The organism is Nocardioides sp. L-11A (assembly GCA_029961745.1).
In the GTDB taxonomy this organism is placed as follows: domain Bacteria; phylum Actinomycetota; class Actinomycetes; order Propionibacteriales; family Nocardioidaceae; genus Nocardioides.
The window spans coordinates 5,410,865-5,465,210 of sequence record CP124680.1 but is presented as its reverse complement, the minus strand read 5'-3'; the positions used below and the strand labels follow the sequence as shown (position 1 = coordinate 5,465,210).

The window sequence follows — 54,346 nt, the reverse complement described above, 5'->3', positions numbered from 1 at the left end:
CCGCCGGTCAGCACCGGCATGGGCATCGTGACCGCGGACATCGGCATCACCCTCGACGGCTTCGGTGCGGCGGCCGACCAGTCGCTGGAGCACCCCTTCGGCTCGCTCGACGAGCGCCGGCTGCACAGCTGGATGTTCGAGCACGGCGACGACAACGCGGCCGAGGTCGCGGCGATCGTCGACGCCGGCGCCTTCGTCATGGGCCGCCACATGTTCGACCCCGGCCGCGGGGCCCCGGACCTCGCCTGGCGCGGCTGGTGGGGCGAGGACCCGCCGTACCACGCGCCGGTCTTCGTGCTGACCCATCACGCGCGTCCCCCGCTGCCGATGGAGGGCGGCACGACCTTCCACTTCGTCACCGACGGACTCGCGTCGGCGCTCGCGCAGGCGCGCGCCGCCGCCGGGGAGCGCAATGTCGCGATCGCCGGCGGGGCGTCCACGATCAACGCCTGCCTGGCGGCGGGCGAGCTCGACGAGCTGCGGCTCCACGTCGTGCCGTACGTCGCCGGGCTGGCCGCCGGCTCGCGGATGTTCGACGGGGTCGGTCCGCTTGGGCTGGTGCCGGTCGCGACCCGGCAGACGCCGCAGGTCACCCACCTGACCTACCGCCGGCCGTAGCTGTCAGTCCAGGGCGACCACGGCGAGCGGCAGGTCGCCGACCCGCTGCTCCGCCGGCAGCGTGTCGAAGGCGACGCCCTCGAGCAGGTCGCCGCACAGGTGGCGTCCGCTGTTGCTGGACAGGATCCGGCCGAAGTTGTTGACGACCGCCGTCCGGGCCCCGACGGCGCGCAGCGGCGGGAGCAGAGCCTGCTCGGCGTTCTTGACCGCGATGTCGGCGCCGGCGACGCCGCAGAACCGGTCCCCGACCACGACGGGCAGGGTGAAGGTGAGGGTGTACTCCTCGGTGCACAGGTAGTCGACGTAGGGACCCGTCACGTGGCGGTGCCCCGTGTCGCGCGGGACGACGAACCACGGCAGGTGCTCGTAGTCGTAGAACCCGATCGCCTGGGGCTCGGAGTGGGTGACCAGGCGCTGGGGCCGGCCGTCGGCGTCGCGCGCGAACCACTCCAGCCACCACTCGGCGTCCTGGAGGATGTTCGGGGCGGCGACGAAACCGGCGCCCTGGACGGGCTGCCGGCCGTCGCCGAGGACTGGCAGGACGAGGGGCTCGACCGGGGCGAGATCGGCGCGCCGCGGCGCCGTGCGCCCGGCGAGGGCGCGGGTCACGGTCGCGGCGATCCGGTCGGCGAGCCCGAAGGCGTGGTCGGCGAGCTCGACGACCGCGGCGTGCACGGGCGCGATCTCGGCGGGGGAGAGGCGGAGCTGGTTCTTCGAGGACTTCATCGGTGGACCTCGCTGAGCTGGTAGTCGATGAGACGGGCGGTGGAGTCGGCCACCCGCTGCTCGGCCGCCTCGCGGGCGGCGTGGGGATCGCGGTCGGCGATCGCGGCGACGACGGCCCGGCAGCTGCGGACCATCTGGGCGTGACTGTCATCATCGCCGAAGGCGAGCCACAGCAGGGTCCCGAACTCGGCCTGGAGGCTGACCTCCTCGTGGTAGAGCCGGGGGGACTGGGCGGCAGCGGCCACCTCGATGTGGAACTGCGCGTCGGCCCGGCGCCGGGCGTCGGGCTTCTCGGCGTGCTCGAGCGCGTCGGCGACCCGTTGCAGCCGGTCCACGTCGTCGGGGCTGGACCGGCGGGCGGCGAGGGCCGCGCTGGCGCCGCAGATGGCGGCGTACACGTCGCCGAGGTCGCGCAGCTCGCCGAGGCTGAACCCGTCGAGCCGGCGCCGGGCCAGGTGGCTGACGCCGTTCTCGGGGGTGCGCACGAAGCTGCCGCCGCCGCGGCCGCGCCGGGTCTCGATCAGCCCCTCGGAGCGCAGCACGGACAGCGCCTCGCGCACGGTGACGGTGGAGACGCCGAAGATCCCGGCGAGGTCGAGCTCGCCGGGGAGCTGTTCGGCGTCGGGCAGGAGGCCGAGCGCGATCGCGTCCGTGAGGCGTCGGACGACGAGCTCCGAACGGCTCAGCGACTCGAGCGGCGAGAACACCGCCGCGGATGCGCGTCCGTAGAACGGCACGGCCACCGTCTCTCCTCCTCAGTCCCCGGCGACCCCCGCGAGTCCCCTTCCGGGGCAATCTTGCCGGACGCTCTTGTGCTTTGAACTGTGAAGTCATATGTTAACGCCAATCTGAACGTGACGAAAGGCACATCCGATGTCCCTCTCGACCAGTGCTCCCGCCGAGGCGGCTGCCGTCGACACCCCCGCGATCACCCTGCGCGGTCTCCGCAAGACCTTCGGTGACGTGGTCGCGGTCGACGACGTCGACCTCGACATCGCCGACGGCGAGTTCTTCTCGATGCTCGGCCCGTCGGGCTCCGGCAAGACCACGGTGCTGCGACTGATCGCCGGGTTCGAGCAGGCCACCGCCGGCACGGTCCGGCTCGGCGGCGCCGACGTCACCCGCAGCGCACCCTTCGAGCGCGACGTCCACACCGTCTTCCAGGACTACGCGCTCTTCCCCCACATGAGCGTCCTCGACAACGTCGCCTACGGGCTGCGGGTGCGCGGGCTGAAGAAGGCGGAGCGTCGCGAGCGCGCCCAGCACGCCCTGGAGACGGTCCGGCTCGGGCACCTCGGTACCCGCCGCCCGGCCCAGCTCTCCGGCGGCCAACGGCAGCGGGTCGCGCTGGCGCGCGCGATCGTGCTGCAGCCGCGGGTGCTGCTGCTCGACGAGCCGCTGGGAGCCCTCGACCTCAAGCTGCGCGAGCAGATGCAGGTCGAGCTCAAGCAGCTCCAGCGCGAGCTCGGCATCACCTTCGTCTTCGTCACCCACGACCAGGAGGAGGCGCTCACGCTCAGCGACCGGATCGCGGTCTTCGACGCCGGCCGGATCCAGCAGCTCGGCACGCCGCGCGAGATCTACGAGAACCCCGCCTCGGCGTACGTCGCCGGGTTCGTCGGCACCACCAACCTCTTCGACAGCGCCACGTCCCAGCGGATCCTCGGCGTGGCCGGCGAGCATGCCGTGCGCCCCGAGCGGCTGCGCCTGTCCGCCGCCACCGACCCGGAGGGTCCCGAGGGCGCGCGCGGCGACGAGGTCCGGCTCGACGCGGTCGTCGTGGAGACGATCTACCTGGGGACCGGCAACCGCGTGCACCTGCGCACCTCCGACGGCGTCGAGCTGGTCGCGCTCGAGCAGTCGACCGGTTCGCTCGACTCCGCCGAGCACCGCGGCGACGACGTCACGGTCCGGTTCGCGCGCGCCGACGTCGTCCCTCTCTCGAGCGGCTCCTGACGCCCTCCACCCGTGCTCCCACCCATCAGCAACCCAACGAGTCTCCATCCAGAGAAGAAGGGGAGAACCCGATGAAGAACACCCTCCGCAAGGGCCGCGTGGCCACGGCCTGCCTGGCCCTGGTCTCGGTGTCCGTACTGAGCGCCTGCGGCAGCAGCGACGACGACAAGAAGACCGAGGCCGTCGAGAAGGTCGGCAAGACCGAGGGCAAGGTCTCGATCCTGGCCTGGCCCGGCTACGTCGAGGACGGCAGCAACGACCCCGCCGTCGACTGGGTCTCCGCCTTCGAGAAGGACACCGGCTGCGAGGTGACCAGCAAGGTCTACGGCACCTCCGACGAGGCGCTCAACCTCGCCAAGTCCGGGGAGTACGACGTCATCGCGGCCTCCGGCGACCTGTCGCTGCGGCTGATCGCGTCGAACGAGGCGCAGGAGATCAACACCGACCTGGTGCCCAACTACGCCAACGTCTACGACTTCCTCAAGGACACCGAGTGGAACTCGGTGGACGGCAAGAACTACGGCGTCCCGCACGGCTACGGCGCCAACCTCTTGATGTTCAACAAGAAGAACTTCGCCGAGGCGCCGACCTCGTGGGGCGCGGTCTTCGAGAAGGACCAGCTCGCCGCCAACAAGGGCAAGGTGACGGCGTACGACTCGCCGATCTACATCGCCGACGCCGCGCTGTACCTCATGAAGACCCAGCCCGACCTGGGCATCGAGAACCCGTACGCGCTCGACCAGGACCAGCTCGACGCGGCCGTGGCGCTGCTCAAGGAGCAGCGCCAGTACGTCGGCGAGTACTGGTCGGACTACCTCAAGGAGGTCCAGGCCTTCGAGACCGGCGACTCGGTCGTCGGCACTACCTGGCAGGTGATCAAGAACAGCATCGAGAACCCGGACGTCGACGTCACGCTGCCCACCGAGGGCGCCACGGCGTGGAACGACACCTGGATGCTGTCGTCGCAGGCGAAGAACCCGAACTGCGCCTACAAGTGGATGGACTACATCCTGTCCCCCGAGGCCAACGCGCAGGCGACCGAGTACTTCGGCGAGGCGCCCAACAGCCCCGAGGCCTGTGCGCAGACGACCGACCCGAAGCACTGCGAGACCTTCCACGCCGGTGACGAGGAGTACGCGAAGCAGCTGTGGTTCTGGCGCACGCCGATCGAGAAGTGCCTCGACGGGCGGACCGACGTGCAGTGCACCAACTACGCCCAGTGGACCGAGGCGTGGACGGAGATCAAGGGCTGATCATGTCCGTCACGTCGACGTCGCCCAGCGACACCCGGCCCGGCCGGACCACCGACCCCGCACTGCGGGGCCCGGTGGCCCGGCCGGGGTCCCGGCTGCTGCACCGGATGGTGTGGCTGCGCCTGTCCCTCCTGCTCTCCGCACCGCTCGCCTGGATGGTGCTGGTCTACGTCGTCGCGCTGGCGGCGCTGCTCATCACCTCGCTGTGGTCGGTCGACAGCCTCAGCAGCGAGATCGACCGCTCGTGGACGCTGGACAACTTCCGCACGCTCCTCGAGAGCGAGGTGTACCGCAATGTCACGCTCCGCACCCTCGGTGTCGCCGCCGCCGTGACGGTGGTCGACGTCGCGATCGCGCTCCCCATCGCCTTCTACATGGCGAAGGTGGCCTCGCCCCGGGCGCGCCGGATGCTCGTCGTCGCCGTGCTCACCCCGCTGTGGGCCAGCTACCTGGTCAAGGTCTTCTCCTGGCGGGTGGTGCTCTCCGAGGGCGGCCTCGCCGAGTGGACCGGCCTCGGCTCGCCCGGCTACGGGCTCACCGCCGTCGTCATCACCCAGGCCTACATCTGGCTGCCCTACGTCATCCTGCCGATCTTCGCCGCCCTGGAGCGGGTCCCCGACTCGCTGCTGGAGGCGGCCGGCGACCTCGGGGCGCCGACCGGCATGGTGCTGCGCTCGGTGGTGCTGCCGCTGTTGGTCCCCGGCATCGTCGCCGGTGCCATCTTCAGCTTCTCGCTCACGATGGGCGACTACATCACCGTCAACATCGTCGGCGGCGCCAGCCAGATGCTCGGCAACCTCGTCTTCATCAACGCGGGCGCGGCCAACAACCTGCCCCTCGCGGCGGCCATCGCGATGATCCCGATCGTCGTGATGCTGGTGCTGCTGAGCGCCATCCGCCGGACCGGCGCCCTGGACAACCTGTGATGGAGGCCCACCGATGACCCTCAGCCCGCTCTCCCGCCGGGTCCTGGCCGGCCTCACCTTCGGCGTCCTCGCGCTGATCTACCTGCCGCTGCTCGTCGTCGTCGCGAACTCGGTCAACCCCAGCCAGTCGATGACCTGGCCGCCCGACGGTGTGACCCTCGAGTGGTGGCGGCGCGCCGCGCACAGCGCCGGGGCCCGGGACGCGCTGGTGACCAGCCTGCAGGTGGCGGTGATCGCGACCCTGCTCGCGCTCGTGCTCGGCACCCTGCTCGCCCTGGCCCTCCAGCGCTACTCGTTCTTCGGCAAGAACTCGGTGAACCTGCTGGTCATCCTGCCGATCGCGTTGCCCGGCGTCGTGACCGGCATCGCGCTCAACAACGGCTTCAAGGGGATCCTCGGCGTCGACCTGTCCATCTGGACGATCGTGGTCGCGCACGCGACCTTCTGCATCGTCACCGTGTTCAACAACGTGCAGGCCCGGCTGCGCCGACTGGGCACCAGTCTCGAGGAGGCCTCGGCCGACCTCGGCGCGGGCGTGTTCACCACCTTCCGGCTGGTCACGCTCCCGCAGCTCCGCTCGGCCCTTCTCGCCGGTGGCATGCTGGCCTTCGCACTGAGCTTCGACGAGATCATCGTGACCACGTTCACCGCCGGCAACGGCGCCACCACCCTGCCCATCTGGATCCTCAACAACATGTTCCGCCCCAACCAGGCGCCGGTCGTCAACGTCGTCGCCGTCGTCCTGATCGTGTTCTCGATCCTCCCCGTCTGGCTCGCGCAGCGGCTGTCCTCGGACGTCGAAGCCGCCCGCTGACCCACCCGCCCCGCCTACCCACCCCGCCCGAAGGAGTCCCACCCCATGACCGAGTACGCCGTCCGCAACCCCGCGACCGGGGAGCTGGTCGAGACCTTCCCGACCGCCACCGACGCCGACATCGCCGCCGCGATCGACGCGGCCGCCGCGGCGTACGGCTCCTGGGGTCGTACCTCCGGCGTCGCCGACCGCGCCGCGCTGATCCGCCGGGTCGCCGAGCTGCACCGTGAGCGCAGCGCCGAGCTGTCCGCCGCGATGGTCGAGGAGATGGGCAAGCCGCTGGCCGACGCCGAGGGCGAGGTCGACTTCTCCGCCTCGATCTACGAGTTCTACGCCGACAACGCCGAGCGCTTCCTCGCCGACGAGCCGATCGAGCTCGGCGAGGGCGAGGGCACCGCGGTCATCCGCCGGACGCCGGTCGGCGTCCTGCTCGGGATCATGCCGTGGAACTTCCCCGTCTACCAGATCGCCCGCTTCGCCGGCCCCAACCTGATCACCGGCAACACGATCCTGCTCAAGCACGCGCCGCAGTGCCCGCGCTCGGCGGCGCTGCAGGAGCAGATCTTCCGCGACGCCGGCTTCCCCGAGGGCGCCTACGTCAACATCTATGCCACCAACGACCAGGTCGCCGACATCATCGCCGACCCCCGCGTCCAGGGTGTCTCGCTCACCGGATCCGAGCGCGCCGGCGCGGCGGTCGCCGAGATCGCCGGCCGCAACCTGAAGAAGGTCGTCCTCGAGCTCGGCGGCTCCGACCCGTTCATCGTGCTCTCCACCGACGACCTCGACGCCACGGTCGAGGCCGCGGTCTTCGCCCGCATGGACAACGCCGGCCAGGTCTGCAACGGCGGCAAGCGGTTCATCGTGGTCGACGGCCTGTACGACGAGTTCGTCGGCAGGTTCACCGACGCCGTGCTCGCGGCCTCGGGCGGTTCCCCGCTCTCCTCGGTGACCGCCGCGGACACCCTCGCGACCCAGGTCGACGCGGCCGTCGCCGGCGGTGCGACCCTGGCGACCGCGGGCGAGCGCGACGGCGCCTTCTACCCGAGCGGCGTGCTCTCGGGCATCACGACCGACAACCCGGCGTACCGCCAGGAGCTCTTCGGCCCGGTCGCCATGGTGTTCCGCGCGAGCGACGAGGACGACGCGGTGCGGATCGCCAACGACACGCCGTACGGCCTCGGCTCCTACGTCTTCTCCACCGACGCCGCCCAGGCGCAGCGGGTCGCCGACCGGATCGAGGCCGGCATGGTCTTCGTCAACGGCGTCGGCCTCGACGCCGCCGAGCTGCCCTTCGGCGGCATCAAGCGCTCCGGCTTCGGCCGCGAGCTGAGCCGCTACGGCATGGAGGAGTTCGTCAACAAGAAGCTGATCCGCACGGTCGGCTGAGCGCGGGGCTCAGGCTCCGTCACGCACCCGGCATATGGGCTCCGTATCGGGACGGTAGACAGCCCATTCGCCGGGTGCGTCGGAATAGCGGGACGCGAGCAGGTCGACCAGGCCGGGCACGTCCTCGAGGGCGAGCTGGAAGGTGCCGGTGCAGACGTTGTCGCGCCACAGGGAGAGCACGACGACGTCGGCCTCCGCGTGCCAGCTGACGCGCAGCGCGCGGCCGTCGCCACGGGGGTCCAGGTAGGCCGCGCCCGCGCTCGGAAGAGGTGGGTGCACCCGGCGCATGCCCCATCATGCGCCCGGATGTGCCGACCTGTCACCGATTTCGCCGGACCCGTGGGCGCTCAGCCCTCCTGCGGCGGGCACAGGCAGAACGGGTGCCCGTCGGGGTCGAGCATGACCCGCCACGAGCCGCCCATCTCGGCGGCCGGCTGGGTCTCGGCGACGGTCGCCCCCAGTGAGCGGGCGTGCTCGGTCGCGGCCTCGAGGTCGGGCACCCGGAAGTCGAGGTGGAACTGCTGCGGGTGGGTCTGGCCGGGCCACTGCGGGCGAGCGAAGTCCTTGACGGTCTGGAAGTTGAAGGTGGCTCCGAGCACGGCCGCGGAGGCGTACCCGTACTCCGGATAGTCGCCGGTCACCTCGCCGCCGGTCAGCTCGGCGTAGAAGCGGGCCAGCCGGGCGGCGTCGGCGGAGTCGATGGTGAACGCGATGAGCTCGGTCACGGGAGTGGTCATGCGACCCACCTTGCCGGCATCGCCGACCGGTGTCTTGAAAGAATCCGACACATGCGCTGGACGCCCGACGGACCCCTGGACGTGGTCGAGCCCGCGCAGCTGCGCGACGTCCATGGGTACGCGCCCTCGCTGCGGCGCTACGCCCCGCCGCCGTCGCTGGCCGACGCGGTCCGCCGGTTCTGGGTGCCGGTCTGGTCGCTGCCGCCGGGGGAGCGCTCGGTCCAACGGGTGCTGCAGTACCCCGTGTGCCAGGTCGTCGTCGGTCCGGACGGCGGCCAGCTGGTCGGGCCGCATGCCGGGCTGAGCACCGAGGAGCTGAGCGGCTCCGGCTGGGTCGTCGGGGTGATGATGCAGCCGGCCGTCGGCCTCGCCCTGGCCGGCGGGCCGGTCGCGGAGCTGACCGACCGGCGACGCGACCTGGTCACGGTCCCCGGCCTCGACGCGCCCGGGCTGGTCCGGGCGGTCGCCGATGCCCTCGGGGACGACCCCGCCGAGATCGACCGCCAGCGAGAGGCGTGCGCACGGGTGGCCGAGGCGCTCGGCGTACTGGTGCCGGTGGACGAGGAGGGGCGGCTGGTCAACGCCGTCGTCGAGTACGTCGAGGGCGACCGCGAGGTGCAGCGGGTCGCGCAGGTGTGCGCCAAGTTCGACCTCGGCGAGCGGGCGCTGCAGCGGCTGACCCGGCGCCGCATCGGCCTGTCCCCGAAGTGGCTGGTCCAGCGCCGGCGCCTGCACGACGCGGCCGACCTGCTCCGGACCGGCACCGCCGTCGACCTGGCCCGGGTGGCGGCCGAGCTGGGGTACGCCGACCAGGCGCACTTCACCCGCGACTTCCGCGCCGCCACCGGCCTGACGCCGGGGAGGTTCAGCGCGGAGCCGGGGCCGGCACGTCCGGGCTGAGGCGCAGCTCGAGCCGGGGCAGCACCCGTCCCGGGATCGAGCCGGACGGCGTCCCGCCCACCCGGACCGCGCCCTGCGCCAGGTAGAACGCCTCGGCGTTCGGGTCGGCGTCGATGGTGAGCAGGGTGAACCCGGCGGCCCGCGCCTCCGCGGCGAGGTCGGTCGCCAGGGCCCGGCCGACCCCGTGACCGATCGTGTCCGGGTCGACGAACATCATGCCGAGGACCCCGACCGGCGGCTCGCCCTCGAGGGTGCGGAAGCCGACGATCCGGCCGTCGGGCAGCTCGGCGACGACGGTCCGGCGGGCGGCGAGCTCGGCGTCGCGCATGGTCAGCTCCGCCCGACAGGCTTCGAGGAAGGCGGCGTCGTAGCCCCAGTGGCCCTTGGAGCGCAGGGCCAGCTCCGTCAGCGCGGCCGCCTCACCGGGCGCGGCCGGGCGGAGCCGGGGCGCGGGGGCGCTCACCGCAGCTCCCGCAGGTAGCAGAGCATCCGGAAGTCCTCGCCCGGCTGGATGTTCGTGAACCCGTGCCGCTCGTAGAACCGCCGGGTATCGGCGTCGATCTCGTCGACGTTGATGTGCACCTCGATCGCGCCGCGTCGCTCGACCTCCGCGACCGCCGTGGTCAGCAGGGCGGTGCCGATGCCCCGGTCCCGCAGGTGCGGTACGACGTACAGCTCCTCGAGCTGGGCGAGCGGGCCGTCGCCGTACGGGGTGGGGCGGAGGGTGAGATAGCCGAAGCCGGTCGCCACGCCGGTCCGTGGGTCCTCGGCCAGCGCGACGAACACGTCGGGACGGGCCAGCAGGGAGGTGAACCGGTCGCCGAAGTCGGCCGCGCTCGGCGTCGGCGTCTCGAACTCGGTGTTGAAGTCGAAGAGCAGGCCGCCGACGACATAGGCGTCGGCCGGGGTGGCGAGCCGCACGGCGGGCAGGTCGGTCATGCGAACCACGTCCTCGTCAGGGAGCCGATCACGCCGGTCAGGCGCTCGGCGGTGAATCGGTCGGGTTCGGCGAGCACCAGCCGCCCGAAGTGGTCGAGCAGGGCGAGGATGCCGTGCGCGAGCACCTCGGCGTCGACCTCCTCGCCGAGCACGCCCGCGACCAGCTGCTCGATCACGGCGCGGACCCGCTCGCGATCGCCCTCGATCCGTTCCCGGACGACATCGGGCACGGTCACGGGGGAGGCGAGGATCGCGCGCCAGGTGAGCGGGTCGCCGAGCACCATCGCGTGCAGTGCGGGGGTCGCCCGCTCGACCACCGCGACCGGGTCGTCGCCGGCGGCGTCGAGGGGGAGGGCGGCGAAGAGCTGGGCCAGGGCCCGCTCCTGCTGGCGGTCGAGCAGGGTCGTCAGCAGCGGTCCGAGCCCGTCGAAGGCGCTGTAGACGACCGGCCGGGTCACCCCGATCTCCCGGGCGACGGCGTCGATCGAGATGCCGTCGTACCCGTCGCGGTCGATGATCGTGAGGGCGGCGTCGAGGAGCTGCTCGCGACGCTCGGCCATCGGCACGCGAGGTGCGTACGGGCGTCGCTTGCGGGCCGGCTCGGACATGGCGCCCACTCTAGGGTTCCATTTACTACAGAGGTGTAGCATTCTGGGGACATGGCGATCCGGAAGCACGACCGCGAGCTCACCCCCGCCGAGGACTACGGCTTCTTCGGTCCCGAGTCGGTGGCCTGGAAGGTCTGGGGCTACCCCACGTCGCTGACCGTCGGCTTCAGCCGGGCGGTCGTCGTCGAGGAGCTCGACCCCAACCTGGTGGCCTCGGTCGATCGCACCCAGGACATCTATCGGCGGCCGAAGACGCGCTACGACCGCACCATCCACTACTTTGCCCTCGTCGCCTTCGGCGACAGTCGGACGACCGCCCGCGCGGCGGACGTCCTGGTCAAGGTGCACAGCAAGGCGATCGGCACCGAGCCCTACGGCGGTGGCCGGTACGACGCCAACGACCCCGCCTCGCAGTTGTGGATCCTCGTCACCGGCTGGCACTCGGTGCTCAAGGCGTACGAGATGTACGGCCCCGGCCGGCTGTCCGCGGCCGAGGAGGCGCAGTACTGGGCCGAGTGCGCCCGGGCCGCCGAGCTGCAGACCTGCTCGCCCGACGACGTCCCCCGCTCCCGGGCCGAGCTGCACGCCTACTACGCCCGGATGCGGCCGGTGATGTCCGGCTCGCCCATCGCCCGCCGGGCGATGGCGCACCTGATGGACATCAGCCAGCTCGCCGACGACGTCCCGCTCGTGGCGCGTCCCGCCCGCTGGGTGATCGGCCGGTTCTTCCGCGCCGGCGTGATCGCCACCCTGCCGCACTGGATGCGGGAGCTGGGCGACGTCACCCAGCCGCGGGCGATGGACGTCGTCGCGCGGCCGGTGCTCCGCGCCACCTTCGCCGTCCTCGCGACGAGCAAGCGGCTGCAGCTGCGGATCCTCGGGCTGCTGTCCCCCAGCACGGTCCCGGTGGTCGCGCCGATCCTACTCGGCGTACCACCGGTGACCCCGGAGCTGCTGACGCCCCGGGAGGCGCAGGAGCGGTACGGGTACGACCGGCCCGCCGAGGCCCACCTCGCCTGGCGCGCGAAGCAGCACGACAAGGTGTTCGGCCGTGGCGAGGCGCCGAGCGACGCCGGGCTCGTCGAGTCCGAGCCGGTGCTCGGCCGCCTCGGCTGAGCGCGCCTGCCAGAGTGACCCTCCCGCCGCCGTCGTACCGAAGGAGAATCCGTGGGCCTCAACCCCGTCGCCGACGTCCTCAAGCGCACCGACAAGGTGCTCAAGAACGCCGAGGCCGCGCTGGCCAGCGTCGACACCACGCTGGTCGACGTCGACCGCAAGCTGACCACCGTCGACGCCACGCTCGCGGAGACCCGCGACGTGCTGGGACAGGTGCAGACCCTGCTGGGCGACCTCAACGACAAGCTCGTCCTGCTCGACGAGGTGCCTGAGCTCAAGGCGAAGCTCGACGCGGTCCTGAGCGCGGTCCAGAAGGGCTGACCGCTCCCGGATGGATGATGGTCAGACCTCCATCGGCACCGCCTCCTCGGCCCGGAGCCCGAGCGCCCGGACCAGCGCGACCGCCTGGTCGAGGTCGACCACCGCGTCGCCGAGCGAGGTGGCAACCGGGTCGACAGGGGACAGGTCGCAGCCCCGGAAGGAGCACTCCTCGAAGGTGGCGCCCCGGGCGACGGCGTCGGTCAGGTCGACGTCGAGGAAGGCCACCCGGCGGAAGGTGCGCCCGGAGAGGTCCTGGCCGTCCCAGCGCTCGGAGACCACCGCGGAGTCGGTGGTCGGCGTGGGTGCGCCCTGTCGTCGGTCGGCCATGGGAGGAGTGTGTGCGGAGGGTCCGACGGTTGACAGCGGCGCCCGCCCGGGCTCTAAATTGGAAGCGTGACTATTTTAGAGGAGAAGTGGCGTCCCCGGATCGTCACCGAGGGGCCCGCGGTCGATCGCGCGGCCGCGCACGGCGCAGCCGTCGACCTGCTCACCGCGCTCGGTCTCGATCTCACCGTGGAGCACCTCGCCGACACGCCCCGGCGGATGGTCGACGCGCTGGTCGAGCTCACCTCGCCGCCGGAGTTCGAGCTGACGACGTTCCCCAACGACGACGAGTACGACGAGCTGGTCCTCGTCGAGGACATCCCGGTCCAGTCGCTGTGCGAGCACCACCTGCTGCCGTTCGTCGGCGTGGCCCACGTGGGCTACCTGCCCGGCGCGCGCATCCTCGGCCTGTCGAAGTTCGCGCGGATGGTCGACCACCACGCTCGCCGGCCGCAGACCCAGGAGCGACTGACGAAGCGGATCGCCGACCACCTGCGCCGCGAGCTCGACCCGCGCGGCGTCGGCGTCGTCATCGACGCGCAGCACACCTGCATGAGCCTGCGCGGGGCCCGGGCGACCGGCTCGCGCACGCTGACCTCGGCTCTCTTCGGACAGCTGCGCGACGACGCCCGCAGTCGCGCGGAGTTCCTCGACCTCACCCGGGGCCGGCGATGAACGTCGTCGTGGTCGGGGGAGGCCTGGCCGCCGCCAACGCCGTCACGGAGCTGCGTGCGCAGGGGCACTCCGGCGACATCGTCGTCGTGGGCGGGGAGTCGCATCCGCCGTACGAGCGACCGCCGCTGTCCAAGGGCCTGCTGCTCGGCTCGGCCGAGCCGGAGTCGGCGCTGGTCCACCCGCGGGAGTGGTACGACGAGCAGCAGGTCGACCTGCGCACCGACGCCCTCGCGACCGGGATCGACCTCGACCGGCGCCGGGTCCGGGTGGGCGCGGACGAGCTGCCGTACGACCGGCTGCTGCTCGCCACCGGCGCCACCCCACGGCACCTGCCGATGGCTGACGCCTCCCATGCGCCCGTCGTCCACCTGCGCACCCTCGACGACGCGCTCGCCCTGCGCGAGCGGCTGACCGAGGGCACCCGGATCGCCATCATCGGGGCCGGCTGGATCGGCCTGGAGGTCGCCTCGGCCGCGCGGCAGCGCGGCGCCTTGGTGACCGTCCTCGAATCCGCGCCGCTGCCGCTGCGACGCGTGCTCGGCGACGAGGTCGCCACCGTCTTCGCCGACCTGCACCGCCGGCACGGCGTCGACCTGCGCCTCGGCGTCCAGGTCGCCGGGATCGAGCGGACCGACGACGGCGTCGTGGTCCACGTCGAGGGCGGCGACCCCGTCGTCGCCGACGCACTCCTCGTGGCCGTCGGCGTCGCCCCGGCCGACGAGCTCGCCGCCCGCGCCGGACTGGCCGTCGACAACGGCATCCTCGTCGACGCCTGGCTACGCACCTCCGACCCGCACGTCTTCGCCGCCGGTGACGTCGCCAACCACGACCACCCGGTGCTCGGCACCCGGATCCGCGTCGAGCACTGGGACACCGCCATCCAGCACGGCCGGCAGGTCGCGCGGGTGATGCTGGGCGGGGACGACGCGTACGCGCGGCTGCCGTACTTCTTCACCGACCAGTACGACCTCGGGATGGAGTACGTCGGGCACGTCGACCCCCACGCCGGGTACGACGGCCTCGTGGTCCGCGGCGACCTGAGCGCCCGGCAGGCGAGCGTGCTGTGGCTGAGCGGCGAGCGGGTGGTGGCCGGTCTGCACCTCAACGACTGGGACGCGATCGAGCCCCTGCGCGCGGTCGTCGGCGGCCCCGTCACCGACGCCGTCCGGGACCCCGCGGTGCCCCTCGCGGACCTCGCCTGAGACTGGTCCGACCAGCTCGCGTTTGGGCAGAGACCGCATGCCCCGGCCCCGAAATTGCGCGGATTGGTCCCAAACCGCAACGCTTTTCACGCCGGTTCCGCGCCCCGGACCCCCGGGGATCAGCCCGCGTGATGCCGCACGTGCAGCGCCCGGACCCGCTCGGCGTACTCCTCGACCGGGCCGTCGACCGGCACGCCGGGGGCGACCTCGGTGATCCGCAGCGGGGTGACGGGGGACTCGGCGAGCCCGAGCTCGGCGTACCACCGCACGAGCTGGGGGGTGGAGGTCGCGAAGACGATCCGGCCCAGCCCGGCCCAGGCGTGCGCGGCCGAGCACATCGCGCAGTGCTCCCCGGAGGTGTAGACGGTCAGCGCCGCGCGCTCGGCGACCGGCACGTGAGCAGCCGCCCACAGGGCGATCGCGAGCTCGGGGTGCCGGGTGCCGTCGCCGTCGCTGACGTGGTTGTGGTCCTCCATCAGCACCGTGCCGTCGGCGGCGACCAGCACCGACCCGAACGGCTCGTCGCCGACGGCGACGGCCGCCTCGGCCAGCTCGACGCAGCGCTCCAGGTGGCGCAGGTCCTCGGCGGAGACAGACATGAGGGGGGCCTCCTCAGGCTCGGATGATGCGGCGCTCGATCGCGGCCGCGACGGCGCCGGCCCGGGTGTCGACCCCGAGCTTGGTGTAGATGTGGGAGAGGTGCGACTTCACGGTCGCCTCGGACACGAACAGCTCGCGCGCCATCTCCTTGTTGCCGAGTCCGCGGGAGAGCAGCTCGAGCACCTCGACCTCGCGCTCGGTGATGGTGACCGCGCCGGGCGTCGTCCGCCGGACCAGGGTCGCTGCGACGGACGGGGCGAGGACGGTCTCGCCGCGGGCCGTGGCGCGGATGCCGGCGAACAGCTCGTCGGGCGGCGCGTCCTTGAGCAGGTAGCCACGGGCGCCGGCCTCCAGCGCCCGCAGGATGTCGGACTCGGTGTCGTAGGTCGTGAGCACGAGTACCTCGGGCGGCTCGGGCAGGGCGCGCAGCGCCGCGGTCACCTCGGCGCCGCCGGCCTCGCCGTCGCCCAGGCTCAGGTCCATCAGGACGACGTCGGGCCGGTCCGCGCCGACGACGGCGACCGCACGGTCGAGCCCGTCGGCCTCGCCGACCACGGACAGGTCCTCCTGCCCCTCGACCAGGGCGCGCAGTCCGGCCCGGATCACCGGGTGGTCGTCGACCAGCACGATCCGGATCATCGTGTCTCCTTCCGTTCCGCGGTCTCCCGCACGGGGAAGCGGACCGACACGGTCGTGCCCTCCCCGGGTGCGCTCTCGACGTCGGCGCGTCCGCCGAGCGCCTCCGCCCGGTCGCGGACACCGGCGAGCCCGCGCCCACGGGTGCCGGATGCCCGCACCTGCGTGGGTTCGAAGCCGTGGCCGTCGTCGCGTACGTCGAGCACGACCTCGTCCACGTGATAGGTCAGCGTCAGCGCCACCCGGCCGGCGCCGGCGTGCTCGCGGACGTTGGCCAGCGCGCCGCGGGCGGTGCGGACCAGGGCCGCCCCCACCTCGGCGGGTACGACGACGGGCTCGCCGTCGACGCGGACCTCGATCCGCATGCCGGGCGATGCCTGGGCGAGCTGGTCGGCCGCGCGCCGCAATGCCGCGGGCAGCGCGGTGCCGGTGACGTCGCCGGCGAGGTCGGCGGGGGCCAGGTCGCGCACGACGCGGCGTACCTCGTCGAGCCCGTCGCGGGCGGTGGCTGCCGCGGTTCGGACGTGCTCGCGGGCCGCGGCCGGCTGCGCGGACCACGCCTGCTCGGCGGCCTGGAGCAGCAGGTTGATGCTGGACAGACCCTGCCCGACCGAGTCGTGGATCTCGCGGGAGAGGCGGGTCCGCTCGGCGAGGGCACCGGTGCGGTGCTGCTCCTCGGCGAGCTCGGCCTGGGCCTCGACCAGCTGGTCGAGCAGGTCCTGCCGGGCCCGCGACTCCAGGTCGAGCGCGCGGTAGGCGAGCACGGTGACCAGGCCGACGCCGATCGGCCCGGCCACCTGGACCGGGTCGAAGCCGTCCGTGATCCGTTGCCAGGCCGCGGTCAGCAGCACCGTCATCAGCACCACCGTGCCGACCGCCCAGGGGAAGGGCAGCACCCGCAGCACCGCGAACGCGACCGGCACCGCGCACCACGCGAACGACGGCGCCGCCGTGGTCAGCGCGCCCCACAGCACGACCATCCCGGTCACCCACGCGGTCGGCCACCAGCTGCGGTCGGCCAGTAGGCCGCGGGTCGCGTAGGCGAGGCCGAGCACGAGGGCACCGGCCAGGACGGCGATCCCGGCCGCGTCGAGGGCGTGCCGGTCGACGTACCGCGCGGCGCAGGTCACGAGCAGCACGACCAGGACCACGAGCAGCCACCGGTCGAGGCGGCTCGCGGGCGCGAGGATGCCGTGCTCGCCGGGACGGCGGGCGGGCTGGAGGACGGACATGGCGGGACCAGCGTAGGGAGGAGGGGCCCACCGCGGCATCAACCGATTGGCTATCGGGCGGTAGCCGGCTGCCCGACGTGGGGACCCCGACCGCGGGCGCACAGTGGTGGACATGAAGCGCAACCACCTCATCTCCCGTTCCCTGCTCGTCGCGACCACCGCCACCGCGAGCCTCGCCGGCCTCGCCGGCCTCGCCGGTACGCCGGCCGCCACCGCCGCGGACCGCGACCACGGCCGCGCCGCGACCTATCTGCTCAGCGGTGACCCGGTCGACGCGAACAACCCGGCCGGCTCGAAGTTCGAGGGCATCGGCGCCGACGAGAAGCGCGGCCGCTTCTACGTCAGCGAGGTCACCGGCGGCGAGATCCACCGCGGCAAGGTCGGCGTGTCCCGGGCCCAGGAGTGGCTCGCCGGCAACGGCACCGACGGTCGGTACACCGCCCGCGGCGTGACGGTCGACGACAAGGGCCGGGTCTACATCGCCGGTGGCCCGAACGGCATCGACGACGCCGGGGCCAACGGCATCGGCAACCCCGGCACCGACAACACCTCGCGCCCCGACCTGTGGGTCTACTCCAGGACCGGAAAGCTGCTCGCCGCGCTCCAGGTCCCCGGCAAGCCCGTCTTCCTCAATGATGTCGCGATCGGACCCGACGGCGCGGCGTACTTCACCAACTCCAAGGACGCGGAGATCTACAAGGTCGTCCGGGGCAAGGACGGCTGGAAGGCGACGCTCTGGGCCGACGGCGGCGCCACGATCGCCGTCGCCCCCGGCTTCAACCTCGGCGGCATCGTCGTGACCGCGGACCAGAAGGCACTCGTCGTCGCGCAGGGCAACAACGGCAAGCTGTGGCGCTTCGCGCTGGCGACCGGCAAGGTCCGTCAGGTGCGCACGGGCGGTGCCGACCTGACCGACGCCGACGGCCTCGTCCTGCAGGGCAACCGGCTCACCGTCGTGCGCAACTTCAAGAAGCAGATCGCCACCCTGCGCCTGTCCACCGACGGCCGCAAGGCGAAGCTGATCCGCCAGCGCGCCTCCTCGCCGGACCGCGTGCTGACGACCGCGAAGGAGCTCCGCGGCCAGATCCTGTACGTCGACAGCAAGTTCGACGAGCAGATCGCCGCGGGCCCCTACGAGATCATCGCGGACCCGACCCGATGAGCCGCCGCCTCGGTGTGGGCGCCGTCGTCCTCCCGCTCGCGCTCGTGCTGGGCGCCTGCGGGGGCGGCGGGCCCGCTCCCGCGGACCCCGCGGGCGCGCCGGAGCGCTCCACCGAGGCCGAGCGCTCCTCCGAGGCTGAGCGCTCCTCCGAGGCGGCCGGTACGCCGAGCGCGGCGGAGCCGACGCCCGCCGTCTCGCAGGCCGAGCTCGACCAGCGCCTGCGGGACGCCGCCTGGGCCAACGACGTGAAGGCCGCTCGCCGGCTCGTGAAGCAGGGCGCCGACGTGAACGCCAAGGACGACACCGAGCAGTCGGCGTACCTCGTCGCGACGAGCGAGGGATACCTCGACCTGCTCCGCCTGACGCTCCGCAACGGCGCCCGGGTGGACGCCAAGGACAGCTGGAACGGCACCGGCCTGATCCGCGCCGCCGAGCGCGGGCACGGCCTGGTCGTCGGCGCGCTGCTGCAGGCCGGCGTGGACCGCGACCACGTCAACCGGATCGGCTACCAGGCGATCCACGAGGCCGTCTGGCTCGGCGCGGACACCCGGACCTATGCCACGACGGTCCGCGCGCTCGCCGCCGGCGGCGTCCAGCTCGACCTGGTCTCGCCGTCGGCCGGGCTCACCCCGCTGCAGATGGCCGGCGAACGTGGCTTCGACGGCCTGGAGAGGATCCTGAGGAACGTGACCACCGCCGATCTGCCCGCCGACGCGGACGCCGCCCTGCTCCGCGCGGCCCGCACCGGCGACGCCGACGCCGTCGCCGTGGCGCTGCGCGCGGGTGCGGACCTCGAGGCCCGCGACGGCAACGAGCGCACCGCGCTGCTGCTCGCGGCCACCTACGACCAGGTCGCCGTCGCCGAGCTCCTGGTCGCGATGGGCGCCGATCCGAACGCGCTCGACGACCGCCACGACACCCCCTGGCTGGTGACCGGCGTGACCGGCAGCGTCGCGATGCTGGAGGCGCTGCTCCCCGCCGACCCCGATCTCACCATCGAGAACCGGTACGGCGGCCTCTCGCCCATCCCCGCGGGCGAGCGCGGCCACGTCGACTACATCCGCCGGGTGGTACGGACCGGCGTCGACATCGACCACGTCAACGACCTCGGCTGGACCGCGATGCTGGAGGCGATCATCCTCGGCAACGGCAGCGAGCCCTACCAGGAGATCGTCCGGATCCTGCTCGACGCGGGCGCCGATCCGACCATCGCCGACCGCGAGGGCGTCACGCCGCTGCGGCACGCCGAGCAGCGGGGGTACGACGCCATCGCGGCGCTGCTGCGCCGCTGATCGCGTTTGGGCGGGTGCCCGGTGCGGGCAGGGTGCTCCGCATGTGGCAGCAGTACCGCGCTCCGGACGACGAGCCGCCCCCGGACCCCGGCCTGTCCGCGCCGCGCGCGATCCGCGCCGGCGGGAGCAATCCGGGGACCGGCCCGGTGGTGGGCATCGTCGCCGTGGTCGCGACCGTCGTCATCGGCGCGCTCGTCGCCTCCTCGGTGGGTGCCGCCCAGGAGTCCGACCACGCCGACTGGTACGACTGCATCGCCGAGGAGCGGGCCGACGGGTCCGGCGGCCTGCTCTCCCCGGCGGACCTGTGCGACATCGGGCACGAGCGTCCCCCTGGCTACGTCGACGAGGAGGACGACGAGGAGGTCGCCCCCTTCGGCGCCCCCGGCTTCGGCGGCTACGGTTACTGAGTGCCCTTCTCCTGCACCGGACCCGTCATCGAGTGGCGCGGCCCCGCCCCGTTCGTGTTCCTCGCGGTCCCGGAGGAGGAGAGCGAGGACATCAAGGAGGCGGCGCGGGGCCTGGAGTACTGGGGCCAGGTCGCGGTCGACGTCCGGATCGGCGCCACTGACTTCCGCACCGCGCTGTTCCCGAAGGACGGGCGCTACCTGGTGCCTCTGCGGGTCGCCGTACGACGGGCCGAGGCGATCGAGGTCGGCCAGGAGCTGACCGCCGAGCTCGAGCTGGCCTCGCGGGACGGCGCGACGGCCTGACATGCCGGTCACCTTGGCCCACCCCGCCGCCGTACTGCCGCTGCGCGGTCTGGGCCTCCCGCTGTCGGCGATGGTGATCGGGTCGATGACGCCCGACCTGCCGGTGCTGTGGCGGACCTGGTCGCTCTACGACTTCACCCACAGCGCGCTGGGCATCGTGTCGCTCGACCTCGCGGTCACCGTCGTGCTGCTGGCGTTCTGGGACCGCTGGGGCCGCGATGCGCTGGTCGACACGGCCCCCGCCCTCGCCAGGGATCGGCTGCCGGGGCGAGCCCGGCTCGGCCGTCGCGCCTGGCTCCTCGTTCCGCTGGCCGCGGTCCTCGGCTCCCTGACCCACGTGGCCTGGGACGCCTTCACCCACCAAGGCCGCTGGGGGGTGCGGCACGTGGCCTGGCTCCAGGAGACGCACGGCCCGCTCCCCGGTCAGCAATGGGCTCAGTTCGGCTCCGGGGTGCTCGGCCTGCTCGTGGTCGGCTGGGCACTCATCCGGTACGTCGCCCGCTCGCCCCGCCACGCCCCGCGACCGCGCCGCCTGCCCGCGGCGACCCTGCCGGGGGGTTTCGGCGTCGCCACGACCGTCTCCCTGGCCGCCGGCCTCCTCGGACTGCGTGACGGCTGGCATGCCGCCGCCTTCGACGCGGCAGTCGCCGGCATCCTCGCGCTGGCCGGGCTGGTGCTTCTCGTCGCCCTGACCTGGCAGTTGGCTGGCGAACCTGCTGCGACGACGCCCCCCGGATAGCAGGTCGCGCCGCGCGGGTCTGTCCTCGGATACGGGGACATCGTTTCGCTGCGGGTGGCGAGACCGGATTCCTAGGCTCCGGGCATGAGCAAGGGACAGCAGCGGGCCAGGAGCCGCGCGATCCAGCAGCGGGCCGAGCACAAGGCGCGCCGACGCCGACTCCGCAAGGGCGGCGCCGGCGTCGCGGTGGCCGCCACGGCAGCCATCGCGCTGTCCGGGCTCGCGCCGTCGGCGCAGGCGACGGAGGGCGATCCGCGCCTGGTGAAGGACATCCGGCCGGGTGCGGACAGCGGGGTGGGGAGCTGGCTGTCGACATCCTCGCGGGCGGTGCTGAACGGCGTTCTCTACTTCGTCGGCACCGACGACGCCCACGGTGAGGAGCTCTGGCGCAGCAACGGCACCCCGGAAGGAACCTTCCTGGTCAAGGATCTCCAACCGGGTCCAGATGACTCCTACCTCTCCAGCCTTGCGGTCCTCGGCAACACCCTCTTCATCGGCTCCGAGAATGGCCTGTGGAAGTCCGCCGGTGACGCAGCGAGCACCATGCTCGTCACCTCGAGTGTCGATGTGGGCCAGATGGTGGCGACCGCTGACACTCTCTACTTCGCCGGCTGGGACAACGACCACGGGACAGAGCTGTGGAAGAGCAACGGCACCGCTGTCGGCACCGAACGGGTCAAGGACATCGCTACCGGGACGTACGACTACTACGGCACGACGCTGCCCCGGAGCTCGTCCCCGGTGCAGCTGACGCCTATCGGCAACACCGTCTACTTCTCTGCCGACGACGGCGCCACCGGCCGCGAGCTGTGGAGCACGGCCGGCACCTCGGCGAGCACCACGCGAGTCAAGGACATCAACGTCAGCGGGACGGCCTACCCGGATGAACTGACACCGGTCGGCAGCACCCTGTACTTCACGGCCGACGACGGGATCCACGGGCAAGAGCTGTGGAGCACGGCGGGCACCTCCGCCAGCACCGTGTTGGTCAAGGACATCAACCCGGGGACCTACACCTACGACGGAGAGACTTACCCGGCGAGCTCGTACATCCAGGGGATGGCCGCGATCGGTGAGACCCTCTACTTCGGCGCCAACGACGGCGGTTCAGGTGCTCTGTGGCGTTCGAACGGCACGGCCAGCAGTACCGTGAGGATCACCGATGCGGCCCGTCCCCGCGACATGATCGCGGCAGGCGACATGCTGTACTTCCGCGGCCGGCACTGGGATGACGAGACCAGCGGTGACGAGCTGTGGCGGAGCAATGGGACCGCCGCCGGCACCTCACTGGTCAAGGATCTCTACCCCGGCACCGATCCGAGCTACTCGTACCCGTACCCGAACAGCTCAGCTCCGCAGAACTTCGCGGTAGCGGGGACGACCCTCTACTTCGATGCGTTCGACGGCGTCCACGGTCGTGAGTTGTGGGCGATGGACCTTGCTGCGCCGGGCACGCCACCAGTGCCGTTGGCACCGGTCGGTCCGTCCGCCGCGTGTGTGGCGGCCACGCAGTCCGCGACGAGCGCTACGGGTGCGCTCGCGAAGGCGAAGGCGGCGTTGAAGAAGGCGAAGAAGGCCCACAACGCGGCGAAGGTCACGAAGGCCAAGAAGAAGGTGAAGAAGGCCAAGAAGAAGGTCGCGAGCACCGCGGCGACCAAGTCGGCGGCCTGTGGCTGAGCCTGCTGACGCGGGGACGGCGGTCGGCTGGACGCACAGCGACTCGCTGCCCGCCGTTCTCGCTGCGGCCGGCTGCTCGTTGCTGGTCTCGACCTACCAGGCCGGACAGCTGGTGGGTATCGGTGTCGCGAACGACAAGATGACCTTCTCCTTCCGCCACTTCCAGCGGGCGATGGGCGTCGCCGTCGATCCCCCCGAAGCATCGGCGGCGAGCGGCCCGGGCGACGCGCGGGACTCGGGCATCTCGGTCGGCTCACGTGACCAGGTCTGGAAGTTGCGGCCGGCTCGTGACCTGGCGTCCCGGATCCCGCCGGCCGGTACCTACGACGCCGGCTACCTGCCGCGCTCCTCGACCTTCACCGGCAACATCCAGAGCCACGAGATCGCCTGGGGTACCGACGAGGCCGGCGTGGCTGAGCTGTGGGTGGTCAACACCGCGTTCTCCTGCCTGGTGGGCCTCCACCCGGACGTCAACTTCGTCCCGCGGTGGCGTCCCCCGTTCATCACCGAGCTGACGGCCGAGGACCGCTGCCATCTCAACGGACTAGCGATGAGAGGCGGCCGACCCGGGTTCGTGACGATGATGGCACCGACCGACCGGCCGCGGGGCTGGCGGGAGCTGCCGAAGAACAGCGGCGTCGTGCTCGACGTACCGACCGGCGAGGTCGTCACGGCCGGCCTGACCATGCCGCACTCGCCGCGATGGCATGAGGGCTCTCTGTACGTACTGAACTCCGGCCTCGGCCATCTGCAGCGCGTCGACCTCGACACCGGTCGCCGCGATGTGGTCGCCGCGATGCCCGGGTACACCCGCGGTCTGGCGATCCACGACGGCTTGGCGTTCGTCGGGCTCTCCAGGATCCGGGAGACGGCGGTGTTCGGGGAGGTCCCCCTCGCGGAGTTCCACGACCAGCTCAAGTGCGGTATCGGCGTGGTCGACCTGAGCACCGGGACGACGGTGGCGACCTTGGAGTTCACCTCGGCGGTCGAGGAGATCTTCGACGTCCAGGTCCTCCCGGGGGTCCGGAGCCCCGCGTTGAGCGGTCCCGGCAGCGAGGAGATCTGGGTCGCGAGCGCGCCCCAGCGCCCGCCGGCCTGAGCGTGCCACGGAAGTCGTCACCCGACGGAAGGCGATCAGCTCACGTGCGTCGGTGGAAGCGGATGTCGCCGTTGGGGAGGCGGTCGTGGGTGTAGGTGTGGTCGTGGATGCGGTGGTGATGGTGGTTGCACAGGCTGATCGCGTTGGTGAGGTCGGTGGTGCCGCCGTGGGACCAGGGGGTGTGGTGGTGGGCCTCGGTCCAGGTGGCGGGGATGGTGCAGCCTTCGGCGCGGCAGTGTCGGTCGCGCAGGCGGAGGGCGCGGCGTTGGGCGCGGGTGAAGAGTCGGGTGCGGCGGCCGAGGTCGAGGACCTCGCTGGTGGTGCCGAGCACGGCGGGGATGATGGTGGCCTGGCAGGCGAGCCGGCGGGCCTCGGTAGCGGAGATCGTCTCTTCGCCGTCGCCGGCGATGACGCCCGCGGTGGCGAGGTCGCTCAACAACTGCGCCAGGGACAGCGTGACGATGACGGTGGTCGCGTCGCCGCCGTGCTCGGGCAGCTGGTCGGGGTCGAGGGCTTCGAGGAGGGCGGCGAGGGCGTGGGCGTAGGCCCGGTGTTGCGGCACCCGCTCCCCGGGTGGATGCCCCGCCGGATGGCCCGTATCGCCGGGTCCGTGGCTGGCGCTGTGGGGGTTTCGGGGGTTGGTGTAGGCGTGGAGGTAGTGCCGTAGTCGTTGCGCGACGGGGGTGGGCAGGACTCCCGAGATCCGGGTCCGGCCGTCGCCGAGGTCGCGGAACCGTAGGGACGCCTTCTCCCGGGCGCGGCGTTCTTCGTCCTCGAGCCGCCTGCCGTCCTCGTCCTCGGCGATGTCGGGCGCGACGACCTCCAGGATCCGGCGGCCGAGCCGTTTGAGGTCGCGGGGCGGGTGGTGGGCGGCGTACCCCACCAGCGTCTCCTCCGCCGACGCTGCGACCGCGGGGCCGAGGTCGGTCGGCAGCTCGTCGACGGCAGCGGTGATGACCCGGGCTTGGGCCGCGGACACGGTCCCGGCACGCATCCCGGCCGCGACGACCGGGCGTTCCTCCAATGCCTTCGCGAGGTGGAGCTCGGCACGTGCGGTGCCCGGGTCGGTCCGGGTGGCGTGGGCCAGCCAGGCCGCCACGTCCCGGGCGCCGTGCTCGACGGCGACATCATCAGCCGATGCGAGGACCCGGGCTTTGAGCTCGGCGAGCTGGGCCTCGGCGCGGGTCAGCTCGACCAGCGCGGACTCCTTCTCCGCGACGCTCATGAACACCGGCTGCACATCCACCACCCGCGCCAGCACGCTCCGGACCTCGGCAGCGCACCCCACGATCGGGTGCGGTGGCGCGAGAACGGCGGTGGACATCGAACAAGGCCTTCCGGTGGGCGCGACAACAAGGTCTCGCCTCCCAGGAGGAGCCTCGGTGGGCTCAGCGGTCGTGACGCACCTGGTGGGTGCGCGCCCTGTCCTGCAACGCTAGGCCTCAGGTCCCCGGGACCACTCGGAGCATCCCGCCGTACGGCCTGAGACCCACCCTACCACATGATTCGAACTTATGTTCGATGTCGTCGCTGTACGGACCTCTCCAGCACCGGCCCGGCGGCCGGGTCAGCGGCCCGGCCGCTCCCGGAGCACGACCGGCGAGCCGACGTACGACGCGAGAGCGGTGCGCACGGCGTCGGAGACCGGCCAGGCCGCGCCGGCGGCGGTGTCCCAGAACACCGTGGAGGTCTCGGCCACGACGGCCGGCGCGTGGTCGGGCGCGACCCTCAGCTCGAGGGAGACGGAGAAGGAGGACCGCCCGATGTGGCTGACCCAGATCCGCACCAGGAACGGTTGGAAGGCGACGAAGCGCATCTCGGCGTGGTAGTCGACCCGCTGCGCGCCGACCAACTCGGCGACGCCGGACGGGAGATCGCGCAGCAGGCCGCGGCCCGCGTCGTCCGTGGTCAGCCGCGCGTGTCGGAAGAACAGCAGTCGCGCCTCGTCGAGCACGCGCAGCGCCTCGACGTTGTCGACGTGGCCGCCGAGGTTGATGTCGCGCATCCGCGCTTGGATCTCGCACTCGAAGACCTCGCCCACGGGAGGCATCCTCGCAGCCGCGGCCGGACCCGATGCCGGAGCCTGGCAAATGCACGTCAAGCCGCGTCAAGAACGCGTCAACACGGCGGATTCCCGCCGTCGGCGGCACTTTGCTGGAGTCATGAACATGGAAGCCGGCCTCCTGATCGCAGGGGTGATCGCCGTCGCGGTCTACCTGCTCGTGGCCTTGATCCTCCCGGAGCGTTTCTAGTGTCCGACACCGCCGGCGGTCTGTTGTCGATCGCCGCCCTCATCGTCCTGCTCGCGCTCGTGTACGCGCCCCTCGGCGACTACATGGCACGGGTCTTCACCAGCAGCCGGCACCTGCGCGTCGAGCGCGGCGTCTACCGCCTGACGGGGGTGAACCCCGACGCCGAGCAGAGCCCCAAGGCGTACGCCCTCAGCGTCGTCGGGTTCTCGCTGGTCAGCATCGTGCTGCTGATGGGCATCCTGACGGCCCAGTCCCTGCTGCCGATGAGCCGGGACCTCGGGGGCATGCCGTTCTGGATGTCCTTCAACACCGCGATCTCGTTCGTCACCAACACCAACTGGCAGTCGTACGCCGGTGAGTCGACTCTCGGCTTCACGGCCCAGATGGCCGGGCTGGCGGTGCAGAACTTCCTCTCCGCGGCGGTCGGCATCGCCGTGGCCGTCGCTCTCATCCGCGGGTTCGCGCGGGTGCGCAGCGGGGCGCTCGGGAACTTCTGGGTCGACCTGACCCGCGGCACCCTGCGGATCCTGCTGCCGATCGCCTTCGTGGGTGCGGTCCTCCTGCTCCTCGGTGGCGTCGTCCAGAACTTCCACGACACCACGATGACCACGCTGTCGGGCCAGAGTCAGGTGCTCCCGGGCGGACCCGTCGCCAGCCAGGAGGTCATCAAGAACCTCGGCAACAACGGCGGCGGCTTCTTCAACGCGAACGCCGCGCACCCGTTCGAGAACCCCACCGGCTTCACGAACCTCCTCGAGATCTTCCTGATCCTGGTGCTGCCCGTCTCGTTGACCCGCACCCTCGGGACCATGGTCGGCAACCGCCGGCAGGGGCTGGCCGTCCTGGGCGCGATGGGCGCGTTGATGACCGTCGCCGTGACGCTGACGACCTGGGCCGAGGTCAGCGCCCAGTCGCCGACCGCACAGGCGGCCGGCGCCGCGATGGAGGGCAAGGAGACCCGGTTCGGCGAGTGGGCGTCGGCCCTGTTCGCGGTCGCGACGACCGGTACGTCGACCGGTGCCGTCAACACCGCCCACGACTCGATGACGCCCGTCGGCGGCGGCACGGTGCTGCTGAACATGATGCTCGGCGAGATCGCCCCGGGCGGTGTCGGCGCCGGGATCTACGGGATCCTGATCATGGCGATCCTCGCCGTATTCATCTGCGGCCTGATGGTCGGCCGGACACCCGAGCTGCTCGGCAAGAAGATCAGCGCCCGGCAGATGACCTATGTCGCCCTCTACACGCTGACCACGCCGGCCCTGGTGCTGATCGGCACCGGAGTCGCGATCGCGCGGGGCTCGACGGCCGATGCGATGGGCAATCCGGGAGGCCACGGCTTCAGCGAGGTGCTCTACGCCTACACCTCGGCGGCCAACAACAACGGCAGTGCCTTCGGCGGGATCACGGTCACCTCGGACTTCTTCCAGATCACACTGGGGCTCGCGATGCTGCTCGGCCGGCTGATCCCGATCGTGTTCGTCCTGCTCCTGGCCGGCTCGCTGGCCGAGCAGGGCAGGGTCCCGGTCACCGCCGGGACCCTGCCCACCCATCAACCGCTCTTCGTCGGGATGCTGGTCGGCGTCATCGTGATCATGACCGGCCTCACCTACTTCCCGGCGCTCGCCCTCGGACCGATCGCAGAGGCCCTCGCATGACAACCGACCAGACGACCACCCCTGTCGACGGACCCGAGCTGGCCGGGTACCCCACCCCCGACCCGGTACGCCGGCCCGCGTCCGGTCTGAGCCTGCGGGTCCTGCTCGGCCAGGCGCTGCAGCAGCTCCCCGAGGCGCTGCGCAAGCTCGACCCGCGGCACCTGTGGCGCTCACCGGTGATGTTCCTGGTCTGGCTCGGCTCGGTCGGCACCACCGTCGCCGCGCTGGCCGACCCGAACCTGTTCGCGGTCGCGATCGCCGTCTGGCTGTGGCTGACCGTGCTCTTCGGCAACCTCGCCGAGGCCGTGGCCGAGGGCCGCGGCAAGGCCCAGGCGGCGTCGCTGCGGGCCACCCGCTCCGGCACCGTCGCCCGCCTGCTGGACGCCTCCGGTGCCGAGACCCAGGTGCCGGGTACCCGGCTCCAGGTCGGTGACCGGGTCGTCGTGGAGGCCGGCGAGGTGATCCCGGGCGACGGTGACATCGTCGAGGGCATCGCGTCGGTGGACGAGTCGGCGATCACGGGCGAGTCGGCGCCGGTCGTCCGTGAGGCGGGCGGCGACCGCAGCGCCGTCACCGGGGGCACCCGGGTGCTCTCGGACCGCATCGTCGTGCGGATCACGGCCGCGGCCGGCGAGACCTTCCTGGACAAGATGATCGCCCTGGTCGAGGGCACCTCGCGCCGCAGGACGCCCAACGAGATCGCGCTCTCGATCCTGCTCGCCAGCTTGAGCCTGGTCTTCCTCGCAGCCGTCGCGACCCTCGCCCCGATGGCCGCGTACGCCGGCGCGCCGCAGGATCTCGTGGTGCTCGTCGCGTTGCTGGTCTGCCTGATCCCGACCACCATCGGCGCACTCCTCTCGGCGATCGGCATCGCCGGCATGGACCGCCTGGTCCGGGTGAACGTCCTCGCCATGTCCGGGCGCGCGGTGGAGGCCGCGGGCGATGTCAGCACGCTGTTGCTCGACAAGACCGGCACGATCACCTACGGCAACCGCCAGGCGGCCCGGTTCGTTCCCGCCCCCGGGGTGAGCGAGGAGCGGCTGCGCGATGTCGCGCGGCTATCGAGCCTCGCGGACCAGACGCCGGAAGGTCGCTCCATCGTCGAGCTCGCCCTCACGCAGGGCGCCGATGACAGCGACCTTCCGGGTGGGGCGACGTTCGTGGAGTTCACGGCGCAGACCCGGATGTCCGGCGTCGACCTCGCCGACGGGACGCAGGTCCGCAAGGGCGCCGGCTCCGCCGTCGCCGCCTGGCTGGGCACGAACCCCTCGGCCGACATGACCTACGTCGTCGACGAGATCGCCCGCTCCGGCGGCACGCCGCTCGTCATCGGCTGCATCGACGCCGGCGCGACGCAAGGCCACGTGCTCGGTGTCGTCCACCTCAAGGACGTGGTCAAGCAGGGCATGACCGAGCGGTTCGCCGAGCTGCGGGCGATGGGCATCCGGACGGTGATGATCACCGGCGACAACGCCCTGACCGCCCGGGCCATCGCCGAGGAGGCCGGCGTGGACGACTTCCTCGCCGAGGCCACGCCCGAGGACAAGATGGCCTACATCCGCAAGGAGCAGGAGGGCGGCCGGCTGGTCGCGATGACGGGCGACGGCACCAATGACGCGCCCGCCCTGGCCGCCGCCGATGTCGGCGTCGCGATGAACAGCGGCACGGCCGCCGCGAAGGAGGCCGGCAACATGGTCGACCTCGACTCGGACCCCACCAAGCTCATCGACGTCGTCGAGATCGGCAAGCAGCTCCTCATCACCCGCGGTGCGCTGACGACCTTCTCGATCGCCAACGACGTGGCGAAGTACTTCGCGATCATCCCGGCGATGTTCGTCGCGGCGTACCCGTCCCTCGACCGGCTCAATGTGATGGGCCTGGCCACGCCCGAGTCGGCGATCCTGTCGGCGGTCATCTTCAACGCGCTCGTCATCGTGGCGCTGATCCCGCTCGCGCTGCGGGGCGTCCGGTTCCGCGCCGCGTCGGCCACCTCGATCCTGCGGCGCAACATCTACGTCTTCGGCCTCGGCGGCATCGTCGTGCCGTTCCTCGGCATCAAGCTCATCGACCTGCTCGTCTCCGCCATCCCCGGCCTGGGCCGCTAGAAGGGGCCTCGATCACCATGTTCTCCTCCACCCTGTCCGACCTCGCCCGCCAGTCGCTGGCGGCCGTGCGTCTTCTCGTCGTGTTCACCGTGATCCTGGGCATCGGCTATCCCGTGGCCGTGTGGGCGGTCGGCCGGACCCTCGGCGACCGCGCCGACGGCCAGCCCGTCCGGGTCGACGGACAGGTCGTCGGCTCCGCGCTGCTCGGGCAGAGCTTCACCGGCGCGCAGTGGTTCCACCCGCGACCCTCCGCCAACGACTACGACCCGCTCGCGTCGGCGCCGAGCAACCTCGGGCCGTCGAGCCGCGACCTGGCCGCGGTGATCGCGGAGCGTCGTACGGCGGTCGCGGCGTCCGAGGGCGTCGCCGAGTCCGCCGTCCCGGCCGATGCCCTCACCGCCTCCGGCTCCGGACTCGACCCGCACATCTCGCCCGCCTACGCCGAGCTCCAGGCGGCGCGGGTGGCCGCGGCGAACGGGCTGGCCCTCACCCAGGTGCGGCGCCTCATCGACGAGCACACCCGGGGCCGGTTCCTCGGGGTCCACGGCGAGCCCGGCGTCAACGTCCTCACCCTCAACGTGGCGATCCGCGAGGCGCGGGCGTGAGGGGATGCCCGATCCCTCGCCGCGACGGGTAGAGACTGGGACCATGGAGACGGCCGACACCCGCGGGCGGCTGCGGGTCTATCTCGGTGCCGCGCCGGGGGTCGGGAAGACCTACGCGATGCTCGACGAGGGTCACCGGCGGCGCGACCGCGGCACCGACGTCGTGGTCGGGTACGTCGAGACCCACGGCCGCCGGCGGACGATCGGCTCCCTCGGCGACCTGGAGGTCGTGCCCCGGGCCCGCATCGCGTACCGCGGCACGGTCCAGGAGGAGATGGACCTCGACGCCATCCTCCGACGCCGTCCGAGCGTCGTGCTCGTCGACGAGCTGGCGCACACCAATGTGCCGGGAGGCCGGCACGAGAAGCGGTGGCAGGACGTCGAGGCGCTGCGCGACGCCGGGATCGAGGTGATCACGACCGTCAACATCCAGCACCTCGAGTCGCTCAACGACGTCACCGAGTCGATCACCGGCGTACGCCAGCGCGAGACGGTCCCCGACGCCGTGGTGCGCTCCGCCGACCAGATCGAGCTGGTGGACATGAGTCCGCAGTCGCTGCGGCGGCGGATGGCGCACGGCAACATCTACGCACCCGAGAAGGTCGATGCCGCCCTCGCGAACTACTTCCGCGAGGGCAATCTCACCGCCCTGCGGGAGGTGGCCCTGCTCTGGCTGGCCGACCGGGTCGACGAGGGCCTGGAGCGCTACCGGGAGCAGCACGACATCAAGGGCACCTGGGCGACGCGCGAGCGCGTGGTCGCCGCCGTCACCGGCGGCCCGGAGTCGGCGACCCTGATGCGGCGGGCGGCGCGGATCGCCTCGCGTCGGTCCGGGGGCGAGTGGCAGGCGCTCTACGTCACCCGGCACGACGGGCTCAGTGGCGTCGCCCCCGACCGGCTGGCCGCACTGCGCGCCAAGGCCGAGGATCTCGGCGGCACCTTCCACACCATCGTCGGCGACGACGCCGCCGAGGCGATCCTCGAGTTCGCCCGGGCCGAGAACGCCAACCAGGTCATCATCGGCGCCAGCCGCCGCGGCCGGTTCTCGACCGTGGCCCGGCCCGGGATCGGGGAACGGGTGATCGCCGCGTCCGGCGACATCGACATCCACATCGTGACCCACGACTACGCCCGCCGGCGGAGGCTCGCCCCCCGGCAGCCCGACGGCGTGCTCGGCGTACGCCGCCGGATCGCGGGGTACCTCTTCGCCCTCGTCGTGCCCTTGGCCGTCAGCGGCGTCCTCAAGCTCACCGACCGGTTCCACGGACTGCCCTCGGAGGCGATGGCGCTGATGGCGGTGGTGGTCGCCACCGCTCTGGTCGGCGGCCTGGTCCCGGCGGTCATCGCCGCGTTGAGCAGCGGACTGCTCCTCAACCTGCTGTTCACCCCGCCGCTCTACGAGCTGACCATCGCCGAACCGGGCAACGCCCTCGCCATCGTCCTGTTCGTGATCGTCGGCATCGCGGTCGCCACGGTGGTCGACCACTCCGCGCGTCGCGCCGCGGAGGCGCGGAAGGCGCGCGCCGAGGCAGACGCCCTCACCGTCCTGGCGCACAGCCTGCTGAACTCCAGCGACGACCTGGCCGGCCTGCTGGGCTCGGCGTGCGAGGTGTTCAGCGCGACCGGCGGCGCCGTGCTGCGGCGCGTCGAGCGCGGCGGCCACGAGGTGGTGTCCTGTGTGGGGGAGGCGCCGACGGACATCCGGGCCACCGACATCTCGACAGCGATCGACGACGACACGGTCCTGGTCCTGCGCGGGGGCAACCACAGCGCCTCCGAGCGGGCCCTGCTCAACGCGTACGCCGCCTACGCGAAGGTGATGGCCGAGCGGCGCCGGGCCGGCCGGGCCGAGGTCGAGCGGCTGCGCCTGGCCGAGGTGGACCGGACCCGGACCGCGCTGCTGGCGGCCGTCTCGCACGACCTGCGCTCCCCGCTCGCCGCCGTCAAGGCGTCGGTGTCGAGCTTGCGCAGCGAGGCCGTCACCTTCTCCGAGGAGGACGAGGCCGCGCTGCTGGAGACCATCGAGACCGCCGCCGACCGGCTCGACGCGCTGGTGACCAATCTGCTCGACATGAGCCGGATCCACACCGGCGCGGTCCACGCCCAGCTCGCCGAGGTCGGCCTCAGCCGGGCGGTGACCCACGCGATCGCGCCGCTGGCCGGCAACGAGCGGATCACGGTCGACGTGCCGCGGGATCTCACCGTCCTCGCCGACGCCGGCCTGCTCGACCGGGTGGTGGCCAATATCGCCGAGAACGCGCTGAAGTACACCCCGCTCGGCGCGGACATCCGCATCGACGGCACCGCCATCGACGGCACCGCCATGGACGGCACCGCCGACGGCAGCGCGGACGCGCGGGCGATCCTGCGGATCAGCGACAACGGCCCCGGTGTCCCCGACCACCACCGCGACCGGCTCTTCGCGCCCTTCCAGCGGCTCGGCGACGTGCCTCGCAAGGACGGTGTCGGCCTCGGTCTGGCCGTGGCCCGCGGCCTCACCGAGGCGATGGGCGGCACCATCGCGACCGAGGACACCCCGGCGGGCGGGTTGACCTTCGTGCTGGAATTCCCCCGCCCCACCGCACCCGAGGAGACCCCGTCCGGGGAGGAGCGCCGATGACCTTCGTCCTCGCCGTCGACGACGACCCGGCGATCCTGCGCACCCTCTCCATCAACCTGCGGGCCCGCGAGTACGACGTCGAGACGGCCGCCGACGGCCGCTCGGCGCTGCAGATCGTCGACGAGCGGATGCCCGACGTCATCCTGCTCGACCTGGGGCTGCCCGACATCGATGGCATCAGCGTGCTCAAGCGACTCCGGGCGTTCACCCAGGTCCCGGTCATCGTGGTGTCGGCGCGCAGCGAGCCCGACGACAAGGTCGAGGCGCTCGACCTCGGCGCCGATGACTTCATCACCAAGCCGTTCTCGATCGAGGAGCTGCTGGCCCGGGTCCGGGTCACGACCCGCCGGGCGAGCGTCGCCGAGCCGGCCCTCGTGGTGACCGCCGGTGACATCCGGCTGGACGTCACCGAGTCCCGGGCGGAGCGGTCCGGCGAGGAGGTCCACCTGACGCCCATCGAATGGCGGATCGTCGAGACGCTGGCGCGCCGACGCGGACGCCTGGTGCGGCAGTCCGAGCTGCTGCACGCCGTGTGGGGGCCGGGCTACGAGCGTCAGACCAACTACCTGCGGGTCCATCTCGCCAGCATCCGGCGCAAGCTCGAGGACAACCCGTCGGCACCGCGGATCTTCGTGACCGAGCCCGGCATCGGCTACCGCCTGCTGCCCGAGGAGTCCTGACCGGCCGGGTGCCGGGCTGTTCGCCGGGGACGCGCCAAGACCGCGCCAAGACCGCGTCAAGACACGGCAAGCCTCCGTCAAGCCCGCGCCCGGTGCGCCCGGACGCGCCTAGCGTCGCCGACATGAGGTGGTGGCTGCCGGTGGAGCTGGACGATCCGGGCGCCCGCTGGGCGTTCGCGACGCTGGTGCTCGTCGCGGCACTGCTCGTCCTCGGCGTCGTGGGCACGGGGTCCGGCGCGACGACGCTGGTCCTGCTGTTCCTCGTCGTCGTCCTCGCCGGCGGGCTCCCCGTGGCCTGGCGGCTCGCCACTGGCGCGGTGGCCTGGGCCCTGGTGACCGGGTTCGCCTCCAACGACGCCGGGGTGCTCACCTTCGCCGGGCCCGACCTCGGCCGGCTGCTGCTCCTCGCCGGCGCGGCAGTGCTGACCGGCGGCGCCCGGGACGACGGAGGCGCCGACCCGCGGCACGGCGTACGGTCGGGGTCATGGCACGCAGCTATGAGCAGATCAGCGCGGAGCAGTTCGCGACGGCCGAGGGGGTCGGCGACTGGCGGGTCCTGGGCTGGCACGCCTTCGCCGTCTTCCGCACCGGCACCTTCGCGACCGGGCTCGCCCTGGTCAACGCGATCGGCGACCTCGCCGAGGCCGCCGACCACCACCCGGACCTGAAGCTCGGCTACCCGGCCCTGGCGGTGCGGCTCGCGACCCACGACACGGAGTCCCTCACCACCGCGGACCTCGACCTCGCGCAGCGGATCTCCGCCGCCGCCCGCGACCTCGGCGTGGCCGGCGACCCGGAGGCTGTCGTCGCCTGGGAGTAAGGGCGAAGGTGCGGGGCCGGCCGGTCGGGGGGTAACGTCCGCTCCCTGCCTTCACGGCGGGTCCCCCTCTGGAGCGGCCCATGAACCTCCTTCACCTGTACGTCGACACTGCGGTGCCGAGCCGCCCGACCGTCCGCATCCTGGTCGACGGTGCGGAGACCCTGGCTGCGTTCGGCGACGCGACCAACACCGTCGAGGACATCCTCCTCAGCGGTGCCCTGCTGCCGCAGGATCCGCCTCGTCGGATCGCGTTCTACGGCTGCGGGTGCGGTGAGCTCGGCTGTGCCAACGTCGCTGGGCTGGTCCGGCGGCGAGGCGGCGTGATCGAGTGGGCCGACTTCCGCACCGTGACAGGGGCGTACCGCGGCGCGCTCCCGATCGAGGACGTGCCCGATCCGGCCGATGACCCCGAGACGCCGAGTCGGGCGCTGGACCTGCCGACCCTCACCTTCGAGGCGACTGCGTATCTGTCCGTGGTGCGGGCGGCGACCGGTGTCGCGCGCCTGCCCGGGGCACGACCGGGCGGCCTGGGGTGACGAACCTCAGGCCCCGACGTACGCCGCGAGGTGCTCGCCGGTCAGCGTCGACCGCTTCGCGACCAGTTCGGCGGGGGTGCCCTCGAAGACGACCGTGCCGCCGTCGTGGCCGGCGCCGGGGCCGAGGTCGATGATCCAGTCGGCGTGGGCCATCACGGCCTGGTGGTGCTCGATGACGATGACCGACTTGCCGGCCTCGACCAGCCGGTCGAGCAGCCGGAGCAGGTTGTCGACGTCGGCGAGGTGGAGGCCGGTGGTCGGCTCGTCGAGGACGTAGACGCCGCCCTTCTCCTTCAGGTGTAGCGCGAGCTTGACCCGCTGCCGCTCGCCCCCGGAGAGCGTGTTGAGCGGCTGGCCGAGGGTGAGATAGCCGAGGCCGACGTCCTCGAGCCGGCTCAGGATGTCGGCCGCCGCGGGCACCTTCGTCTCCGGCGCGGAGAAGAGCTCGAGCGCCTTCTCGACAGGCAGGGCGAGCACCTCGGCGATGTTGAGCCCGCCCAGCCGGTAGTCGAGCACCGCGGCCTGGAACCGCTTGCCGCCGCAGTCCTCGCACGGCGTGGAGACCGTGTCCATGAAGCCGAGCTCGGTGACGATGACGCCCGAGCCCTTGCAGGTCGGGCACGCGCCCTCCGAGTTGGCGCTGAACAGGGCCGGTTTCACGTCGTTGGCCTTGGCGAAGGCCTTGCGGATCGGCTCGAGCAGCCCGGTGTACGTCGCCGGGTTGGACCGCCGCGAGCCCTTGATGGCCGCCTGATCGATCGCCACGACTCCCTCGCGGCCGACCACCGAGCCGTGGATGAGCGAGCTCTTGCCGGACCCGGCGACGCCGGTCACGACGGTGAGCACGCCCAGCGGGATGTCGACGTCGACGTTCCGCAGGTTGTGGGAGTCGGCCCCGCGCACCTCCAGCACGCCGCCGCGCTCTCGCACCGCGTCCTTGAGCGACGCTCGGTAGGCCAGGTGCTCGCCGGTGCGGGTGCCGGACGTCCGCAGGCCGTCGACGGTGCCCTCGAAGACCACCTCGCCGCCGCCGCTGCCGGCGCCCGGCCCCATGTCGACCACGTGGTCGGCGATCGCGATGGTCTCCGGCTTGTGCTCGACGACGAGCACGGTGTTGCCCTTGTCGCGCAGCTCCAGCAGGAGCTTGTTCATCCGCTCGATGTCGTGCGGGTGGAGGCCGATGGTCGGCTCGTCGAAGACGTAGGTGACATCGGTCAGCGCCGAGCCGAGGTGGCGCACCATCTTGGTGCGCTGGGCCTCGCCGCCCGAGAGCGTGCCGGAGGGCCGGTCCAGGGAGAGGTAGCCGAGACCGATCTCGATGAAGGCGTCGAGCAGGTGGAGGAGCGTGCCGATGAGGGGTGCCACGCCCGGGTCGTCGATGGTGCGCAGCCACTCGGCGAGGTCGGTGACCTGCAGTGCGGTCACCTCGGCGATGTTGCGACCCTTGATCGTGACCGACCGCGCGGACTCGTTGAGCCGGGTGCCGCCACACGACGGGCAGGTGCCGAAGACCGCGGCCCGTTCGACGAACGCCCGGATGTGGGGCTGCAGCGAGTCGACGTCCTTGGCGAACATCGCCTTGCGGATCTTCGGGATCAGCCCCTCGTAGGTGATGTTGATCTTCTCGACCTTCACCTTGCGCGGCTCGGCGTACAGCAGGTCCTCGCGCTGCGCCTTGGTCAGCTTCCGGATCGGCACGTCCGGCGGCACGACCTCCTTGTAGGGCGCCACCATCCAGCCGTCAGCGGTGTAGCCGGGCACCAGGATCGCGCCCTCGATCAGCGACTTGCTCTCGTCGACGATCGCGCTCATGTCGAGGTCGGAGACGGTGCCGCGACCCTCGCAGTGGGGGCACATGCCACCGAGGTAGACCTGCTGCTTGATGACGTTCTTCTTGCCCGACTCGGTCACCGAGGCGCCGCCGACGGTCGTGGTCGGGATGTTGAAGGAGAACGCGGTGGGCCCGCCGATGGACGGCTCGCCGATCCGGGAGAACAGCGAGCGCAGCATCGCGTGGGCGTCGGTCACCGTGCCCAGCGTCGAGCGGGGGTTCGCCCCCATCCGCTCCTGGTCGACGATGATCGCCGTCGTGAGGCCCTCGAGCACGTCGACCTCGGGCCGGGGCAGGTTCGGCATGAATCCCTGCACGAAGGTCGAGTAGGTCTCGTCGATCAGCCGTCGGGACTCGGCGGCGATGGTGCCGAACACCAGGGAGCTCTTCCCGGACCCGGACACACCGGTGAACACACTGAGACGGCGCTTGGGGATGTCGACGTCGACGCCCCGGAGGTTGTTGACGTGGGCGCCCTGCACCCGGATGTTGTCGTGGCTGTCGGCGGGGTGGCTGTCGCTGGTGCGAGGGGCGGCAGGCTGAGGCATGCGGCCCATCATGACGGATCGGACCGACAGCCCGGAGGGTCAGCGGGGGATCTGGTGCTCCAGCTGCGGCGCGGTGGTGCGCAGCTGCCCGCGCTGCCACAGGCGGTGGATCACCAGGGCGGCCACGACCGAGCCGAGGACGCCGAGGCCGAGGTCGCCCAGGGTGTCCTCGTAGGCGAAGGCGCGCTCCGAGTGCCCGCTGATGAAGGCGAAGTACTCCGCGATCTCCCACAGGATCGCCGCCGTCGCGCCGACCGCCAGGGCACGCTCGACCACGCGGAGCCGGGTGGCGCTGTGGTGCAGGGTCAGCAGGATGACGGCACCGGCGATCAGTCCGGTGTTGGCGAAGTGCATCAGGTCGTCGAACCAGGTGATGGTGTCGTAGAGATCCATCCGGTTGCCGAGGATGTCGGTGAAGCAGGTCAGCGTGACCATCAGGTCGGGCAGCCAGGGGAAGGACGCCCGCTCCTTCCACACCAGCAGCCACACGACCGGGATGGTGAAGGACGCCAGCGGGTAGCCGATGGCCCGGGCCTCGGCCGCCTTGTCGCGCAGCCCGCCGCTGTCGGGGTCGAGCACCGCGAGCAGGAGGAGCAGCACCAGCAGGCCCTTGGCGCAGATGTCGGCCGAGCGCACGACGATCGGGGTCGGGTAGCGGACCACCACGGCCGCGTCGGTCATCGGGGCTCCTTCGTCAGCGAGCCGCGATTCTCGCATGACCTCGCCGGTTCGCCCGCGTTGAAGGGGATGCCCGCCGTCGTACGGCGCCGGGTGATGCGCGAGGATCGTCAGTCCTGGAGGGGGATTCGGGACTTTCATGGGGGGATGCTGTGGGCGAGGCCACGCCGACGACGTACGAGCAGTTCGGGGTCAGCTGGATCCACCGGGTGCTGCACAAGGAACGGATCCTGCGCACCGTCGACGAGGTCCTCGGTGACCAGATCGCCCTGGGGCCGATCGGAGCGGGTCCGGGCCGGGCGTTCGCCAGCGTCAGCTTCGTCGGGACCTACCGGCCGACCACGGGTGAGCTGGTGCCGGGTGAGCTGCTGACCTATGCCGTCGACCTGCCGATCAGTGTGGTCTTCGATCTCGACCTGCCGCTGGACCGGCTCACCTTCAACGCGGAGGTCGTCGTGCCCCTGGTGCTCGTGGTCCACACCGAGGCGCCCCTCCGGCTGCGGCTCGAGCTGAAGACCCCCGCCGAGGACCAGATCGGTCTCGAGCTCAAGACCGATACCCGACGCGGCGCGATGCTGCGCCGGATCGCCGGGCTGGACGCCGAGCTGCGCCGGTTCCTGCTCAAGGTGCTGGACACCGAGCTGGCCAAGGCCTATGTGCGCAAGGCGACCTATCTCGACATGGAGGAGCTGATCGACGGGGCCTGGCCGGCCTTCACCGCGCAGTTCCTGCCGCGGGGACCCGAGGACCGGCGGGGCTGACCGAGCCCCGGTGCGCCGGCTGCCGGGTCGTACGCCGCGCCATCCTGGCCGGGCCGGCGACGGCGTCGTGCAGCGCGCCGAGGGCCATCGCGACCAGCGGGATCCACACGGGGATCAGCATGAAGGCGAAGATCGGCACCAGCGTCATCACGTCGCGCATCTCGGGCTCCGTATCGGTTCGGGGTTCTTCGACCCCACCGAGTGTGGTGCGCCGGTGCCCGTCCCCGCTCGTGCGCGGCGACAGACTCGTCCGCCCGATTTGTGCTCCGGCAACAGGCGGCCGGGGTGACGCCGGCTAGCCGGGTGGCGCGAAGGAGGTCAGCTGCGGCTTCTCGTAGAGCGCGCGCAGCCGCTCGTAGCGGAACCGGTTGAGCGCCAGCGGGTCCAGCAGCAGCCAGCGGGGCAGCCACCGGCGGGCGGCGCGGATGAGGAGCAGGTAGAGGTCGAGCTCGCGCTGGCGGCGCCGGGTCCAGCGCACGCCGAGCAGCTCGCGCATCCGGGGATGGGCCGCGCCCTGCGCGCACACCTTCGCCGGTCGGCCGAGGACCGGGGTCAGGACCCGCCACAGCGGGGTGATCGCCCGCTGCAGCCAGCGCGGCCCGACCAGGGTCGGCACGGGGAGCCGGTCGAAGGTCGCGTCGGCCCACCGGAGGAACTCGTTGTCGGCGAGCACCGTGGCCGCGACCTCGTCGTAGTACGCCGCCGCCTCGGCCGCGGTCGGGGGGATCCGGGCCTGCTCGCTGGGCAGGTCGAAGTCCGCGAGGTGCAGGATCGTGCGGTAGGCGACCTCGACCTGCTCGGCGGTGAGCTGCCCGCGGTAGGTCGTGACATAGCCGGTGTGGAAGACGAGCAGGCTCGTCGTACCGACCCACTTCCACAGGGCTGGGTTCATCGCGCTGTAGCGCTCGCCCGCGAAGTGGCCCTGCCCGCGCCCGCGGACCTGGCCGTGCAGGTCCTTGAGGCGCTGCGCCGTGGCCCGCCGGTCGGCGTCGTCGCCGAAGAGCAGCAGCGGGCCCCACAGGCCGCTGCGGATCCCGCGGTCGGTGAAGTTCTGCGCGAACCGGCCCGTGGCGTCGACGGCCGCCGCGACCTCGCGGTAGGCGACCTGGTCGAGCGCGAGTCGTCCGAACAGGGCGAAGGCGGCCGGGGTGCCGAGCCAGGCACGGACGTCGGCGGCCACCTCGTGGTGCGGCTGCGAGGGGTGCCACGGGGGCACGGCCGGGGGATCGGACTGGGGATCGGACTCGGGATCGGACTGGGGATCGGACTGGGGATCGGACTGGGGATCGGACATGGCGGGAGCTCCTCGTCGCGAACTGTCAACACTCGTTGACAGATCCATTCACCCATCGGTCAACACCCGTGTCAAGATGTCCGGGTGACGGATCGGCTGACGGATCGGGCGGGCGCGCGGCGGTACGGCGGGCGCGCTGCTGAGGAGCGGGTCGCCGAGCGTCGCGGCCGGCTGCTCGCCGCCGGTCTGGAGCTGATGGGCACGCGCGGCGTCGCCGGGACCACGGTCCGGGGCGTCGCGGAGGAGTCGGGGCTGGCCGCCCGGTACTTCTACGAGAGCTACGCGAACATCGAGGAGCTCCAGCTCGCCGTGTTCGAGCGGATCGCCGGCGAGGCCGCGGCCCGGTCGGTCGCGGCGGTGGCGGCGGCGCCGTCCGACGTGCGCGCCCGCACCCGGGCGGTGCTGGCCGAGATGGTCGACCTCTTCCTGGAGGACCCCCGCAAGGGACGGATCGCGCTCCTCGAGTCGATCACCTCGCCGGTGCTCGGCCCGCGGGTGCTGGAGGAGTCGCGGCGCTTCGCGGGGATGCTCGCGGCGACCGCGTCCTCGGGCGACCCGGCCGGGTCACCTGAGGGGCTGCCGGTGGAGCTGCGGCTGACCGCGCAGTTCCTCATCGGCGGCGTGGCCCACACGCTCGGAGCGGCGCTGCAGGGTGATATCGCGGTCGAGCGCGACCGGCTGGTCGACGTCCTGGTGGATCTGTTCCTGACCGTGAACGGCGCGGCCCTCAGGCCGTGACCGGCTCCGCCGCGAGCAGCTCGCGCACGCGGGGGACCACCTCGGTGCCGTAGAGCTCGATGCTGCGCAGCAGCTGGTCGTGCGGCATCGTCCCGTTGCTGTACTTCAGGTCGAAGCGCTGGATGCCCAGCGCACGCACGGCGGCGGCGATCTTGCGCGCCACTGTCGCGGGGGAGCCGACGAACAGCGCTCCGTGGTCGACCTCGGCGTCGTACTGCTCGCGGGTGGCGGGTCCCCAGCCGCGCTCGGCGCCGATCCGGTCGCGGTTGGCCTTGAAGTGCGGGAACAGCAGCTCGCGCGCCTCGTCGTCGGAGTCGGCCACGAAGCCGGGGGAGTGCACGCCGATCGGGCGCGCCGGGAGCTCGAACTCGGCGAGGGCGCGGCGGTAGAGGTCGGTGAACGGCGCGAAGCGCGCCGGCTCGCCGCCGATGATCGCCAGCATCAGCGGGAAGCCGTAACGGGCGGCGCGGACGACCGACTCGGGCGAGCCGCCGACGCCGATCCAGGTCGGGATCGAGCCGCGCTCGGTCGTCGGGTAGACGCGGACGTCGCGCAGCGGGGCGCGCAGCTCGCCGCGGTCCCAGGTCACCGTCCCCTCACCCTGGAGCGCGGCCCACAGGTCGAGCTTCTCGGTGAACAGCCGCTCGTAGTCGCCCAGGTCGTAGCCGAACAGCGGGAACGACTCGGTGAAGGAGCCGCGACCGAGGGTGATCTCCGCGCGTCCGCCGGACAGCGCGTCGAGGGTCGCGAAGCGCTCGTAGACCCGGACCGGGTCGTCGGAGCTGAGCACCGTGACCGCCGTACCGAGGCCGATCCGCTCGGTGCGGGCGGCGATGGCGGCCAGCACCATGTCGGGGGCGGAGACGGCGAAGTCGTCGCGGTGGTGCTCGCCGATGTTGAAGACGTCGAGGCCCACCTGCTCGGCGAGCACGCCCTGCTCGACGATGGTGCGGATGACCGCCGGGTGGCCGAGTCGTTCGCCCGTCGCCGGGTCGACGGTGACGTCACCGAAGGTGTCGAGGCCGAACTGCAGGTCGTGCGGCCCGGGGTCCGGCTCATTCACCGCCGGCGGCCTTCGCGGCGTCCACGTCGAAGTCGCGGACCGCGGCGATGACCTGCGCCAGCGCCGGCGCGGGCAGGGCGCCGGCCTGGGAGAACACCAGGGTGCCCTTCTTGAAGGCCATCAGGGTCGGGATCGAGGTCACCTTGGCGGCCGCCGCCAGCTGTTGCTCCTCCTCGGTGTTGACCGAGCCGAACACCAGGTCGCCGTGCTCCTGCGCGGCGTCCTCGTAGATCGGGGCGAAGTTGCGGCACGGGCCGCACCACGACGCCCAGAAGTCGACGAACACGATCTCGTTGTCGAGGACCGTCTGCTCGAAGTTGCCGGCGGTGAGGTCGATGGTGGACATGTCTACTCAACGCTTCCCGAGCGGGATTGTTCCCCGATTGCGGTCGACGCCGCCGGAGATGCCGGGGACCGAGCCGCGGTCGTCGTACTGCCACACGGCCCAGGCGCGGACCGGCGGACGGTCACCGAGGCGGCGTACCCACTGCGGGTGGTCGGCCAGGTCGTCGGCGAACCCGAAGCGCTCCTCGAACTCCGGGTAGAGGTAGACCAGCGTCGGCATGCCCAACTGCTCATCGACCGTTGTGAGGAACTCCCGGATCTCCGCGAGCAGGCGCGCCGCCGGGGGCGGCTCGGCACAGCTGCCCGCCAGCTCCAGGTCGACGGCGGGCGGCAGGTCCGGGTCCCGGTCGGCGCCGAGCACGGCGAGGAAGTGCTCGGCCTGGTCGGTGCCGTCGCTGCAGAGCTGGAAGTAGTGGTAGCCGGCGACCGCCACGCCCGCACGCTCGGCGGCCGCCCGGTGCGCCGCGAAGCGCGGGTCCGTGAACCCGGTGCCCTCGGTCGCCTTGAGGTAGGCGAACCGGATCCCGGCCCCTGCCACCCGCGGCCAGTCGATCGGGCCCTGGTGGTGGGAGGCGTCGATGCCCTCGACGAGCGCGGGCTCGGGGGAGGGTGTCGGCGCGGGCGGCGGGGTCGTCGCCGCGGTGGGTGTGCTCGTCGGGGCGGAGGTCGTCGGGGCGGAGGTCGCCGGGGCGGGCGCGTCGTCGCCGCAGCCCGCGAGCGACAGCAGGGCCACGCAGGCGGTCGTGGTCACCAGGCTCCTCACGCGGTCCAGCCAACCATCTTGTCGGTGATCCACCGCGATCCGGTCCGGTCGCCCTCGGCCGCGCGGAGGCGGCGGCTAGCCTCCTGTCATGGAGACCGCGCGGACCACCCACGTCCTGGTGGACGGGGAGAACATCGACGCGACGCTGGGTACGTCGATCCTGGGTCGGCGTCCGCGTCCCGAGGAGCGCCCGCGGTGGGAGCGGCTGCTGCAGTATGTCGAGCGGCAGTGGGGTCAGCCGACCAACGGACTGTTCTTCCTGGCGGCCAACAGCGAGCTGCCGATGTCGTTCGTGCAGGCGCTGCTGGCGATCGGCTACCGACCGATCCCGCTGTCGGGCGGCGCGAACCAGAAGGTCGTCGACATCGCCATCCAGCGCACGCTGGAGGAGCTGAAGAGCCGCGAGGCCGACGTCGTCCTGGTCAGCAACGACGGCGACTTCGTCGAGCAGGTCGAGAACGTCCTCGACGGCCGCCGGGTCGGCCTGGTCGGGTTCACCGAGTTCCGCAACAGCGCCTTCGCGCAGCTGACCACCCGCGGCCTGGAGTTCTTCGACCTCGAGTACGACGTCAACGCGTTCAACGAGCGACTGCCGCGGGTCCGGATCATCCCGATCGACGAGTTCGACCCCACGCAGTTCATCTGAGCCGAGCGTGTCGGAGACAATCGACCCGTCGCATCTGAACCTCTGAGAGCCGCCGACCCGGCGCGTTCAAACGCGCCGGGTCGGTGACGACGGGGTTCCCTCGGGCCGTCGGGCATAGTGGCCGGATGAGGCTCCTGGTTCTCGGCGGCACCCAGTTCCTCTCCCGCGCGGTGGCGGCGGAGGCCGCGCAGCGCGGGCATGAGGTGGTGTGCGCCAACCGCGGTCGGTCCGGCACCGCCCCGCCGGGGGTGACCACGGTGCGCTGGGACCGGGCGGAGCCGGCGCCCGCGGAGCTGACCGACGGGGCGCCGTACGACGCCGTGGTCGATGTGTCCCGCATGCCCTCCCACGTACGCCGCGCCCTGGCCGCCGTCCACGACGCCCACAGTCCCGGCGCGCACTGGGTGTTCGTCTCCACGGTCTCGGTCTACGCCGACGACGCCGACCCGGCCGGTCCCGGGGCCGGCCGGCTCAAGGCCGCGATCGAGGAGGACCTCGACCCGATGGCCGACGTCGAGAGCTACGGCGGGATGAAGGTCGCCTGCGAGCGGATCGTCCTCGACGCCGTACCCGGCGCCGCCGTCGTGCGGCCCGGCCTGATCGTGGGCCCCGGCGACCCGAGCGGCAGGTTCGCGTACTGGGCGCGCCGCTCGGCCGCCACCGGCGACGTCCTCGCCCCCGGACGACCGGAGGACCTCGTGCAGGTGATCGACGTCCGCGATCTGGCCACCTGGATCGTGGCCCTCGCCGAGGACCGCACCGGCGGGACGTACGACGCCGTCGGTCCCGCGGTCCCGATGCGCGAGCTGCTCGCGGCGTGCCTGCCCGACGCCCGACTCGTCTGGGTTGACCAGGAGTTCCTCGAGGCCGCGGGCGTCGAGCCGTGGTCGGGACCCGACAGCATCCCGGTCTGGCTGCCCCGGCCGGCGTACGACGGCATGCTCGCCCACGACGCCGGGCCGGCCCTCGCCGCGGGACTCGCGCCGCGCCCGGTCGGGGCGACCGCCCGCGACACCCGTGCCTGGCTCGACGCCGACCCGGCGGCGCGGATCACCGGCATCACCACCGAGCGGGAGGCCGAGCTGCTGGCCCGCTGGAGCGCCCGGTCGTGACGGGCAGCCGTTCCCGCTGACCGACGCCGACGGCGCGCTGCACGGACCGTTCGGCCCGATGCTGCTGCGCCCCGGCCTCGGCATGCCGCTCCAGGAGCTCGGCGCCGCGATCCGCTACCAGGGCGCGCTGACCGCGCGCGAGCGTGAGATCGCCATCCTCGCCGTGGCCGCGTCGACCGCCTCGGAGTTCGAGGCGTGGGCGCACGAGCGGGTCGCGGCCGCGATCGGCCTGGAACCCGCCGAGATCGCGGCGATCGCGGACGGCACCTTCGGCGGCCACGACGCGCGGGAGCGGTGCTGCTGCGAGCTCGCCGGCCGGCTGGCGCGCCGTGGGAGCCTCGACGACGCGGCGTTCCGGGAGGCCACGGCCGTGCTCGGCCCGGCCGACCTGTCCGAGCTGGTCGCCCTGGTCGGCTACCACGCGACCCTGGCCCTCGTGCTCGACGTCTTCGACGTGGGGGTGCCCGCCGATCCGGAGGCGGGGCGGCGGCACTAGCATCGCCCGGTGCTTCGCATCGCCACCGCCAACATCAACGGCATCCGCGCTGCCCATCGTCGCGGCTTCGGTGACTGGCTGGCGACCCGCGGCTGCGACGTCGTGACCCTGCAGGAGGTCCGCTGCCCGGTCGACGCCCTGCCGGAGGGGGCGTTCGGCGACTACGAGGTGGCGTACGACGCCGGCGAGATCGCCGGGCGCAACGGGGTCGCCGTGCTGACCCGGGAGCCGCCCGCGGCCGTGCGCACCTGGTCGGTGCCCGCTCCGGGCCGGCCGCTGCAGCGGGAGCTGCGCCACCATGCGACCGAGGGGCGCTACGTCGAGGTCGACCTGGCCGGCGTACCGCTGACCGTGGCGAGCCTGTATCTCCCCAAGGGCGGGCTCCCCGCCCACCTGCAGGACCCGAGGCGGATGCGCGAGGCGCCCGACGGCGGGGCGAAGTACCACCGGAAGATGGCGTTCCTGGCCGGCTTCGCCCGGCACCTGACGGGCTCGCGCCGGGCGGCCGTCGCCGCGGGCCGGGAGTTCCTGCTCACCGGCGATCTCAACATCGCCCACGCGCGGGCGGACGTCGCCAACTGGCGGCGCAGCAACCAGGTCGAGGGCTTCCTCCCCGAGGAGCGGGCCTGGCTCGACGCCCAGCTCACGCCGCGCACCCTGGTCGACGTCGTCCGGCGGCTGCATCCCGACGTCGAGGGCCCGTACTCCTGGTGGAGCTGGCTCGGCCAGGCCTACGCCAAGGACACCGGGTGGCGGATCGACTACCATCTCGCGACCCCCGCGTTGGCCCGCGCCGCGGTGTCCGCCGTCGTGGACCGGGAGCACGCCGGCATCCGGCTCAGCGATCACGCGCCGGTCGTGGTCGACTACGCATTCAGCTGACCCGGCGCTCGCCGGCGACCGGTACGACGCTCACGGCGACCAGCGGGAGGGCCGCGGCCAGGGCATAGGTCGCGCCGTACCCCCAGGCGGTGATGGTCAGCCCGGCGAGTGGCGGGACGGCGACCGCGACGACGTGCTGCGCGGTGTTCTGCACGCCGAGGGCACGCCCGGACCAGAACGGACCGGCCCGCTCGGCGACAGCGGTGTAGGCGAGGCCGTTGTCGGCGACGGTGATCGCGGAGGCCGCCACGAGCAGTGCGACGGCGGCCATGGACACCAGCGTCGAGCCGTTCGCGTCCGTGGCGGCCACGCCGAGCAGCGCCATCGTGCCCGCGGCGAGGAGGGCGACCGTGCGCATCGGGCGCATCCGGCTGCCGGCCAGGTCCGAGATCCAGCCCACGCCGACCCGGGCGGCGGCACCGGCGAGCTGGGTGCCGGCGACGACCAGGCCGGCGACGCCCGGCGACCAGCCGAGGTCGTCCACGAGCCAGGTCAACCCGAAGGTCCACACCAGGAACTGCGGGACGACCAGGAGCACCGAGGCCGCGTGGATCCGGGTGAGATAGCTGTCGGTGCGGTACGGGTTGGCGACGGTCCGTCCCGCGACGGCCGGCGGGCGTGGCGGGTCGAGGACGACGATCGCGACGTAGGCCGCGACCGCGAGCGACGCGGCGGTCGGCACCCACAGCGCCGGGCCGATGCCGTGGTGGCGGGCGATGACCGCGACCGTCGCGGCCGCGATGCCGACCCCGAGGGGCTGTCCCGTCTGCCGGATCCCCATCGCGATCCCGCGCCGCTCCGGTGGGAACCAGCCGACGACGACCCGGCCGGACGCGGAGTTCGTGGCCGCGGCGCCGATGCCCGCGAAGCCCAGCGCCGCCGCCATCGGCCACGGCTGCGCGAGGGCGGCCGCCGCGGCGCCGCCCGTCGCCGTCACCAGCAGGCCCGCCAGCAGCGCGAACCGCTCGCCGCGCCGGTCGACCACCAGCCCCCACAGGACGAGGGTGCACATCATCCCGGCCATCGCCGCGGCGGCGACGAGCCCGGCCTCGGCGAGGCTCATGCCGTACCCGCCCGCGGCGCGGGGGCGGTGCAGCTCCGGGATCAGGAAGCTCGGCGCCGTCACCATCGCGGACGTCGCCGCCTGGGCCCCGGTGCCGGCCGCGAGCATCGCCCAGCGGCGGGCGGCCGAGATCGTCCGCTCCTGCGCACTGGACGGTACGGCGGCTCGACTCACGCCTCAAGTCAAGCAGCGCTGTCCGGAGAGTGAGATCGAGGTCTCGTCATTTGAGATGGTGAGGCCCCGGGCGACACGGCACCGCCGGGCTCGACCGTCCGCGATCGCCTCGGCGGCCCCCCGACCTCTCCGTCTCCGGGGAGGCGCCGCGTCCTCCCGGGGCCGTCGCCAAGCCTAGGTCCGGTCGCCGCCTCCGGGTCGGTCGTGCATCGGTTGTCCCCGATTTTGGGGAGAACGAGCCACCGAAGGCCCGGTGGAGCTCCGGATCGAGGACGCTGGCGGTGCTGCGCCCAGCAGCTCTGGCAGCACCGAGGAAGGCCACGCCGATGACACCATCTCCCGTCGGGACCGGGGCTCCCGAGCCCGGACCCGCGCTCAGCGCCGAGGAGGCCCGTGGGGTCATGGACGAGCTGACGACGCTGATCGGAGATGCACTCGGCCGGCCGGTTCGGATCGTGCTCGGCTCCGCCGTGCCGCCGGCGGACACCCCGGTCTTCCACGCGTACGACGGCAGCGGGGCCGCAGTCGCTGTCGCACGCTGGGCGCTCGACCCGGTCGGGGCGCGGCACGTGCTCGACGAGGCCGCCGTCCTCGCGACCGTCGCGGAGGCGGCCGAGCAGGGCTCACCCCTGGTCGCGCCCCGGCTGATCGCCCTCACCACGCGGCGCGGTCGGCCGCTCCTCGTCCGGGAGACGGGCGTGCCGTCGTACCGGACCCGGGCGCCGGGCCGGGAGGCGCTGCTCGCGGCGGAGCGGGCGGTGGCCCGCATGGTGGCGCCCGCGGATCTCGACCGGTCGTACGCGACCGAGCTGCGCGCCGTCCTCGAGGGCCTGGAGCCATCGTCGCTGACCGAGCGTCTGACCACCACGTTCGGGCTGCTCGCCGAGCGCCACGACCTCGAGAGGCTGTCCCGTGGCGCCTGGCACGGCAACTGGTCGCCGGCCACGACCGCCGCCTGCGCCGCCGGCGGCGGTCGGGTGCTCGCCTGGGGCTGGGAGCGGTTCGCGGTGAATCGTCCGCTCGGCTTCGACACCCTCCACTTCCGGCTGGTGCAGCTACGTCGCGTCGGCCGGTCCAGCGGTGCCGGAGCCGCGCTGGTGCGGGAGGCGCCGCAGCTGCTGGCCGCCTGGCAGGTCCGCCCCGAGGATCGCGCCTGCGTGGCGCGGCTGCTCCTCCTGGAGCTGGCGGCGCGGGAGATCGCGGAGGTCGGGACCCGGCACGCGCCGGTCTCCTGGGCGGCCGACTGGCTGGCCCCCACGCTGTACAGCGCCTGACCCCGGATCCACCGTTCCGGCTCCCCACCGGGCGTTCCGCTGCCACGATGGTTGTGGCCGTCGGGACGGGGGTACGCCATGGAGGTGGACACGGTCCTGTCGCGCACCCTCCAGCTGATCGCCGAGGGCGTACGGGAGTTCGCGGGCTTCGACCTCGCCGCCGTGAGCCTGGTCGGCGACGGCCTGCTCCACACCGTCACGGTCGTCGGCGACGACGAGGCGATCGCCCGTCTGGTCGACCTGCGCGCGCCTGTGGAGCTGGTCGAGCGCGAGCTGGAGCCGGCCGAGGTCTGGGGCGACCTGCGGTTCCTGCCGGCCGAGCGCGCCGGTGGTCACCTGACCGGCCACGAGTGGGTGCCCGACGTCGTCGTGCTCGACGCACCCGACGCGTGGCACCCCGACGACCTGCTGTGCGGACTGCTCCGCGACGACGACGGGGTCCTGCGCGGCCTGCTCTCCGTCGACCTGCCGCGCAACGGCCGGCGTCCCGACCCGGCCCAGCGGGAGACGCTGCAGATGTACGTCCGGCTGGCTGAGCGGGCGCTGGTCACCGCCCTGGAGCGTGGCGACCTGGAGGTGCGCGTCGAGCGGGAGCATGCGGTCGCGGAGTACCGCCGGACCATCATCGACGTGCTGTCCCACGAGCTGCGCGGCACGGCCGCGGCGATCGGCAACACGGTCGAGGTGCTGCGGCGCCGTACCGGACTCGACCCGACGACGCGGTCCGCGCTGGACGCCGTCGACGGCGGCGCGAACCGGATCACCTCCGTCGTCGACGACATGTCAGCGCTGGCGAAGCTCGGCCGCCCGGGCATCGCGCTGCGGGTGGCGCCGACCGATCTGGGCGCGATCGTCCGCGACGTGGTCGGCTTCCACGACGGCGCCGCCCGGCTCCGGGACGTGAGCGTCTCACTGGAGGTCAGCGGCACCACCGTCGTGCTCGGCGACCCGGAGGATCTCGACCGGATGGTGACCAACCTGCTCTCCAACGCCGTCAAGTACACCGATCCCGGCGGTGCGGTGCGGGTGCGGGTCACCGGTCCCGACGGCGCCGATCCGGCCCACGCGTCGGGGGTCGTCCTCGAGGTGGCCGACACCGGCATCGGCATCGGCGCGGCCGACAGCGAGCACGTCTTCGAGGAGTTCTTCCGCTCGCGCGACGGCGCGGTACGCCGCCGGCCGGGTGTCGGTCTCGGCCTGGCCATCGTCGAGCGGATCGTCACCCTGCACGACGGCTCGGTGCGCGTCGCCTCGACGCTCGGCGAGGGCGCCACCTTCACCGTCGAGCTGCCCGCGAGCGACGTACCTGCGGATTCCGGGCTCGCGCGGCGGGAGGCCGGTTGATAATCGGAGGTGTGGGAACCTGCTCCGTCCCGCCCGGCGGGCGTCGATGACCAGGGCGGCGCGCGGTGGGGCGCGGATCGTCCTCGTGGAGGACCACGTCCTGTTCGCCGAGTCCCTCGAGCTGGCCCTCGACCTGGAGGGCCACGACGCGTCGAGCGTCTCCCCGAACGCCTTCACCTCCGCCCAGGCGCTGCTCAGCCGGGTCCTGCGGCTGCGGCCGGGGGTCGTGCTGCTCGATCTCGACCTCGGGGCGTTGGGCGACGGCCGGCTGCTGATCGCGCCCCTCGTCGAGTCCGGCGCCCAGGTCGTCGTCGTCACCGCGGCCACCGACCGTGCGCGCTGGGGGGAGTGCCTCGCGCTGGGCGCCCGGCGGGTGCTGCCCAAGTCCGGGTCGCTCAACGAGATCCTCGCGACCATCCGCCGCCTCGACCAGGGACTGCCCGTCCTCTCCGCCGACGAGCGGAACGCGCTGATCGCCCTGGCGCGCCAGCAGAGCCGTGAGCGCGCCGACGCCCGCGAACGGCTGGAGCGGCTCACGCCGCGGGAGGGTGAGGTGCTCGGCCGGCTGATGCGGGGCGAGACGGTCCGTGAGATCGCCGCGCGCTTCGTCGTCTCCGACGCGACCGTACGGACCCAGGTGAAGTCGATCCTGGCCAAGCTCGCGGTGTCCTCGCAGATCGCGGCCGTGGGTCTGGCGAACCGCGCCGAGTGGCAGCCGCCGGGGGGTGGCGGCGCGGCGGGTGCATGAATCGCCGGTCGACCGGTGATTCCGGCACTTGTCGGGCGTTGCAACGCCCGACAAGTGACAGTTTCGCCGGTCGACCGGCGATTCCGACAACCCCTCAGTACCCGCTCGGAACGATCGCCGAGATGACCGTGCCGTCGGCGCGCTGGATCCCGGCCGGGTACGGCGGCTCCCCGTCCCGGCGCGGACCCTGGTGCTCGAGCGGCACGACCACCGGCGCGCCGGGGGCGACCTTGACCAGCTCGTCGCGCACCGAGAACATGACCGGCCCGGTGCCGTGCTCGACGTACAGCTCGAGCTCGGCCGGGCGGACGGTGACCCGGACCCGGGTGCCGTGCAGGGTCACCCGGTAGACCAGCGACGACCACTCGTCGGGCAGCCGCGGGTCGAGCTGCCACTGCTGGTCGCCGACGCCGGAGCCGCGGTCGCGGAAGCCGCCGAAGCCGCCGACCAGAGCGCTCCACACGCCGCCGGTCGAGGCGACGTGGACGCCGTCGGCGGTGTTGTTGTGCCGGTCGGCGAGGTCGACGAACAGCGCCGCGTGGAAGTACCGCAGGGCGAGCTCGTGGTAGCCGACCTCCGCCGCGACGATCGACTGCACGACGGCGGACAGGGTGGAGTCGCCGGTGGTGATCGGGTCGTAGTACTCGAAGTCCGCCTGCTTCTGCGCCGGGGTGAAGTCCTCGCCGTGCAGGTAGAGCGCGAGCACGACGTCGGCCTGCTTGAGCACCTGGAACCGGTAGATCACCAGGGGGTGGTAGTGCAGCAGCAGCGGCCGGTTGTCGAGCGGCGTGTTCTCCAGGTCCCACATCTCCCGTTCGAGGAAGTGCCGGTCCTGCGGGTGGATGCCGAGGAAGGAGTCGAAGGGGACGTACATGCCGTCGGCGCAGGCGGCCCACTCGTCGGGTTCGTCCGAGGTGAGACCGGTACGTCGGACCAGGGCCTGGTACGCCGGCGGGCTGTCGCGCTGCAGCTCCCACACGGCACGGGCGGCGCGGCGCAGGTTGAAGCGCGCGAGGACGTTCGTGTACAGGTTGTCGTTGACGACGGTGGTGTACTCGTCGGGCCCGGTCACGCCGTGGATGTGGAAGGTGCGGCGGGTCTCGTCCCTCCAGAACCCCAGGTCGGCCCACATCCGCGCGGTCTCGACGAAGATGTCGACCGCCTCACGGGCGAGGAACTCGTCGTCGCCGGTCGCGCCGACGTACTGGCTCAGGGCGTAGGCGATGTCCGCGTCGATGTGGTACTGCGCGGTGCCGGCCGCGTAGTACGCCGACGCCTCCTGCCCGCTGATCGTGCGCCAGGGGAAGAGCGCGCCCTTCTGGGAGAGCTCCCGGGCCCGCTCCCGCGCGCTGTCGAGCAGGTTGTAGCGGAACCGCAGGGCGTTGCGCGCCGCCCACGGCATCGTGTACGTGAGGAACGGCATCACGTAGATCTCGGTGTCCCAGAAGTAGTGACCGCCGTAGCCCGATCCGCTCACGCCCTTGGCCGCGATGCCCTGACCCTCGGCCCGAGCCGAGGCCTGCAGCACCGAGAAGAGGTTCCAGCGGATCGCCTGCTGCAGCGCGGGCTGACCGGCCACCTCGACGTCCGCGCGCGCCCAGAAGGCGTCCAGCCAGGCCCGCTGGCCGGCGTACTGGTGCTCCACGCCCTCCTCGCGGGTGCGTGCGAGGGTCCGCTCGCAGCGGTCGATCAGCTCGCGGGGCGGAACCGAGACGGCGGTGTGGAAGGCGACGAGCTTGGTGAGCCGCACGGGGACGCCGGGCTCGGCGGCGATCCGGTAGATCGCCTTGGCGAGGTCCTCCTCCGCCTGCACGTCCATCGAGTAGGGCGCGTCGGTCTCCAGCACGTGGTCGGCGACAACGCCGAGCGTCATCCCGCTCTGCGCGGTGCGGTAGCCCAGCTTCAGGCGGCCGGTCTCCGGGTCGGCCTCGTGGATCCGCGGCTCGAGCACCCGCCGGTCGAAGTCCTCGGCCCGCCGGGGATCGGCGGTGCTGCCGCCGCTCTGGTCCAAGGGGCTGGTCTCGCGCTGCTCGTCTTGTCGGTTGACCAGCTGGGAGGAGATCGCCAGGGAGGCGCGCTGGTCGAGCAGGGTGACCTCGAAGGTGAGGACGGCGAGGTGCCGCTGCTCCAGCGGCACCATCCGGGTGCTCCGGACCCGGACCCGCTTGCCTCCCGGCGTGCGCCACAACAGGTCGCGGTGCAGGACGCCGGTGCGGAAGTCCAGCGCCCGCTCGTACTCCAGCAGGTCCGCGACCGAGACCTGCAGCGGCTCGTCGTCGACGTAGAGCCGGATCACCTTCGGGTCCGGCACGTTGACGATGGTCTGTCCGATCCGGGCGAAGCCGTAGGCCTCCTCGGCATGGGAGATCGGCCAGGTCTCGTGGAAGCCGTTGATGAAGGTGCCGTCGAGATGGGCGTCCCGGCTCTCGGAGTAGTTGCCGCGCAGCCCGAGGTAGCCGTTGCCGACGGTGAACAGCGACTCCGTCGTGCCGAGATCGGACGCGTCGAAGCGGGTCTCCACCAGGCGCCACTCGTCGACGGGGAAGCGGGTGCGGTCGAGCGGGTCCTCGACCGGCGGTGCCTTGTGGGACGGGCCCTCGGGTGCGTTCATCGGCTCTCCTCGTCGGGCGTGTCGTCGGGCGTGTCGTCGGGTGTGGTCAGGGCAGCAGGTCGGCGAGATCCGGTACGACGACGTCGGCTCCCGCCGCGCGCAGCGCCTCCGCGCCCGCGCCGCGGTCGACGCCGATCACCAGCCCGAAGCCGCCGGCGTGACCGGCGGCGACCCCGTTGATGGCGTCCTCGAGGACGACCGAGCGGGCGTCGGTCGCGCCGAGCGTCCGGGCCGCGTGGGCGAAGGTGTCGGGGGCGGGCTTGCCCGGCAGGCCGAGCTCGGCGGCGAGCCCGCCGTGCATGACGAAGGAGAAGCGGTCGCTCAGCCCGGCCGCCGCCAGCACGGCCGGCGCGTTGCGCGAGGACGACACCACCGCCATCGGCACACCACGGCGGTGCAGCTCGTCGAGGAGCCGGACCGAGCCCGGGTAGGGCGTGACCCCGTCGGAGGTGAGGATCTGGTTGAAGACGTCGTTCTTCCGGTTGCCCAGACCGCACACCGTCTCCGCGGTGGGCGGGTCCGCCGGGGTCCCCTCCGGCAGGGTGATCCCGCGCGACCCGACGAACGACCGGACGCCGTCGTAGCGCGGCTTCCCGTCGACGTAGGTGAAGTAGTCCTGCTCGGTGTACGGCGGGTACGCCACGTGGTCGGCGGCGGCGCGCGCGGTCAGGAAGGCGGTGAACATCGCCTCCCACGCGTGCATGTGCACCTCGGCCGTCGGTGTGACCACCCCGTCGAGGTCGAACAGCACCGCATCCCAGGCATCCCAGTCCACTTGTGTCCGAGGCACCTCCCCAGGCTAACGGCGTGGACCTCAGGGTCGGGTCAGGGACGCGATCCGGGTCACACCGGATTCGCCAAGGCGTCTCGTCTGATGAAATGGACCCATGCGCATCCCCCTCTTCGACTCGCTGCTCCGGCCTGTCCTGGACCCCGTGCTCGGTCCGGCGAAGCAGCGGATCGGCATCTGGCTGCTCAACCGGACCATGCGCAACGGCATCGACCTGCGCAAGCTGCGCTTCCTGCCCGACGCCTTCACGCTCCCGCT

General features: G+C 72.5%; 59 protein-coding genes (1 of these 59 only partly in view). 36 read left to right on the top strand and 23 right to left on the bottom strand.

What is annotated here, in order from left to right:
* Positions 1 to 18 precede the first annotated feature (18 nt).
* Complete coding sequence (locus QJ852_26165; protein ID WGX96619.1) at positions 19 to 618, top strand: dihydrofolate reductase family protein; 600 nt, start codon at positions 19 to 21, stop codon at positions 616 to 618.
* A gap of 3 nt (positions 619 to 621) precedes the next feature.
* Here the strand turns inward: QJ852_26165 and QJ852_26160 are convergent, their stop codons facing one another.
* Together QJ852_26160 and QJ852_26155 are read right to left on the bottom strand one after the other, a co-directional pair.
* Positions 622 to 1,344, bottom strand: coding sequence for a cache domain-containing protein (locus tag QJ852_26160; protein ID WGX96618.1), 723 nt, complete (start codon positions 1,342 to 1,344; stop codon positions 622 to 624).
* Positions 1,341 to 2,087, bottom strand: a complete 747-nt coding sequence (locus QJ852_26155; protein ID WGX96617.1) for an FCD domain-containing protein — start codon at positions 2,085 to 2,087, stop codon at positions 1,341 to 1,343. The genes QJ852_26160 and QJ852_26155 overlap by 4 nt, the downstream gene beginning before the upstream one ends.
* A 130-nt stretch (positions 2,088 to 2,217) precedes the next feature.
* On the opposite strand from QJ852_26155, the gene QJ852_26150 reads away from it, so the two are divergent.
* The 5 genes from QJ852_26150 (at position 2,218) to QJ852_26130 (ending at position 7,682) form a co-directional block, all read left to right on the top strand.
* Positions 2,218 to 3,300, top strand: coding sequence for an ABC transporter ATP-binding protein (locus tag QJ852_26150; protein WGX96616.1), 1,083 nt, complete (start codon positions 2,218 to 2,220; stop codon positions 3,298 to 3,300).
* A 71-nt stretch (positions 3,301 to 3,371) separates the two neighbouring features.
* Complete coding sequence (locus QJ852_26145) at positions 3,372 to 4,553, top strand: extracellular solute-binding protein (protein WGX96615.1); 1,182 nt, start codon at positions 3,372 to 3,374, stop codon at positions 4,551 to 4,553.
* A 2-nt stretch (positions 4,554 to 4,555) separates the two neighbouring features.
* On the top strand, positions 4,556 to 5,479 hold the full coding sequence (locus QJ852_26140) for an ABC transporter permease (protein ID WGX96614.1): 924 nt from the start codon (positions 4,556 to 4,558) through the stop codon (positions 5,477 to 5,479).
* A 13-nt stretch (positions 5,480 to 5,492) separates the two neighbouring features.
* Entirely contained in the window at positions 5,493 to 6,293 is an 801-nt protein-coding gene (locus QJ852_26135; GenBank protein ID WGX96613.1) for an ABC transporter permease, read from the top strand.
* Positions 6,294 to 6,338: 45 nt separating this feature from the next.
* Positions 6,339 to 7,682 (top strand): NAD-dependent succinate-semialdehyde dehydrogenase, encoded by a 1,344-nt coding sequence (locus QJ852_26130; protein WGX96612.1) that lies wholly within the window; start codon positions 6,339 to 6,341, stop codon positions 7,680 to 7,682.
* Positions 7,683 to 7,691: 9 nt separating this feature from the next.
* Here the strand turns inward: QJ852_26130 and QJ852_26125 are convergent, their stop codons facing one another.
* Complete coding sequence (locus QJ852_26125; protein WGX96611.1) at positions 7,692 to 7,970, bottom strand: hypothetical protein; 279 nt, start codon at positions 7,968 to 7,970, stop codon at positions 7,692 to 7,694.
* A 59-nt stretch (positions 7,971 to 8,029) separates the two neighbouring features.
* Positions 8,030 to 8,419: a VOC family protein gene (locus QJ852_26120; protein WGX96610.1), complete on the bottom strand. Its 390-nt coding sequence runs from the start codon at positions 8,417 to 8,419 to the stop codon at positions 8,030 to 8,032.
* A 51-nt stretch (positions 8,420 to 8,470) separates the two neighbouring features.
* Here QJ852_26120 and QJ852_26115 point away from each other — a divergent pair, with 51 nt between their 5' ends.
* Complete coding sequence (locus QJ852_26115) at positions 8,471 to 9,319, top strand: helix-turn-helix domain-containing protein (GenBank protein WGX96609.1); 849 nt, start codon at positions 8,471 to 8,473, stop codon at positions 9,317 to 9,319.
* Here QJ852_26115 and QJ852_26110 read toward each other — a convergent pair.
* The 3 genes from QJ852_26110 to QJ852_26100 are packed head-to-tail and all read right to left on the bottom strand — an operon-like array spanning position 9,285 to position 10,866.
* Positions 9,285 to 9,782, bottom strand: a complete 498-nt coding sequence (locus tag QJ852_26110) for a GNAT family N-acetyltransferase (GenBank protein WGX96608.1) — start codon at positions 9,780 to 9,782, stop codon at positions 9,285 to 9,287. The genes QJ852_26115 and QJ852_26110 overlap by 35 nt on opposite strands.
* Entirely contained in the window at positions 9,779 to 10,258 is a 480-nt protein-coding gene (locus tag QJ852_26105) for a GNAT family N-acetyltransferase (GenBank protein ID WGX96607.1), read from the bottom strand. Before QJ852_26105 ends, QJ852_26110 begins: the two co-directional genes overlap by 4 nt.
* Positions 10,255 to 10,866 (bottom strand): TetR/AcrR family transcriptional regulator, encoded by a 612-nt coding sequence (locus QJ852_26100; GenBank protein ID WGX96606.1) that lies wholly within the window; start codon positions 10,864 to 10,866, stop codon positions 10,255 to 10,257. Before QJ852_26100 ends, QJ852_26105 begins: the two co-directional genes overlap by 4 nt.
* Positions 10,867 to 10,917: 51 nt before the next feature.
* On the opposite strand from QJ852_26100, the gene QJ852_26095 reads away from it, so the two are divergent.
* Together QJ852_26095 and QJ852_26090 are read left to right on the top strand one after the other, a co-directional pair.
* Positions 10,918 to 11,982 carry an oxygenase MpaB family protein gene (locus QJ852_26095; GenBank protein ID WGX96605.1) on the top strand — a complete coding sequence of 355 codons (1,065 nt, stop codon included), beginning with the start codon at positions 10,918 to 10,920 and terminating at the stop codon, positions 11,980 to 11,982.
* A 51-nt stretch (positions 11,983 to 12,033) separates the two neighbouring features.
* The gene (locus QJ852_26090; GenBank protein WGX96604.1) at positions 12,034 to 12,303 is read left to right on the top strand and encodes a hypothetical protein; all 270 of its coding nucleotides are present in this window, start codon (positions 12,034 to 12,036) and stop codon (positions 12,301 to 12,303) included.
* 21 nt (positions 12,304 to 12,324) lie between these two features.
* Here QJ852_26090 and QJ852_26085 read toward each other — a convergent pair whose 3' ends face one another.
* Positions 12,325 to 12,630 (bottom strand): pentapeptide repeat-containing protein, encoded by a 306-nt coding sequence (locus QJ852_26085; GenBank protein WGX96603.1) that lies wholly within the window; start codon positions 12,628 to 12,630, stop codon positions 12,325 to 12,327.
* Positions 12,631 to 12,696: 66 nt separating this feature from the next.
* Between QJ852_26085 and folE the strand changes: the two genes are divergently transcribed.
* Together folE and QJ852_26075 are read left to right on the top strand one after the other, a co-directional pair.
* Positions 12,697 to 13,302 (top strand): GTP cyclohydrolase I, encoded by a 606-nt coding sequence (gene folE, locus QJ852_26080; GenBank protein WGX96602.1) that lies wholly within the window; start codon positions 12,697 to 12,699, stop codon positions 13,300 to 13,302.
* Positions 13,299 to 14,504: an FAD-dependent oxidoreductase gene (locus QJ852_26075; protein ID WGX96601.1), complete on the top strand. Its 1,206-nt coding sequence runs from the start codon at positions 13,299 to 13,301 to the stop codon at positions 14,502 to 14,504. Before folE ends, QJ852_26075 begins: the two co-directional genes overlap by 4 nt.
* 119 nt (positions 14,505 to 14,623) lie before the next feature.
* On the opposite strand, the gene QJ852_26070 is transcribed toward QJ852_26075, so the two are convergent.
* From QJ852_26070 to QJ852_26060, 3 genes are read right to left on the bottom strand one after another with little or no spacing between them, the layout of a single operon-like run.
* On the bottom strand, positions 14,624 to 15,103 hold the full coding sequence (locus tag QJ852_26070; protein ID WGX96600.1) for a nucleoside deaminase: 480 nt from the start codon (positions 15,101 to 15,103) through the stop codon (positions 14,624 to 14,626).
* A 13-nt stretch (positions 15,104 to 15,116) separates the two neighbouring features.
* Positions 15,117 to 15,743, bottom strand: coding sequence for a response regulator transcription factor (locus QJ852_26065; protein ID WGX96599.1), 627 nt, complete (start codon positions 15,741 to 15,743; stop codon positions 15,117 to 15,119).
* A complete protein-coding gene (locus QJ852_26060) occupies positions 15,740 to 16,972 on the bottom strand; it encodes a sensor histidine kinase (protein ID WGX96598.1) in 1,233 nt (410 codons plus the stop codon). The genes QJ852_26065 and QJ852_26060 overlap by 4 nt, the downstream gene beginning before the upstream one ends.
* Before the next feature lie 112 nt (positions 16,973 to 17,084).
* On the opposite strand from QJ852_26060, the gene QJ852_26055 reads away from it, so the two are divergent.
* The 7 genes from QJ852_26055 (at position 17,085) to QJ852_26025 (ending at position 23,651) form a co-directional block, all read left to right on the top strand.
* Entirely contained in the window at positions 17,085 to 18,134 is a 1,050-nt protein-coding gene (locus tag QJ852_26055) for a gluconolaconase (protein ID WGX96597.1), read from the top strand.
* Complete coding sequence (locus QJ852_26050; protein ID WGX96596.1) at positions 18,131 to 19,426, top strand: ankyrin repeat domain-containing protein; 1,296 nt, start codon at positions 18,131 to 18,133, stop codon at positions 19,424 to 19,426. Before QJ852_26055 ends, QJ852_26050 begins: the two co-directional genes overlap by 4 nt.
* Before the next feature lie 41 nt (positions 19,427 to 19,467).
* The gene (locus QJ852_26045) at positions 19,468 to 19,833 is read left to right on the top strand and encodes a hypothetical protein (GenBank protein ID WGX96595.1); all 366 of its coding nucleotides are present in this window, start codon (positions 19,468 to 19,470) and stop codon (positions 19,831 to 19,833) included.
* A complete protein-coding gene (locus QJ852_26040; protein WGX96594.1) occupies positions 19,834 to 20,136 on the top strand; it encodes a DUF1905 domain-containing protein in 303 nt (100 codons plus the stop codon).
* A 1-nt stretch (position 20,137) separates the two neighbouring features.
* Positions 20,138 to 20,875, top strand: a complete 738-nt coding sequence (locus tag QJ852_26035; protein ID WGX96593.1) for a DUF4184 family protein — start codon at positions 20,138 to 20,140, stop codon at positions 20,873 to 20,875.
* An 84-nt stretch (positions 20,876 to 20,959) separates the two neighbouring features.
* Positions 20,960 to 22,552, top strand: coding sequence for a hypothetical protein (locus QJ852_26030; GenBank protein WGX96592.1), 1,593 nt, complete (start codon positions 20,960 to 20,962; stop codon positions 22,550 to 22,552).
* A complete protein-coding gene (locus QJ852_26025; GenBank protein ID WGX96591.1) occupies positions 22,545 to 23,651 on the top strand; it encodes a TIGR03032 family protein in 1,107 nt (368 codons plus the stop codon). Before QJ852_26030 ends, QJ852_26025 begins: the two co-directional genes overlap by 8 nt.
* A 40-nt stretch (positions 23,652 to 23,691) precedes the next feature.
* On the opposite strand, the gene QJ852_26020 is transcribed toward QJ852_26025, so the two are convergent.
* Together QJ852_26020 and QJ852_26015 are read right to left on the bottom strand one after the other, a co-directional pair.
* The gene (locus QJ852_26020) at positions 23,692 to 24,975 is read right to left on the bottom strand and encodes a DUF222 domain-containing protein (protein WGX96590.1); all 1,284 of its coding nucleotides are present in this window, start codon (positions 24,973 to 24,975) and stop codon (positions 23,692 to 23,694) included.
* A 243-nt stretch (positions 24,976 to 25,218) separates the two neighbouring features.
* Positions 25,219 to 25,692, bottom strand: coding sequence for a thioesterase family protein (locus tag QJ852_26015; GenBank protein WGX96589.1), 474 nt, complete (start codon positions 25,690 to 25,692; stop codon positions 25,219 to 25,221).
* Positions 25,693 to 25,813: 121 nt separating this feature from the next.
* On the opposite strand from QJ852_26015, the gene QJ852_26010 reads away from it, so the two are divergent.
* The 8 genes from QJ852_26010 to QJ852_25975 all read left to right on the top strand — a co-directional run bounded on the left by QJ852_26010 (position 25,814) and on the right by QJ852_25975 (position 34,927).
* A complete protein-coding gene (locus QJ852_26010) occupies positions 25,814 to 25,903 on the top strand; it encodes a potassium-transporting ATPase subunit F (GenBank protein WGX96588.1) in 90 nt (29 codons plus the stop codon).
* A complete protein-coding gene (gene kdpA / locus QJ852_26005; GenBank protein WGX96587.1) occupies positions 25,903 to 27,561 on the top strand; it encodes a potassium-transporting ATPase subunit KdpA in 1,659 nt (552 codons plus the stop codon). The genes QJ852_26010 and kdpA overlap by 1 nt, the downstream gene beginning before the upstream one ends.
* A complete protein-coding gene (kdpB, locus tag QJ852_26000; protein ID WGX96586.1) occupies positions 27,558 to 29,666 on the top strand; it encodes a potassium-transporting ATPase subunit KdpB in 2,109 nt (702 codons plus the stop codon). Before kdpA ends, kdpB begins: the two co-directional genes overlap by 4 nt.
* A gap of 17 nt (positions 29,667 to 29,683) precedes the next feature.
* On the top strand, positions 29,684 to 30,271 hold the full coding sequence (kdpC, locus tag QJ852_25995) for a potassium-transporting ATPase subunit KdpC (GenBank protein ID WGX96585.1): 588 nt from the start codon (positions 29,684 to 29,686) through the stop codon (positions 30,269 to 30,271).
* Between the two features lie 43 nt (positions 30,272 to 30,314).
* A complete protein-coding gene (locus QJ852_25990; GenBank protein WGX96584.1) occupies positions 30,315 to 32,891 on the top strand; it encodes a DUF4118 domain-containing protein in 2,577 nt (858 codons plus the stop codon).
* Positions 32,888 to 33,571: a response regulator transcription factor gene (locus tag QJ852_25985; GenBank protein ID WGX96583.1), complete on the top strand. Its 684-nt coding sequence runs from the start codon at positions 32,888 to 32,890 to the stop codon at positions 33,569 to 33,571. Before QJ852_25990 ends, QJ852_25985 begins: the two co-directional genes overlap by 4 nt.
* Before the next feature lie 484 nt (positions 33,572 to 34,055).
* Positions 34,056 to 34,391 carry a 4a-hydroxytetrahydrobiopterin dehydratase gene (locus QJ852_25980; GenBank protein WGX96582.1) on the top strand — a complete coding sequence of 112 codons (336 nt, stop codon included), beginning with the start codon at positions 34,056 to 34,058 and terminating at the stop codon, positions 34,389 to 34,391.
* 80 nt (positions 34,392 to 34,471) lie between these two features.
* A complete protein-coding gene (locus tag QJ852_25975) occupies positions 34,472 to 34,927 on the top strand; it encodes a hypothetical protein (protein ID WGX96581.1) in 456 nt (151 codons plus the stop codon).
* Positions 34,928 to 34,933: 6 nt separating this feature from the next.
* Here QJ852_25975 and QJ852_25970 read toward each other — a convergent pair whose 3' ends face one another.
* Together QJ852_25970 and QJ852_25965 are read right to left on the bottom strand one after the other, a co-directional pair.
* A complete protein-coding gene (locus QJ852_25970) occupies positions 34,934 to 37,306 on the bottom strand; it encodes an excinuclease ABC subunit UvrA (protein ID WGX96580.1) in 2,373 nt (790 codons plus the stop codon).
* A 39-nt stretch (positions 37,307 to 37,345) separates the two neighbouring features.
* The gene (locus tag QJ852_25965; protein ID WGX96579.1) at positions 37,346 to 37,987 is read right to left on the bottom strand and encodes a hypothetical protein; all 642 of its coding nucleotides are present in this window, start codon (positions 37,985 to 37,987) and stop codon (positions 37,346 to 37,348) included.
* Between the two features lie 149 nt (positions 37,988 to 38,136).
* On the opposite strand from QJ852_25965, the gene QJ852_25960 reads away from it, so the two are divergent.
* Positions 38,137 to 38,745 carry a hypothetical protein gene (locus QJ852_25960; protein ID WGX96578.1) on the top strand — a complete coding sequence of 203 codons (609 nt, stop codon included), beginning with the start codon at positions 38,137 to 38,139 and terminating at the stop codon, positions 38,743 to 38,745.
* Here the strand turns inward: QJ852_25960 and QJ852_25955 are convergent.
* Both QJ852_25955 and QJ852_25950 read right to left on the bottom strand, forming a co-directional pair.
* The gene (locus QJ852_25955; protein ID WGX96577.1) at positions 38,699 to 38,905 is read right to left on the bottom strand and encodes a hypothetical protein; all 207 of its coding nucleotides are present in this window, start codon (positions 38,903 to 38,905) and stop codon (positions 38,699 to 38,701) included. The genes QJ852_25960 and QJ852_25955 overlap by 47 nt on opposite strands.
* Positions 38,906 to 39,040: 135 nt before the next feature.
* Entirely contained in the window at positions 39,041 to 40,039 is a 999-nt protein-coding gene (locus QJ852_25950; GenBank protein ID WGX96576.1) for an oxygenase MpaB family protein, read from the bottom strand.
* A gap of 84 nt (positions 40,040 to 40,123) precedes the next feature.
* Here QJ852_25950 and QJ852_25945 point away from each other — a divergent pair, with 84 nt between their 5' ends.
* On the top strand, positions 40,124 to 40,777 hold the full coding sequence (locus QJ852_25945) for a helix-turn-helix domain-containing protein (protein WGX96575.1): 654 nt from the start codon (positions 40,124 to 40,126) through the stop codon (positions 40,775 to 40,777).
* On the opposite strand, the gene QJ852_25940 is transcribed toward QJ852_25945, so the two are convergent.
* From QJ852_25940 to QJ852_25930, 3 genes are read right to left on the bottom strand one after another with little or no spacing between them, the layout of a single operon-like run.
* Positions 40,767 to 41,840 (bottom strand): LLM class flavin-dependent oxidoreductase, encoded by a 1,074-nt coding sequence (locus tag QJ852_25940; protein WGX96574.1) that lies wholly within the window; start codon positions 41,838 to 41,840, stop codon positions 40,767 to 40,769. The two genes, QJ852_25945 and QJ852_25940, sit on opposite strands and share 11 nt — an antisense overlap.
* The gene (trxA, locus tag QJ852_25935; protein ID WGX96573.1) at positions 41,833 to 42,186 is read right to left on the bottom strand and encodes a thioredoxin; all 354 of its coding nucleotides are present in this window, start codon (positions 42,184 to 42,186) and stop codon (positions 41,833 to 41,835) included. The genes QJ852_25940 and trxA overlap by 8 nt, the downstream gene beginning before the upstream one ends.
* 6 nt (positions 42,187 to 42,192) lie before the next feature.
* On the bottom strand, positions 42,193 to 42,936 hold the full coding sequence (locus QJ852_25930) for a GH25 family lysozyme (GenBank protein WGX96572.1): 744 nt from the start codon (positions 42,934 to 42,936) through the stop codon (positions 42,193 to 42,195).
* A 100-nt stretch (positions 42,937 to 43,036) separates the two neighbouring features.
* Here QJ852_25930 and QJ852_25925 point away from each other — a divergent pair, with 100 nt between their 5' ends.
* The 4 genes from QJ852_25925 (at position 43,037) to QJ852_25910 (ending at position 46,084) form a co-directional block, all read left to right on the top strand.
* A complete protein-coding gene (locus QJ852_25925) occupies positions 43,037 to 43,594 on the top strand; it encodes an NYN domain-containing protein (protein ID WGX96571.1) in 558 nt (185 codons plus the stop codon).
* Between the two features lie 125 nt (positions 43,595 to 43,719).
* A complete protein-coding gene (locus tag QJ852_25920; GenBank protein WGX96570.1) occupies positions 43,720 to 44,706 on the top strand; it encodes an NAD-dependent epimerase/dehydratase family protein in 987 nt (328 codons plus the stop codon).
* A gap of 58 nt (positions 44,707 to 44,764) precedes the next feature.
* Positions 44,765 to 45,202, top strand: a complete 438-nt coding sequence (locus QJ852_25915) for a carboxymuconolactone decarboxylase family protein (GenBank protein ID WGX96569.1) — start codon at positions 44,765 to 44,767, stop codon at positions 45,200 to 45,202.
* Positions 45,203 to 45,211: 9 nt separating this feature from the next.
* Positions 45,212 to 46,084, top strand: a complete 873-nt coding sequence (locus QJ852_25910; protein ID WGX96568.1) for an exodeoxyribonuclease III — start codon at positions 45,212 to 45,214, stop codon at positions 46,082 to 46,084.
* Here the strand turns inward: QJ852_25910 and QJ852_25905 are convergent.
* Positions 46,077 to 47,321, bottom strand: coding sequence for an MFS transporter (locus tag QJ852_25905; GenBank protein ID WGX96567.1), 1,245 nt, complete (start codon positions 47,319 to 47,321; stop codon positions 46,077 to 46,079). The genes QJ852_25910 and QJ852_25905 overlap by 8 nt on opposite strands.
* A gap of 326 nt (positions 47,322 to 47,647) precedes the next feature.
* Here QJ852_25905 and QJ852_25900 point away from each other — a divergent pair, with 326 nt between their 5' ends.
* The 3 genes from QJ852_25900 to QJ852_25890 all read left to right on the top strand — a co-directional run bounded on the left by QJ852_25900 (position 47,648) and on the right by QJ852_25890 (position 50,687).
* Positions 47,648 to 48,595 (top strand): hypothetical protein, encoded by a 948-nt coding sequence (locus tag QJ852_25900; GenBank protein ID WGX96566.1) that lies wholly within the window; start codon positions 47,648 to 47,650, stop codon positions 48,593 to 48,595.
* A 78-nt stretch (positions 48,596 to 48,673) separates the two neighbouring features.
* A complete protein-coding gene (locus tag QJ852_25895; protein WGX96565.1) occupies positions 48,674 to 49,939 on the top strand; it encodes a HAMP domain-containing sensor histidine kinase in 1,266 nt (421 codons plus the stop codon).
* A 46-nt stretch (positions 49,940 to 49,985) separates the two neighbouring features.
* Positions 49,986 to 50,687, top strand: a complete 702-nt coding sequence (locus QJ852_25890; protein WGX96564.1) for a response regulator transcription factor — start codon at positions 49,986 to 49,988, stop codon at positions 50,685 to 50,687.
* 94 nt (positions 50,688 to 50,781) lie between these two features.
* Here the strand turns inward: QJ852_25890 and QJ852_25885 are convergent, their stop codons facing one another.
* Positions 50,782 to 53,298, bottom strand: a complete 2,517-nt coding sequence (locus tag QJ852_25885) for a glycosyl hydrolase family 65 protein (GenBank protein WGX96563.1) — start codon at positions 53,296 to 53,298, stop codon at positions 50,782 to 50,784.
* A gap of 46 nt (positions 53,299 to 53,344) precedes the next feature.
* The gene (locus tag QJ852_25880) at positions 53,345 to 54,088 is read right to left on the bottom strand and encodes an HAD-IA family hydrolase (GenBank protein WGX96562.1); all 744 of its coding nucleotides are present in this window, start codon (positions 54,086 to 54,088) and stop codon (positions 53,345 to 53,347) included.
* Positions 54,089 to 54,185: 97 nt separating this feature from the next.
* Here QJ852_25880 and QJ852_25875 point away from each other — a divergent pair, with 97 nt between their 5' ends.
* Positions 54,186 to 54,346 carry the 5' portion of a cytochrome P450 gene (locus QJ852_25875; GenBank protein ID WGX96561.1) on the top strand. Its footprint extends 1,186 nt past the window's final position, so 161 of the gene's 1,347 nt are visible here — the first part of the coding sequence; the start codon lies at positions 54,186 to 54,188; its stop codon lies beyond the right edge, outside the window.

Coding starts and splice junctions, on each gene's coding strand:
- QJ852_26165 (WGX96619.1), top strand. CDS start 19: ATGGGCATCGTGACCGCGGACATCGGCATCACCCTCGACGGCTTCGGT.
- QJ852_26160 (WGX96618.1), bottom strand. CDS start 1,344: ATGAAGTCCTCGAAGAACCAGCTCCGCCTCTCCCCCGCCGAGATCGCG.
- QJ852_26150 (WGX96616.1), top strand. CDS start 2,218: ATGTCCCTCTCGACCAGTGCTCCCGCCGAGGCGGCTGCCGTCGACACC.
- QJ852_26145 (WGX96615.1), top strand. CDS start 3,372: ATGAAGAACACCCTCCGCAAGGGCCGCGTGGCCACGGCCTGCCTGGCC.
- QJ852_26140 (WGX96614.1), top strand. CDS start 4,556: ATGTCCGTCACGTCGACGTCGCCCAGCGACACCCGGCCCGGCCGGACC.
- QJ852_26135 (WGX96613.1), top strand. CDS start 5,493: ATGACCCTCAGCCCGCTCTCCCGCCGGGTCCTGGCCGGCCTCACCTTC.
- QJ852_26130 (WGX96612.1), top strand. CDS start 6,339: ATGACCGAGTACGCCGTCCGCAACCCCGCGACCGGGGAGCTGGTCGAG.
- QJ852_26125 (WGX96611.1), bottom strand. CDS start 7,970: ATGCGCCGGGTGCACCCACCTCTTCCGAGCGCGGGCGCGGCCTACCTG.
- QJ852_26120 (WGX96610.1), bottom strand. CDS start 8,419: ATGACCACTCCCGTGACCGAGCTCATCGCGTTCACCATCGACTCCGCC.
- QJ852_26115 (WGX96609.1), top strand. CDS start 8,471: ATGCGCTGGACGCCCGACGGACCCCTGGACGTGGTCGAGCCCGCGCAG.
- QJ852_26105 (WGX96607.1), bottom strand. CDS start 10,258: ATGACCGACCTGCCCGCCGTGCGGCTCGCCACCCCGGCCGACGCCTAT.
- QJ852_26100 (WGX96606.1), bottom strand. CDS start 10,866: ATGTCCGAGCCGGCCCGCAAGCGACGCCCGTACGCACCTCGCGTGCCG.
- QJ852_26095 (WGX96605.1), top strand. CDS start 10,918: ATGGCGATCCGGAAGCACGACCGCGAGCTCACCCCCGCCGAGGACTAC.
- QJ852_26085 (WGX96603.1), bottom strand. CDS start 12,630: ATGGCCGACCGACGACAGGGCGCACCCACGCCGACCACCGACTCCGCG.
- QJ852_26075 (WGX96601.1), top strand. CDS start 13,299: ATGAACGTCGTCGTGGTCGGGGGAGGCCTGGCCGCCGCCAACGCCGTC.
- QJ852_26070 (WGX96600.1), bottom strand. CDS start 15,103: ATGTCTGTCTCCGCCGAGGACCTGCGCCACCTGGAGCGCTGCGTCGAG.
- QJ852_26065 (WGX96599.1), bottom strand. CDS start 15,743: ATGATCCGGATCGTGCTGGTCGACGACCACCCGGTGATCCGGGCCGGA.
- QJ852_26060 (WGX96598.1), bottom strand. CDS start 16,972: ATGTCCGTCCTCCAGCCCGCCCGCCGTCCCGGCGAGCACGGCATCCTC.
- QJ852_26055 (WGX96597.1), top strand. CDS start 17,085: ATGAAGCGCAACCACCTCATCTCCCGTTCCCTGCTCGTCGCGACCACC.
- QJ852_26050 (WGX96596.1), top strand. CDS start 18,131: ATGAGCCGCCGCCTCGGTGTGGGCGCCGTCGTCCTCCCGCTCGCGCTC.
- QJ852_26045 (WGX96595.1), top strand. CDS start 19,468: ATGTGGCAGCAGTACCGCGCTCCGGACGACGAGCCGCCCCCGGACCCC.
- QJ852_26035 (WGX96593.1), top strand. CDS start 20,138: ATGCCGGTCACCTTGGCCCACCCCGCCGCCGTACTGCCGCTGCGCGGT.
- QJ852_26030 (WGX96592.1), top strand. CDS start 20,960: ATGAGCAAGGGACAGCAGCGGGCCAGGAGCCGCGCGATCCAGCAGCGG.
- QJ852_26020 (WGX96590.1), bottom strand. CDS start 24,975: ATGTCCACCGCCGTTCTCGCGCCACCGCACCCGATCGTGGGGTGCGCT.
- QJ852_26010 (WGX96588.1), top strand. CDS start 25,814: ATGAACATGGAAGCCGGCCTCCTGATCGCAGGGGTGATCGCCGTCGCG.
- kdpB (WGX96586.1), top strand. CDS start 27,558: ATGACAACCGACCAGACGACCACCCCTGTCGACGGACCCGAGCTGGCC.
- kdpC (WGX96585.1), top strand. CDS start 29,684: ATGTTCTCCTCCACCCTGTCCGACCTCGCCCGCCAGTCGCTGGCGGCC.
- QJ852_25990 (WGX96584.1), top strand. CDS start 30,315: ATGGAGACGGCCGACACCCGCGGGCGGCTGCGGGTCTATCTCGGTGCC.
- QJ852_25985 (WGX96583.1), top strand. CDS start 32,888: ATGACCTTCGTCCTCGCCGTCGACGACGACCCGGCGATCCTGCGCACC.
- QJ852_25980 (WGX96582.1), top strand. CDS start 34,056: ATGGCACGCAGCTATGAGCAGATCAGCGCGGAGCAGTTCGCGACGGCC.
- QJ852_25975 (WGX96581.1), top strand. CDS start 34,472: ATGAACCTCCTTCACCTGTACGTCGACACTGCGGTGCCGAGCCGCCCG.
- QJ852_25970 (WGX96580.1), bottom strand. CDS start 37,306: ATGCCTCAGCCTGCCGCCCCTCGCACCAGCGACAGCCACCCCGCCGAC.
- QJ852_25965 (WGX96579.1), bottom strand. CDS start 37,987: ATGACCGACGCGGCCGTGGTGGTCCGCTACCCGACCCCGATCGTCGTG.
- QJ852_25955 (WGX96577.1), bottom strand. CDS start 38,905: ATGCGCGACGTGATGACGCTGGTGCCGATCTTCGCCTTCATGCTGATC.
- QJ852_25950 (WGX96576.1), bottom strand. CDS start 40,039: ATGTCCGATCCCCAGTCCGATCCCCAGTCCGATCCCCAGTCCGATCCC.
- trxA (WGX96573.1), bottom strand. CDS start 42,186: ATGTCCACCATCGACCTCACCGCCGGCAACTTCGAGCAGACGGTCCTC.
- QJ852_25925 (WGX96571.1), top strand. CDS start 43,037: ATGGAGACCGCGCGGACCACCCACGTCCTGGTGGACGGGGAGAACATC.
- QJ852_25920 (WGX96570.1), top strand. CDS start 43,720: ATGAGGCTCCTGGTTCTCGGCGGCACCCAGTTCCTCTCCCGCGCGGTG.
- QJ852_25915 (WGX96569.1), top strand. CDS start 44,765: ATGCTGCTGCGCCCCGGCCTCGGCATGCCGCTCCAGGAGCTCGGCGCC.
- QJ852_25900 (WGX96566.1), top strand. CDS start 47,648: ATGACACCATCTCCCGTCGGGACCGGGGCTCCCGAGCCCGGACCCGCG.
- QJ852_25895 (WGX96565.1), top strand. CDS start 48,674: ATGGAGGTGGACACGGTCCTGTCGCGCACCCTCCAGCTGATCGCCGAG.
- QJ852_25890 (WGX96564.1), top strand. CDS start 49,986: ATGACCAGGGCGGCGCGCGGTGGGGCGCGGATCGTCCTCGTGGAGGAC.
- QJ852_25885 (WGX96563.1), bottom strand. CDS start 53,298: ATGAACGCACCCGAGGGCCCGTCCCACAAGGCACCGCCGGTCGAGGAC.